This window comes from Bradyrhizobium sp. C9 (assembly GCF_002532045.1).
Classification (GTDB): domain Bacteria; phylum Pseudomonadota; class Alphaproteobacteria; order Rhizobiales; family Xanthobacteraceae; genus Bradyrhizobium.
In genome coordinates, this window is sequence record NZ_NWTG01000023.1 from 55,621 (window position 1) to 111,085 (window position 55,465).

A 55,465-nucleotide genomic window follows, 5' to 3' on the forward strand; every position below is an offset into this window, starting at 1 on the left:
TTGCAGGCGATCACGACGAGGTCGGGCGCATGGGCCTCGATCAACTCGCCGACCAGCGGCACCACCCGGGCGATGATCTCGTCCTCGGTATGGTGGCCATAGGGGAAGAAGGCGTCGTCGGCGACATAGACATAGTGGGCGTCGGGCCGGGCGCGGGCGATCTCGCGCAGCACGGTGAGGCCGCCGAGGCCGGAATCGAAGATGAGGATGGTCGGGGGAGTGGGCACGGTGAAAAGTCTATCCGAGGCAGGGTTACCATTCAGTTGTTTTTGGCTATCCGGCCTCTAGCGCCTTTTCCGCTCCGATGGAATCGGAGCGGGGCCCTAGATTCTTGTTTCGACGCGTTTTCTTCACGCTAACCGGGATCCACTTCGCTCTAAAACGCATTGCGGCCGACAAAAGGCGGTGAAGGCGGGAATTTCATATGGCCTTGACCCATCCCTGCAAGTATCAACGCAAACTATTGCTGCGACGTGCGAAATCCAAACGGGGCCATTCGACCATGATCCGCAATACCACCGCGAGCTGGGGCTCGCTGGCCCGTGCGTTCCACTGGGGGCTGGGCATCGCCATCATCGGCATGCTGGCCTATGGCTGGTGGATGAACCACTTTCCGGCGCGGGCGGACAAGTTCTTCTACCGGTCGATCCATGCCGATATCGGCTACATGGTGCTGCTGCTGACCGTGTTGCGGCTGCTCTGGCGCGGCGTCAACCCGACGCCGGCGCTGCCGCCCGAGATGCCCGGCTGGCAGCGGATCGCCGCCCATGTCAGCCATGGCGCGCTCTATGCGGTCACCATCCTGGTCGCGATGCTGGGCTGGGCGCATTCCGGGTCCCGTGCCCAGGACTATTCGAGCTTCTTCGGCCTGTTCCACGTTCCCCAGATCACCTCGCCCGACAAGGCGGCGGCGGACGCCTATGAAGGTCGCCACATCTTCTTCGCCTATGTGCTGCTCGCGCTGATCGTGCTGCACCTTGCCGCGGTCGCCTTCCATCATTTCGTCAAGCGCGACCGGGTCGCGGCGCGGATGATGGGGGCGGGAGAGGCCGACGGCGCTCGCTAGGCGACGCGGGGCGGCGCCGCGCCGCACTGGGCGAGCGGATGACCGCCTTGACGGCCAGGTGATGGCATCGCACCGGCGCTGGCGCTAGTCTGGCGGTCAATCCGGGAGGGCCATCGCGGCCAGGACGCTCGTGGACGATCTTGCGCGGGACAATGTGAACTGGCGGATGCCGGACGAGGGCGAGCCGCATGCCGCGACCTGGATGGCGTTCGGCGCCAGCGCCGCGATCTGGGGCGGCAGGCTGCTTCCGGTGGCGCGGGAAAATCTCGCCAACATTGCCAAGGCGATCGCGGCCTATGAACGCGTCAACATGCTGGTGCGCGAGGAGGACCGCGAGATTGCCGCGCGGCTCTGCGGCCCCGCGGTCAGCCTCGTCGTGCAACCAGTCGACGACGTGTGGATGCGCGACACCGGACCGGTGTTTGTGAAGGACCCGTCGGGGCAACTCGGCGCCGTCGGTCTCAACTTCAACGGCTGGGGCAACAAGCAACGCCATGCGCTCGATGCCGAGGTCGCCGCGCATGTCGCCCAGACCGCGAAGGCGACCTTCGTCAAGGCGGGCCTGGTGCTGGAAGGCGGCGGGATCGAAGTCGACGGTGAGGGGACCGCCATCATCACCGAGAGCTGCGTCCTCAATCCAAATCGCAATCCCGGCGCGTCGAAGGACAAATGCGAGGCCGAATTGTCTCGCCTGCTCGGACTCGAAAAGATCATCTGGCTGCCCGGCATCGCCGGCAAGGACATCACCGACGGCCATACCGACTTCTACGCACGCTTTGCCGGTCCCGGCGTGGTCGTGGCCGGCCTGGAGATGGACCCGTCGTCGTTCGATCACGCGGTGACCAAGCGACACCTCGATATCCTGCGCGGCGCTGTCGATGCGAAGGGCCGGCGTCTGGATGTCGTGGTGTTGGAGGGCCCGTCGACGGTGCGTCCGAAGCACGGCAGCAAGGACTTCGCCGCCGGCTACATCAATTTCTACGTCTGCAACGGCGCCGTCATCGCGCCCGAGTTCGGCGACGCGAGCGCGGACCGCAACGCACGCGATATCCTGCGCGACCTGTTTGCCGACCGGCAGATCATCCAGCTCAACATCGACGGCATCGCTGCCGGCGGCGGCGGTATTCACTGCACGACGCAACAGCAGCCGCGTTGATGTGAATGGCCCGGCCGCGACGGATCGCGGCCGGGCCGTTCATCGATTGCGTAAGCCCTGCTAACCCGCCGGCATCTGCTTCTCGACCAGGCGTACCCAGTAGGACGCGCCGTGGCCGAGGATGTTGTCGTTGAACTTGTAGGCCGGGTGGTGGCACATCGGGCCGTCGCCCATGCCGAGGAAGACGAACGCGCCGGGGCGCGCCTCCAGCATGAACGCGAAATCCTCGGCGCCCATGACCGGCACCAGATTGTCGTTGACGCGTTCGGCGCCGGCCACGTCGCGGGCGACCTCGGCGGCGATGCCGGCCTCGCGCGCATGGTTCAGCGTCACCGGATACATGCGCCCATAATCGGTCTCGGCAGAGCCGCCATAGGCCTTGGCGATGTTGGAGGCGACCTCGCCGATGCGACGCTCGACCAGGTCACGCACGCCGGGATCGAGCGTGCGCACGGTGCCACCCAGCGTGACGATCTCGGGGATCACGTTGAATGCATTTGCGGCCTCGAACATCGTGATCGAGATCACCGCGGACTTCAGCGGGTCGAGATTGCGCGACACGATCGATTGCAGCGCATTGATGATCTGGGCGCCGATCAGGACGCTATCGATCGCCTCGTGCGGCGCGGCGCCGGCGTGGCCGCCCTTGCCGCGCACGACGATCTTCAAGGTGTCCGACGAGGCCAGCATCGGGCCCGGCGTGGTCGCGAAATAGCCCTCGGGCAGGCCGGGCATGTTGTGCAGGCCATAGACCTCCTGGATGCCCCAGCGGGTCATCAGGCCGTCGTCGACCATCGCCTTGCCGCCAGCGCCGCCTTCCTCGGCGGGCTGGAAGATCACGACCGCGGTGCCGTCGAAATTGCGGGTCTCGGTGAGGTATTTCGCAGCGCCCAACAGCATCGCGGTGTGGCCGTCATGGCCGCAGGCGTGCATCTTGCCGGGGATCTTGGACGCGTAGGCGACGCCCGAGGCCTCGGCGATCGGCAGCGCGTCCATGTCGGCGCGCAGCCCAATGGTCTTGCCAGATCCGGACTTGCGGCCGCGGATCACGCCGACCACGCCGGTGCGCCCGATCCCCGTCACCACCTCGTCGCAGCCGAACTCGCGCAGCTTGTCGGCGACGATGCCGGCGGTGCGGTGCACCTCGTAGAGCAGTTCGGGGTTCTCGTGGAAGTCATGGCGCCAGGCGGCCATTTCATCCGAGAGGGCGGCAACGCGATTGACGATGGGCATGGGGAGCGTCCGTTTCTTGTGAGCTTTGTAGGGAACCTTGTAGGGCGGGTTAGCGTAGCGTAACCCGCCGACTTGTCACGCGGGAATGGCGGGTTACGCCTTCGGCTAACCCGCCCTACCGTTCCTCAGCTCTCCCCGAACACCCGCTGGAAAATCGTGTCGACATGCTTGAGGTGATAGCCGAGGTCGAACTTTTCCTCGATCTCGGCGTCGGTCAGGTATTTCTTCACGTCCGCGTCCTGCTTCAGCAGCGTCTGGAAGTCTCCTTCGCCGCGCCAGACCGGCATTGCGTTGCGCTGCACGAATTTGTAGGCGTCCTCGCGGCTGGCGCCCTTCTGGGTCAACGCAATCAAGACGCGCTGCGAATGCACCAGGCCGCCGAGCCGGTCGAGGTTCTTCTGCATGTTCTGCGGATAGACCAGCAGCTTCTCGATCAGGCCTGCGAGCCGGACCAGCGCGAAGTCGAGCGTCACGGTAGCGTCGGGCGCCATCATGCGCTCGGCCGAGGAGTGCGAGATGTCGCGCTCGTGCCACAGCACGACGTTCTCCAGCGCCGGCGTCACGTAGGCGCGCACCATGCGCGACAGGCCGGAAAGGTTCTCCGACAGCACCGGGTTGCGCTTGTGCGGCATCGACGACGAGCCCTTCTGGCCCTCGGAGAAGAACTCCTCCGCTTCCAGCACCTCGGTGCGCTGCAGATGCCGCACTTCCACCGCAAGCCGTTCGACCGAGGCGGCGATCACGCCGAGGGTGGCGAAATACATCGCGTGGCGGTCGCGCGGGATCACCTGCGTCGAGACCGGCTCCGGCCGCAGGCCCATCGCCTTCGCGACGTGCTCTTCGACCCGCGGGTCGATCTGGGCGAAGGTGCCGACCGAGCCGGAGATCGCGCAGGTCGAGATCTCGTTGCGGGCGGCGACCAGGCGGGCGCGGGCCCGCGCGAACTCGGCATGGGCATGGGCGAGCTTGAGGCCGAAGGTGACCGGCTCGGCATGGATGCCGTGGGAGCGGCCGATGGTCGGCGTCATCTTGTGCTCGAAGGCGCGCGTCTTCAGCGCCGCCAGCACCCGGTCGAGATCGGCGATCAAGAGGTCGGCGGCGCGCTTGAGCTGGACGTTGAGGCAGGTGTCGAGGACGTCGGAGGAGGTCATGCCCTGGTGTACGAAGCGTGCCTCGGGACCGACGATCTCGGCGAGATGGGTCAGGAAGGCGATGACGTCGTGCTTGGTCTCACGCTCGATCTCGTCGATCCGCGCGACGTCGAAGGTGGCATCCTTGCCCTTGGCCCAGATCGTCCTGGCGGCTTCCTTGGGGATGATGCCGAGCTCGGCCAGCGCGTCGGCGGCATGCGCCTCGATCTCGAACCAGATCTTGAAACGTGTCTGCGGCTCCCAGATGGAAGCCATTTCCGGGCGGGAATAACGGGGGATCATCGCGGACTCCGAATCGAGCGGGGCGGGGCCGCTCACAAGGGGGAATATAGTGCGGAAAACCGGCCAAAATAGCCGGCGCGGTGGCCGTAGCCCGGATCAGCGCTAGCGATATCCGGGGCCCTCGCGGCCGATCCCGGTGCTCACCCGCGGCTACAGGACAGGCCTGCAAATTAGCTTCTCCTCACCTCGCCCCGCGTGCGGGGAGAGGTCGGAACGCATCGTCAGATGCGTTCCGGGTGAGGGGGAGCCACCGCGAGTCCAGCCGTAGTCGTTATGCGGAGGCAGCCCCTCACCCCAGCCCTCTCCCCGTAAGAACGGGGCGAGGGAGCGCAGTCTCCTATAAATTCGCCAGCCCGCATTCGACGGCCAGGCGGACCAGCTGGGCATCGGTCCGCATGCCGGTCTTGGCCTTGATCAGATAGTGGTAGTTCTGCACGGTCTTGGTGCTGAGGTTGAGATTGGCTGCGATCTGTTCCTTGGTGCTGCCGGCCGCGAACTGCCGGAGGATCTCGATCTCCCGCTCGCCGAGCTGGTCGAGGGCCGATTTCGACGGCACCAGGCTTTCCAGCGCGAGCACCCGGGCGACGTCGTCGCTCATGGCATGCTCGCCGCGCGCCACCTGGCGGATCGCCGCGATCAGCTCGGCCGGCTCGCTGCCCTTGGTGACGAAGCCTGAGGCGCCGGCGCCGAACGCCGCCTTCACCTGCGCGGCCTCGCTGTGCATGCTGAAGACCAGGATGCGCGCATCGGCATCGCGCGCGCGGATATTGCGGATCGCTTCCAGTCCACTCGCGCCGGGCATCGAGATGTCCATCACCACCACGTCGGGCTGGTGCGACTTGAATGCGCGGTAGGCATTGGCGGCGTTGTCGGCCTCGGCGACCACGCTGAAATCGTCCTGATGCTCGAGCACGCGGCGGTAGCCCTGGCGGACGACCGGATGATCGTCCACCAGGAGGATCGAGATGCCGCGACTCTTTGCGGCTATTGTCTTGGTGGTCGTCATCTCAGGCGGCGAGCGGAATCGTGGCGGCGACCGAGAGGCCGCGGCTGGCCCGCGCGATCGACAGCGAACCGCCGAGTGCGGCGACGCGCTCGCTGACGCCGGTAAGGCCGAAGCCCGCCGACTGCGCCACCTTGGCGGCATCGCCGCCACCATCGTCCTCGACCCGCACCAGGAGCGCGTTCTCGGCTCCGGTGCGCCGCTCGATCCGCAGCACGATCTCGCGCGCCGAGCTGTGACGCAGCGCATTGGTCAGGCACTCCTGCGCGATGCGATAGGCGGTCGCGGCGACCGTGCCGCTGATGTCGGCAAGGTCGCCCTGCAGATCGAGCTGGATCATCGGCTGCGTGGTGCGCGATCGGCAGCTGTCGACGAGATCGACCAGGCTTGCCTCCAGCCCGAGCTCTTCAGCCGGCGGATGGCGCAGGCGATTCAACGTATCGCGCAGGCAGGCCACGATGCGGCGCGTCGCCTGCGAGATCATCCGCGCGTCCTGCGCAATTTCGGTGCCGGCGGCGTATTTGTCCCCGGCGCTTGCCTCGATCGTGGTGGCGAACGCCAGGATCGCGGTGAGATTCTGGCCGAACTCGTCGTGCAGCTCGCGGGCCAGTGCGCGGCGTTCGTCGCTGCGGATTTCGAGCAGCCGCCGCGTCAGCAGCGTGCGCTCCTCCTCGGCCTGCGCGAGGCGGTCGCCGAGATCGCCGACGGCGCGTCCGATCATCGCGAGATCCATCGAGCGGACGCGGGGCAGCGGCGTGCGGTACTCGCCGTCGGCCATCCGCCGCAGCGCCGATACGATCGAGTGGGCCGGCGCCAGCGTGTGCGCGATCGCGAGCGAGGCGAGCAGCGCGATGGCGAGCGCCATCAGCAGCGCGACATGGATGTTGTCCAGGATGTGCTGCCAGGCCAGCGCGATCGCGGCGTCCGGATCGGAGATGGCGCGGACGGTTCCGGCGGAAGCAGTGCGGGCGCTGATCGGCCGCTCGACTGTCGCATGATCGCCGAGCACCGTCTGCACGGTCGCCGCGAACCAGCGCGGCGGCGCCTTGCCGATCCCCTTGCTCTGGCCGCAGAGCGGCTTCTCGAAGGCGCCGGCCGGTTCGAACTGCACGCAGATCCCCGGCGCGATCAGTCCCATGGTTTCGATGGTGCGCCAGTCCGGCGCCGGCAGCAATTGCTCGCGCATCCGGTTGCTGCGCAGCAGCAATTCGCGCCAGTACAATGCTTCAAGCGCCTGCGAGACCCGCTCGGCGGACGCCGACGTGGCGCGATCGACGCTGCGATAGGCATCGATCGTGGCCCAGAAGGTTGCCGCGCCGAGGCACAGCGCGACGATGACGAGGAGGCGGGCGACCAGTTGAAGCACGAGGCGCATGCGATCACTCCACGGCCGGGGCATGATCCGGAATGAGGGGCGAAGCGTAACAGCAACCCCGTTCCCGGCAAGTGCGCTCATGCCCGGCGATGCAGGTCGGGAAATTTGCCCGACGAAACTTGGGCAGATGTCTTTGGACGGCGCCCGCAGGCTCTGCTCTAACTGCAGGCGAGGCCGTCGCGGAGCCTCATGGAACAATCGTCACAGGGAGCTCACGCAGCATGAATGCCAAGGTCGGCGCCGCCGCTTCGGCCGGCACGGATGCGGCGGAGCGCAGCGTCCTGCTGCTCTGGATGATCTTCACCGGCCTTTCGGTGTTCGCCGCCTTCCTGCTGTGGCGCTACGGGCTGATCCGCCTGATGGTCAATTCCGACCGCACCTACATTTCCAGCGTCATCGCCGTACTCTACATCGTCACCTGCATCCATTGCTTCTGGCGGACGCGGGCGATTGCGCGGGAAGGGGAGGTCGCGCGCGGCTGCCGCGCCATCCTCGCTGCGCCCGACGGCGCCAAGATGCTCGCATCGGATGGGCGCGGCCTGCCCGGCGGCCTCGTCACCGATCACATCAAGAGCCTGGTGCAGAAGGCCGATGCGCAAGCCAAAGGCCGCATCGACCAGACCCTGCTGCTGCGGACGCTGGCCGACCGCCTGCGCGGCTCGAACGGGTTCGGCGCCTTCGTCTCCGACACGTTGATGAAGCTCGGCCTGCTCGGCACCATCATCGGCTTCATCATCATGCTGGCGCCGATCGCCTCGCTCGATGCCGCCGACAAGGTCGCGATGAAGTCGTCGATGGGCCTGATGAGCGACGGTATGGCGGTCGCGATGTACACGACGCTGGCCGGGCTGATCGGATCGATCCTGGTCCGGATCCAGTACTACATGCTGGATTCGGCGACCCAGCGGGTGTTCTCCGATGCCGTGGTGCTGACCGAGACGCATGTCACCCCGGCGTTGGAGCGCCGCCTCGGTACGCCGTCATGATGGACGAGTTCGGGCTCTATCCGCGCGAGGAGCCGTTTGATCCGCTCGGTGTGATGCTGTTCAAGGCACTGCAGGTGATCGCCTTCCTGTTCTTCCTCGCGCTACTTTCGGTGTCGCCCGACTCCAAGGAAGGCAAGATCGAATCCAAGGCCGAGTTCATCATCACGATGGACTGGCCGGACAACCACCCTGATGATCTCGACCTGTTCGTGCAGGACCCGGCCGGCAATATCGCCTGGTACCGGCATCGCGAGGCCGGCTTCCTGACGCTCGATCGCGACGATCGTGGCGGCGCCAACGACTTCATCGTGGTCAACGGCAAGAAGATCGCGTCCCCGATCCGCGAGGAGATCGTCACCTTGCGCGGCATCGTCGTCGGCGAATACACCGTCAACGTCTCGCATTTCCAGGCCACAACCGGCGAGCCGGTGCAGGCCAATGTGAAGGTGCAGAAACTTAACCCGACCGCGCAGGTGATCTTCGACGACAAGCTGACCGTCGATCATACCGGCGACGAGAAGACTGCGGTCAGGTTTCGTCTCGATGCCGAGGGCAAGGTGATCAACGTCGACCGGCGGCCGAAATCGCTGCTCGAGACCTTCCGCAGCAGCTGGCGCAACGGCGCCGACCTCGATCCGAACACCGGCGTCCCGAAATCCGGCGTGAGGGTGCTCCGCAATGATTAGCTTGCAGTCGGTGATCCTCACGCTTGCGGTGGCTTACGCGGCGGTCGGTGCGCTGTTGCTGATCGTGCTGGTCTATGCGCGGCTGCACTGGTCGCTGAAGGCGATCGTGATCGTCGTCACCAGCACGTTCTATTTTGTCAGCTTCGGCGGGATGCGCGGCCTGCTCGGCTGGGCCTCCGCGGAGAAGCTGCCGGCGAACTTCAAGCTGCTGTCGACGCGCATCGTGGAGCCGCATTCGCTGGAGGGCGATCCGGGCTCGATCTATCTATGGGTTGAGGAACTCGATGAAGACAACCGGCCGAGCGCCGTGCCGCGCGCCTTCCGGATTCCCTACAGCGACGCGCTGGCCGAGCAGACCCACACCGCCGACAACGAGATCAAGGCCGGGCATCCGCAGGGCGGGCGGGCAGCGGATTTCGGCGGCGGCGACGGGACCATCATGGATTTCGTCCGGGAGTACATCACCCCGAAGACGATCGTGGAGACGACCGGCGGCGATTCCACCACGGGCACCTTCGTGGCCCCGCCGGCCGGCGCGCAAGGATCGGTCTTCACGCCGCTGCCGCCGCCCCGGATGCCGCCCAAGGACGAGCAGCGGTAGCGGACGCGCACCCGGCGAATGGCATAAAAATAGGGATCGCCAATAATCGGTCAGCCGGGTGGACAGTAGTCAACCGGAATTCCTCAATTCCCTGAACCGTGTAGTCTGCAGATAACCGGGGCTAGATTTCATCCCGAAGCCATTTTCCCGGCAAAGGGGCCGCTGCGTGAAGCGGCCCCTTTCGATTCCGGAGCCAATTCCAACACTTGTGGTTCCGGTGCCGTGTGGCGGGCTCAGAGCACCGTCAGGAATGCGATCGCGAGCACCATCAGCCAGCCGACGATGACGAGCGAGACCACCGCGCCGGCGGTAATCTTGGCGGCCTCCTTGAAGGTCATCGGCCGGTCCATTGGCAGCCTCTCCTCGGGTAACCGTCGGAGACATAGGCACGGACTGGTGGATCGCCCGGCTGCTCACGGAACGTTGTTGCGCGCCACCGGGCGGCCGGGCCGGCGGGCCGCGTTTGGGCCCATCCAGGCCGCATAGCTGTCATCTTGCAAAGTTTGTCTGACAGATATTGAAATCTGTCAGCGAGATGGTGTATATACTTACCAGCCCCAAGGGAGGAGGGCGCCCAGTGGCTGTTCCGGCGTTTGGCCGGGGGAGCCGTACTTAATTTGACTACCTCGAAGGACTACCTCCATGACGATAGAAATCTTTCAATTAACCGCCCAGATTCAACAGTGGCTCAACCATCGCGTCGCCCGCCACTTGGCCGCCCAGGCCGCCAAGTTCACGCGTGGCCAGGACAGCGATAACCAGACGGTAAACGCATGAACGAGGCGGTGGTTTTGACTCCCGAGCGGATCCTCGAGGCAACTGAGGATGTCTTGAGGCGCTTCGGGTTGACCAAGGCCACCGTTGTCGACGTTGCCCGTGCGCTGGATGTCAGCCACGGCAGCGTTTACCGGCATTTCCCCAGCAAAGCGTCGCTGCGCGACGCCGTTGCCAAACGCTGGCTCGACCGCGCCAACGAGCCGCTGTGCAAGCTCGCAGCCGGAGATGGCCCGGCGCCGGAACGGCTGGAGCAATGGCTGCGCACCGCCTTCACGATCAAGCAGAAGAAAGTCTGCGACGATCCCGAGATGTTCGCGACCTACCTTGCGCTGGCGCAGGGTGCGCGAGAGGTGGTGGAAGCCTACAAGGACAAGCAGGTCGATCTGATCGCGAAAATCCTGTCCGATGGTGTCGCGCAGGGCGTGTTCGAGATCGATAACGTCAAGGCCACCGCCCGCGCGGTGTTCGACGCCACCGTCCGCTACCATCACCCGGCGCACGCCGAGGAATGGGCCAAGCCGGAATGCCCGTCGCGGATCGACGCCCTGATCGCCCTGCTGCTGCGGGGCGTGCGGGTATGCAAGCACTAGCCGACCTTTCTTCCGACATCCTCTGACCAGCTGATGCCTTCGGCCCGATTGCGAGCCTGGGGCCGCGTGTGCTTGATATCGGACAGGATCAGCCACGCGGACCACCATGCGGCTTGCACTGTTTGCCGATATTCATGCCAACCGGCAGGCCTTCGCGGCCTGCCTCGATGCTGCGCGTGCGCGCGGGGCCGAGCGGCTGATCTGCCTCGGCGACATCGTCGGCTACGGCGCCGATCCCGAATGGGCCGTCGACACGGTGATGGACCTGGTCGCGAAGGGCGCGATCGCGGTGCGCGGCAACCATGACAATGCGATCGGTGTGCCGAGCGACGGCATGAATGCCGACGCGCAGGCCGCGATCGACTGGACCCGCGGCCGGCTTAGCGGCGAGCAGAAGGCCTTCCTCGCCGAGCTTCCGATGTCGCGGGAAGAGGACAACCGGCTCTACGTGCATTCCGAGGCGTCCGACCCCGTGAAGTGGCGCTACGTCCGCGACACCTCCGATGCCGCGCGCAGCATGATGGCAACCGAGTTGCAGATCACCTTCTGCGGCCACATCCATCGTCCCGGCCTCTACTCGATGTCCTCGACCGCGAAGATGACGAGCTTCGTTCCGACCGCGGGTGTTGGGGTTCAATTGCTGACCGGCCGGCGCTGGCTCGCCGTGCTCGGCTCGGTCGGCCAGCCGCGCGACGGCGATCCCGCCGCATCGTTTGCGATGTTCGACACGATCAGCCGCGAGATCACCTATCACCGCGTGCCCTACGACGTCGCGACCGCCGCGGCGCGGATCAAGGCGAGCGGCCTGCCGCTCTGGCTCGCCGATCGCCTCGCCGTCGGCAGGTAATGCCGATGGCGGCGCTGACGATGCAGCCGGGCGCCGAGATCGATGGCTTCACCATCGGCGAGCGCGTGCACCGTGGCGGTATGGCGACGCTGTGGAGCGTCACCCATCCCGGCATCACCGTGCCGCTGCTGATGAAGGTGCCGCTCACCTCGGAGGGCGAGGATCCGGCCGCCATCGTCAGCTTCGAGATGGAGCAGATGATCCTGCCGCGGCTGTCGGGGCCGCACGTGCCGGCCTGCTTCGGCAGCGGCGATTTCGAGCGCCAGGCCTATGTGGTGATGGAGCGCATCCCCGGCCAGACGCTCTACAAGCGGCTCGGCGAGCTGCCATTGCCGTATGACGAGGTGAGGGTGATCGGCGGCAAGATCGCCACCGCGCTCGCCAGCCTGCACCGGCAGAACGTCATCCATCACGACATCAAGCCGAGCAGCATCATGTTCCGCGAACGCGGCGAGGCGGCGCTGATCGATTTCGGCCTTTCGCATCACCAGCATCTGCCTGATCTGTTGCAGGAGGAGTTCCGGCTGCCTTACGGCACCGCGCCCTACATGGCGCCGGAGCGCCTGCTCGGCGTGCGCGACGATCCGCGCAGCGATCTGTTTTCGCTCGGTGTGCTGCTGTATTTCTTCACCACTGGCGTCCGCCCGTTCGGCGAGACCGAGACCCTGCGCGGCATGCGCCGGCGGCTGTGGCGTGATCCGTATCCACCGCGCAGGCTGCGATCCGACTATCCGCCGTGGTTGCAGGAGATCGTGCTGCGCTGTCTCGAGATCGATCCAGCCGCGCGCTATCCGACCGCGGCGCAACTTGCCTTCGATCTCGCTCATCCCGAACAGGTGAAGCTGACGGCGCGGGCGCAGCGGCTGAACCGCGATCCGCTCGGCATGGTCTGGCGCCGCCGCTTCAATCTCGGCGCGGTGCCGCCACAGCCGAAGTCCAACGTCGCGGCGCAACTCGCATCGAGCCCAATCGTCGCCGTTGCGCTCGATCTCGGCGAGGGGACCGAGGCGCTGAACCAGACCATCCGCGTCACTGCCGAGCAGGTGCTGTCGACGTCGCCGTCGGCGCGGCTCGCCTGCGTCAACGTGCTGAGGCTCAATCGCCTGGCGATCGACCGCACCCATGACGAGCAGGGCCAGAACAAGCATGTCGACCGCCTGGTGGCGCTCCAGCATTGGGCACGGCCGTTCAGGCTCGAGGAGGGGCGGCTGACCGTGCATGTGCTGGAGGCGATCGATCCCGCCGCCGCCATCCTGGAATTCGCCGCGGTCAATCTGGTCGATCACATCATCATCGGCGCGCGGCAGAATTCGGTGCGGCGCGCGCTGCTCGGCAGCGTGTCCGCCAAGGTCGCCGGCGAAGCGCCCTGCACGGTGACCGTGGTGCGGCCGTCGCGGCTGACGCCGGCGACGGACGCTGACGACGGCGACGGCGCGGCGGACCCGGCGGCCAGTGCCGCGGTCACGCCGCCCACGCTGTTCTGATCAGATCGCCTCGCCGCGCGCGTCGGCCGCCGCATGGCGGATCGCGGCGATGTTGGTCTTGTAGGCCTCGACGGTGCCGCCCTTGAACACGGCGGAGCCCGCGACAAAGGCGTTGGCGCCGGCGGCGGCGAGTTGGCCCGCGACGTCAGGCGCGACGCCGCCATCGACCTCGATGTCGATCGGGCGGCCTGCGACCATCGCCCTGACGTCGGAGATCTTGCCGATCGCCGAGCGGATGAAGGCCTGGCCGCCGAAGCCGGGATTGACCGACATGACGAGCACGAGGTCGATCAGGTCGAGCACATATTCGATCGCGCTCGCCGGCGTTGCCGGATTGAGCGAGACGCCGGCCTTCTTGCCGAGCGCGCGGATCGCCTGCAGCGAGCGATGCAAATGCGGGCCGGCCTCGGCATGCACCGTGATGTGGTCGCAGCCCGCCTTGGCGAACGCCTCGAGATAGGGGTCGCAGGGCGAGATCATCAGATGGGCGTCGAAGATCTTCTTGGTATGCGGCCGCATCGCTTTGATGACGTCGGGGCCGTAGGAGATGTTCGGCACAAAATGGCCGTCCATCACGTCGAGATGGATCCAGTCGGCGCCGGCCTGGTCGACGGCGCGGACCTCCTCGCCGAGCTTTGAGAAATCCGACGCCAGGATCGACGGCGCGATAACGAGGGGACGCGGAGTGAATGACTGAGTCATAGCGCAGTTCCGAAAGACTTCAGGGGGCGACGGGTGATCCCGCCTAACACGCTGACGCGTGGCGGGCAATGCGAGCGGACGGCACCTTGGAGCCGGAAAATTCTGCCGCCGGCGGCAGCTCTTGCCGAGTGAGCGGAACCGGCATTGGTGCGCCAAGGCCTGGTTTTATTGGGTTTTTGCCATGGCACGCCGCTTGCTGCGCCTTTGCCAAGCGTTTGAGCCGCCAGGCGCGGCCTTGTTGGAGTATTGCCATGTTATTTGCCATTGGCGCTGCGTCATCCGCCATCGATCTCTTGAGCTCGCTGATGTCGTCGAAGTCGACGACGCAGACCGGCAGCTCCACCCAGGGAAATCAGTCGACCGGGCTGTTCTCGGCCGCGACCAGTAGCTCGGCGTCGACCAGCAGCAGCTCGGCTCCCAGCTCGGGCAGCAGCAGCTCCACGCAGATTTCGCCGCTGACCATGAGCGCGCTGCTCGACGCGCAGGGCCAGTCGCAGACCACGGCTTCGACCAGTGCGGCCCCGACCAGCCGCTCGGATGCGCTGAAGGACCTGTTCTCGCAGATCGATGCCGACGGCAACGGCCAGATCACCAAAGCGGAGTTCGAGAAGGCGCTCGGCGCCGGCGGCACCAACCTCGCGCAGGCCGACGACGTGTTCTCCAAGCTCGATACCAATGGCGACGGCAGCGTCAGCCTCGACGAGATGTCGAAGGCCCTGCAGGGCCACAAGGGTGGCGGCCATCATCATCACCACGCGGCCGGCGGCTCGACCGAAGGATCCGGTGCCAGCAGCGGCTCGGGCGGATCGAGCTCCGATCCCCTGATGCAGGCGCTTGACGGCGCGACCTCGACGTCGGTGACCAACAGCGACGGCTCGACCACGACAACCACGACCTATGCCGACGGCTCCAAGGTGTCGATGACGTCGCCGGCCACGTCGTCGACCACCAGCAACGCGAATTCTTCCTCCGCCGGCAGCAACGCGACTTCGTCCTACAATTTCATCGAGCAGCTGATCCAGCGCCAGTCGCAGGCGATCTCGGCCCAGGCATCGTCGTCGCTGTCGGTCAGCGCTTAACCGAATTTGTCCCGCCAGCTCGGCAGCGCGCCGGGATAAGGCAGCGCAGTGGCCGAATGGACGCCGCGCGCGATCGCGCGCGCCACCGTGTTGGCGGCGACCCCGCCGAGCTTGGTCAGGCCGAACAGCGGATCGACCGGCTTGGCGCCGGTCGCTGCGGCAAACAACACATCGCCATCGAGCGGGGCGTGCACCGGGTAGATCGCGCGCGCCATGCCGGTCTGCGCGATCATCGCAAGGCGCCGTGCCTGCGGCTTGGTCAGCTGCGCGTCGGTCACGACAACGACGAGCGTGGTGTTCTCGGCGGCGGTGGCGTCCGCGCCGCCCTTCAGCCGCAGCTTCAGCATGCCTGGCGTGAACGCGGGCGGCAGGCCGCGTCCGCCGAACTCGCCGTCGACCTCGAACGGCGCCGCCCAGAACCAGGGGCCGCCGCCGACCGTGACACTGCCGACCGCGTTGACCACCGCGAGCGCTGCGACCTTGATGCCGTCGTCGGTCACGGCCGACGCCGAGCCGAGGCCGCCCTTCAGATTGACCGTGGTCGCGCCCAGGCCGGCGCCGACGCTGCCGAGCTCGAAAGTGTCGGAGGCGGCATTCGCGGCCGCATAGCCGAGATCGCGATAGGGCGGAAAACGTCCCCACGCCTTGTTGCCGCCGTTGAGCAGGTCGAAGCAGATCGCGCCTGGCACGATCGGGATCACCGCATCGCGGATGCGAAAGCCGCGGCCGCGCTCGGCGAGCCAGGCCTGCACGCCGCCGGCCGCATCGAGCCCGAGCGCGGAGCCGCCCGACAGCGTGATGGCGTCGATCGCCTCGACGACATTGTGCGGGGACAGCAGCGCGTCCTCGCGGGTGCCGGGACCGCCGCCGCGGACGTCGATCGAGGCCACCGCCGGCCGCTCGAACAGGATGGCGGTGACGCCGGAGGCGATCACGGCGTCGTCGGCGTGGCCGACGCTGACGCCGGCAATATCGGTGAGAAGGTTTTTCACGATTTGAGTCCGTCCGCCTGCTGTCCGATCGATCCGGTATAGCAGCCGCGGCGGATAAGCAAAACGCCCCGGCGGAGCGGGGCGTTTCGTATCTCTGATCAGGTCAGATGCAAGAGGCTCAGGAGCCCTTCGGATTGATCTCGGTGTAGTTGCCCTTGGCGTCCCACTTGTAGACGACGTAGTCGATCGCCTTGATGTCGCCCTTGGCGTCGAAGCCCATCTTGCCGAGCACGGTATCCCAGTCGCCGGCCTTGATGGTGTCCATCACCTTCTTGGCGTCGGTGGTGCCGGCCTTGGCGACGGCCTGCGTCCACACCTGCATCGCGGCGTAGGTGTAGAGCGTGTAGCCTTCGGGATCGATGTTCTTGGCCTTGAACTTCTCGACGATCGCCTTCGCGGTCGGTTTGTTGCGCGGGTCGGGGCCGAAGGTGAACAGCGTGCCTTCGGCGGCGGGGCCGGTGATCGAGGCGAACTCCTTGTCGTTCATGGCGTCGCCCGCCATCAGCACGGTCTGCAGGCCCTGGTCGCGCATCTGGCGCAGGATCAGGCCGGCTTCCTGATGGTAGCCGCCGACATAGACCAGATCGATATTGTCGCGCTTCAGGCGCGAGACGATCGAGTTGAAGTCCTTGTCGCCCTTGTTGTAGGACTCGAACATCTTCTCCTGGAAGCCGGCCTTGTTCAGCGCCTTCTTGGTCTCGTCGGCGAGGCCTTTGCCGTAGGTGGTCTTGTCGTTCAGGATCGCAACGTTCTTGCCCTTGAAGTTCTTCATGATGTAGTCGGCGGCGACCAGGCCCTGCTGGTCATCGCGGCCGCAGACGCGCGCCACGTTCCAGAGCTTGCGCTCGGTGAACAGCGGGTTGGTCGAGGCCGGGGTGATCTGCAGCACGTTGGCGTCGGCATAGGCCTCGGAGGCCGGGATCGAGGACGACGAGCAGAAATGGCCGGCCACGAACGGGATCTTCGAGGAGCCGATCTTTTCCGCGATCGAGCGCGCCTGCTTCGGATCGCAGGCATCGTCGTCGGCTTCCAGCGCGAGCTTCTTGCCGAGCACGCCGCCCGCGGCGTTGATATCGGCGACTGCCTGCTCGGCACCGTTCTTCATCTGCCGGCCAAAAGCGGATTCGGAGCCCGTCATCGGGCCCGCGACTGCGATGGTGATGTCTTGCGCGAACGCGCTCGCCGATAATGCGAACGACGCGCCCAGTGCCAGGCCGATCAGCTTCAGTGATTTCATGAGACGTCCCTCGTGGTCGTTGCCTCTTGCGGAAGGGCCCGGCACGCCGGGCCCCAAAACCGCGGGCATTCTCGGCTGATTTCGCGGCGAAGTCACCGGCAATTTTCAGGCAAATCGACGCTGCAGCAGCCGCATCGTGCTGCAAGGGCGGCGCAAAACGGTGCGCTAGCCGCGGCGGCCGCCTTCCAGATAGGCGGCGCGGATTTCCGGGCGCTGCAGCAATTCGGCCCCTGTTCCGGCCAGCGTGATCAGGCCGTTGACCATGACATAGCCGCGATGGGCGAGCTTCAGCGCATGGTTGGCGTTCTGCTCGACGATCAGCACGGTGAGGCCGTCCTGCCGGTTCAGCGTGCGGATGGCATCGAAGATCTGCCTTGCGATCAGCGGCGCGAGGCCGAGCGAGGGCTCGTCCAGCATCAGCAGGCGCGGCCGGCTCATCAGGGCACGGCCGATCGCCAGCATCTGCTGCTCGCCGCCCGACAGCGTGCCGCCGCGTTGTGCGATGCGCTCCTTCAGCCGCGGAAACAGCGCAAACACGCGCTCCAGCCCGGCTTCGCGTTCGGCCTCGCTGCATTCGGTGGCATCGGCGCCCATCTGCAGGTTTTCGGCGACGCTCATGCGTGGGAAGATCCGCCGGCCCTCGGGCGATTGTGCGATCCGCAGCCGCGCGATCTCGTGGGTCGGCACGCCGGTGATGTCGTCGCCGTCGAATTCGATGGTGCCGGCGCGGGCGCGCGGCCGGCCGAAGATCGTCATCATCAGCGTCGACTTGCCGGCGCCGTTGGCGCCGATCAGGGCGACGATCTCGCCTCGATTGATCTCGATGTCGACGCCCTTCAGCGCCTCGATCTTGCCATACGCCGCACGCACGCCGCGCACCGCGAGCAAGGGTGTGGTTGCCGCTGCCGCGCTCACGTGCCGCTCTCCATCACGGCGATCGCCTCTTCCTCGTCGGCGCCGAGATAGGCGGCGATCACCTTGGGGTCGTCGCGGACGGCCTGCGGCGCGCCTTCGGCGATCTTGACGCCGTAGTCCATGACCACGACGTGATCGGAAATCTCCATGACCACGGACATGTCATGCTCGATCAAGAGGATCGAGGTGCCCTGTTCGTTGCGGATCGAGAGCAAGAGCTCGTTGAGTCCGCCGCTCTCGCGCGCGTTCAGTCCGGCCGCCGGCTCGTCGAGACAGAGCAGTGCAGGCTCGGTGCACATCGCGCGCGCGATCTCGAGCCGCCGCTGGTCGCCATAAGGCAGATTGCCGGCGGCATCGTCGGCGCGGTCGAGCAGGCCGACACGTTTGAGCCAGGTCCGCGCCAGCTCGATGGCGCGCTGCTCGGCCTCGCGCCAGGACGGCAGCCCGAGCAGGCCGAGCACGGTGAGGCCCGAGGCGCGCATCAGCGCGTTGTGCTGGGCGACCATCAGGTTTTCCAGCGCGGTCATGCCGGGAAACAGCCGGATGTTCTGGAAGGTGCGCGCCACCTTGGCCTGCTTGGAGATACGGAAATCGTTCAGCCGCTCGAGCTGGATGGTGCGGCCGTCATCATGGGCGAGGCGGATCGCGCCGCCGCTCGGCCGGTAGAAGCCGGTGATGCAGTTGAAGACGGTGGTCTTGCCGGCGCCGTTCGGTCCGATCAGCGCGGTGATCTTGCGCCGCTCGGCCGCAAACGACAGCTCGTTGACCGCGACGATGCCGCCGAAGCGCATCATCAGGCGGTCGACGGTGAGGATGTGGTCGCCGCTCATCCGTGGCCCTCCTTGACGAGGTCGGAGGAGATCGCCTGGTTGCGCTCCAGGAACACGGTCGGCGCGCGATGGCCGATCAGCCCGCGCGGCCGCCAGATCATCAACAGCACCATCGCGATGCCGAACACCAGCATGCGGTACTGATCGAAACCACGGAACAGCTCGAAGCCGCCGATCATGGCGAGCGCGGCAAGCGCGACGCCGAGCTGTGAGCCCATGCCGCCGAGCACGACGATCGCCAGCACCAGCGCCGATTCCTGGAAAGTGAAGGACTCCGGGCTGATGAAGCCCTGCCGCGTGGCGAAGAATGCGCCGGCGAAGCCGCCGAACATCGCCCCGGTCGCGAACGCCGTCAGCTTGGTGGTCGTGGTGTTGATGCCGAGCGCGCGGCAGGCGACCTCGTCCTCGCGCAGCGCCTCCCAAGCGCGGCCGATCGGCAGTCGCCGGAGCCGGATCGTCACCCAGTTGGTGAGCAGCGCCATCGCCAGGATCAGATAGAACAGGAAGACGAGGCGGTGGGTCGGCGAGAACTCGATGCCGAGCCTGGCGGCGAGCCCGTCGTCGCCCGGCGTCAGCGGAATGCCGAACATGGTCGGGCGGGGAATCCCCGAGACGCCGTTGGGGCCGCCGGTCAGGCTCTGCCAGTTGATGATGACGAGGCGGATGATCTCGCCGAAGGCGAGCGTCACGATCGCCAGATAGTCGCCGCGCAAACGCAGCACCGGGAAGCCGAGCAGCACGCCCCAGAACGCCGCCAGGATGCCGGCGAGCGGCAGGCAGACCCAGAACGACAATCCGAAATTGGTCGCGAGCAGCGCGTAGGAATAGGCGCCGACGGCATAGAACGCGACATAACCGAGGTCGAGCAGGCCGGCGAGGCCGACCACGACGTTCAAGCCCCACCCCAGCATCACATAGGTCAGGACCAGGATCGACAGGTCGAGAATGTAGCGCTGGTTGTAGAAGATGACCGGCACGAGGAGCGCGAACATCAGGAGGGCGGGCGCCAGCCAGCGTCCGGCGAACGAGATCGCTGATTGCACCGGCTTCGGCACAATGCTGTCCTTGTCGACCGGTCCCCACCATTGCCGCAGTAGCTCGACGATGATGCTGCCGCCGAACACCGTGCCGACGAGGGCGGCGAGGTCGCCGAACCGGGTCCAGTAGATCAGGCCGCCTTGCGGTCCGGCCTCGGTGCGAATGCCGATCATCAGCGAGAACAGCACCAGCGCGACCAACGCGCTGATCAGGGCTTTCTTGAGAATGAAGGCGCTGCCCGAGGGCTGCGCGGCGGGCGATGGGCGGGCTGAGGTCGCGCTCACGAAGTGCCTGTCAGACTTTTTCGACTTCGGGACGGCCAAGCAGGCCGGTCGGCATGAAGATCAGCACCACGATCAGGATCGAGAACGCGGCGACGTCCTTGTATTCCACGGAGAAATAGGCCGACCAGAACGTCTCGATCAGGCCGATCGCTAGCCCGCCGAGCATCGCGCCCGGCAGCGAGCCGATGCCGCCGAGCACGGCGGCGGTGAACGCCTTGATGCCGGCGACGAAACCCATGAAGAAATCGACCAGGCCGTAATACAGCAGATACATCATGCCGGCGACGGCGGCGAGCGCGGCACCGATCACGAAGGTCATCGAGATGGTGCGGTCGACGTCGACGCCGAGCAGTGCGGCCATGGTCTGGTCCTGCTCGCAAGCGCGCATGTCGCGCCCGAGCCGGGTGCGCGACACTAGCCAGGTGAACAGCGCCAGCACCACGATGGTGGCGAGCACGACCATGATCTGGATGTTGGAGAGCTGCACGGCGAAGCCTTGCGAGCCCTCATGCAGCGTGTAGCCGCCGGTGATGATCGGCGGCACCGGCTTGACCCGCGCGCCCTGCGACACCTGCGAGAAGTTGGTCAGCACGAACGACATGCCGATCGCGGACAGCATCGGCGCCAGGCGGAACGAATGCCGCAAGGGCCGGTAGGCGATGCGTTCGATGGTCCAGCCATAGAGCGCGGTGATCGCCATCGAGACCAGCAGCACGATCAGAAGGATCAGGGGGATCGCGGTGAGGCCGAGCGACACCAGCACCAAAAACGAGATCAGCGCGATGAAGCCGCCGATCATGAAGATGTCGCCATGGGCGAAGTTGATCATGCCGACGATGCCGTAGACCATCGTGTAGCCGATGGCGATCAGGCCATAGATCGAACCGAGCACGAGGCCGTTGATCAGTTGCTGGGCAAAATAATCCATGCGCTGCCGTAACTCGAGGGGTGACGCGCCGAGGGCCCCCGGCAGCCTGATCCGTCGCGTCGTGGTATTTTCTAACAGCGGAACCCCGGCGGCGGCAACAGCGTGGCAGCAGCAGATAAGGGCTTGTACATAACTACTTCGGCGGGTGCGGTTCCGATGTCACAGGGTCGACACCTCGTCGCCTTGCAATGATCGCGCCGGAACCCGTGTCGGCCGAGCCACGGTGGCGGCCGGAAGCGCGGGGAGCAGCAGGATCCCGGCCGGCAGGGCCGAAAACCCGATCCGCAGCGCTGGCGCCGAGCAATTGAGCAGATGCAACAAGATGGTCTGGCCGAACGGCGAAGCCCTTTTGTCAGCTCATTTGTTTCTGCATGCAGTTCAGGCCAACTGATCGGCGAAGCGGCCGCGGAAGGCGTATGAACCGAAATGCGTGAGCTCGCTGCGAAGGTCGAGCCAGATTTCGCCGCCGAGATCGAGCCAGCGCCGGCAGAAGGCGTAATCCTCGGACAGATACTCGCCGGTCGTCTTGTCGATCATGCATTCGAACAGCGAGATGCGGTCGAGGTCGGCGCGAACCAGGTCGCCGGTGTTCAAGTCGTTGCTCTTGTGGTTCGCACGATATTTGAGTTCGGGATGGGCGTCGCACAGCCTGACGAGGGCGGATCGTTTCATCATCAGGAAGCCGGTGCCGGCATATCGGACCTTGGCGAAGCCGTCGCCGCGCGCCGTGAGCTGGTCGCCCTCCCATGTGACGACATAGTCCAGCGAGGAAGACGCGAGATTCTTGCGCTTGGCTTCCGCAGCCCGCTGCACCTTTGCCCAATCGATGTGCTTGAGCGGGTAGGCCGCGGCCGAAACCTCGGCGTCGCAATCCAGCAGCCGGAAGACAGACTCGGGTTCGAACCCGATATCGGCATCGATGAACAGGAGATGGCTGGCGCCGGATACGAGGAACTGGTGGGCCAGCTCGTTCCGGGCGCGCACGATCAACGATTCGTTTCCGATCAGGTGGAACTGGATGTCGATGCCCCGGGCAGTGGCCGCGGCCTGAAGCTTCAGCGCAGACAGCACATAGGCCATCTTGAGGTCGCCGCCGAAACAGGGCGTCGCGACGAAAATGCGGGTTCTTTCGGTCATTTTACCCCCGTTATCTCGGCCGGCGCAGGTGCCGGCCTGGCCCGATCGCATCGATCCGGAACCATCGCACCGCGCTTAACCTTAACAAAGGGTTTAAATTGCCGTCGGCAATCGATCGGCGTTACCTCGCAGGCTGAACCGTCGCCAATCCAAAAAGGGCGCGGGGAAACACGGGAAGCGGCAATGTCGAGTAACTGGCGGATCAGCTCCTTCAACGGCGCGCTGCTGGCGGCCTATTTCATTCCGGTCTGGACCATCATCGCCTTCAGCATCATGGTGTCGCCGATCCACGGCCTCTATGAGCGGCCGAGCGTATCGATCGCGTTCTACGCCAACGACTATCTGCACCTCGGCAAGATGGCGACCGTGCGGCTGGCATGGCTCCTGGCGCTGGCGCGGATCACGGTGGTGGCGTTCTTCGCGGTCTTCCTCGCGATGACCGCGTTCGCGCCGCTGCGCAAGACCAGCCGCGGCGGCGACGAGGCGCTGGCGGTGGCGCTGTGCCTCGGCAGCGTGCTGAGCTTCGCCAGCATGATGATGGCGTCCAAGGTCGGCGAGATTGAAGCATTACGTATGCATGCCGCCGAGCTTCTGATGCTGCTCGGCACCGCGATCGTGATGCTGTTCGAGACCTCGCCGAAGCGATCCGCCGAGCCGTCCGCTGCCAAGGCCCCCGCTGCCGAGACGGGCGCACCGGCCGGCGAGCTATCCCTTCAGCAGCCCTAGTTCCGCGATGATCGCGCCGGCTTCCTTGGCGGCGTGATTGGCCGCGGGCAGGCCGCAATAGATCGCCTGCTGCAGCAGGATTTCCTTGATGTCCTCGGGCGTGAAGTCGCCTTGGTGGCGTCATTGGCGTGTGCCATTGTGGAAATTCGTGGGCCCGAGTTCGAGCTGGGAGCCTTAATCGGAAAGCGAGTCATGCCCAAGCTCCACTCCAGCGAAAGAACCAGAAATCGTGCGGTTATGGCCGCGGCCGCTTCTGTGGCCAAGCTGCCCTCATCTCGCGCAGGACGCCCCGGTGAGCGCTTAGCGAAAAGGCGCAAGTTCTACCTCGTGACCGAAAAACCTGGGACGAGAGGGGGCGGATATGAGCTGTTGAACAAGGCAGCGTTATTTCAGGGGCATCCAAAGGCGCTGCTTCCACCGCTGGGGCAGCGCGGCTTTCGAGAGTACCCCGAAGCGCCGCTGTTCCTTGCTGATGCGCGGCTCGGTGCCATCGACAAGGACTTTGCCGAATACTCCGGCTACTGGTTCATTTCAGGTCGGATGAAGGCGGCGCTTGAACTGATCGATGCTGAAGCCTTTGCGTTCCTTGAATGCAGAGTGCAACTGCGGAGCGGTGCGGACGCTCCGGGCCGCTGGCTTTGTGACGTCGTGCGCGTCGTCGATGCGCTAGACGAGGAAGAGTCAGCAGCAACGATTGGTGTCTCCGACAACGGAAGCAAGGTTTATCATATTCCAATGTCTGCCAATCTGCTTTTCAAAGAGAGTGCAGTTGGCCCGCATCATATCTTCCGGATGAAGTACTTCGAAGCAAAGGTTGTTTGCGATGAGGAGATGAGGCTTGCCTGCAAGACGGCCGAGTTCACCGGAATAAGCTTCGCAGATACGTGCACGCGCCAAAAATAGATCGGGATGCCATGTGGTGTCGGAATGCCGCAGCCGGTGACTGGGTTCTGAACCCAACCGACGCAATCGCGCCGGCCGGCGAGCTATCCCTTCAGCAGCCCTAGTTCGGCAATGATCGCGCCGGCTTCCTTGACGGCGTGATTGGCCGCGGGCACGCCGCAATAGATCGCCTGCTGCAGCAGGATCTCCTTGATGTCTTCGGGCGTGAAGTCGCCTTCGCTGAGCGCGGCGCGCACATGCAGGCGGAATTCGTCCCACTGGCCGAGCGCGACCATGGTGCCGATCACCAGCACGCGGCGCGTGCGGTGGTCGAAATGCGGCCGGGTCCAGATGTCGCCCCATGCATAGCGCGTGATCAGGTCCTGGAAGTCGGTGTTGAACGCGTTGCGGTTCTTGATCGACTTGTCGACCCATTCATTGCCCAGCACCTTGCGGCGCTGCGTCATGCCGTCGTCACGGCGCTGATTATCATCCATTGATGTCTCCTCCCGTCATTGCGAGCGAAGCGAAGCAATCCATTTCACCGCTTGCGGAGGCATGGATTGCTTCGTCGCTGTGCTCCTCGCAATGACGCGCGTGGGTTGTGGATTAACGTTGCGTCAGGAAGCCGACCACGGCTTCGGTGAAGGCGTGCGGCTGCTCGACATTGGAAATGTGCGCGGCATCGAGCAGTGTCATGCTGGCGCCGGGAATGCCGCTGCGGATCATCTCACCCGCCGACACCGGCGTTGCCATGTCCTGCTTTCCCGCGATCACCAACGTCGGGCTCTTGATCCTGGGCAGCAGCGCGCGCTGGTCGAGCGTCGACAGCGCTTCGCAGCAGGCGAGATAGCCTTCGACAGGTGAGGCCAGCAGCATCGCTTTCATGCGCGCCGCGGTCTCCGGCTCGCGCTCGCGGAAATCGGCGGTCAGCCAGCCCGCGATCACGGCATCGGCGACGGCTGCGATGCCGCCTTGCTTCACCGCCTTGATGCGGTTCAGCCAGTTGGTCGGATCGGGATAATAGCAGGCGGTGTTGGCGAGGATGATCTTGCCGAATCTGTCAGGCGCGTTGGCGCCAAGCCACTGCCCGACCATGCCGCCCATCGACAGGCCGCACCAGTGCACCTTCTCGATGTTGAGGTCGTCCAGGATCGCGAGCACGTCGCGGCCGAACCGTTCCATCGAGTAGGGGCCAGCCGGCACGCCGGACTTGCCGTGGCCGCGCCGGTCGTAGCGGATGACGCGGAACATCTGCGTCAGCGCCCGCATCTGCGGCTCCCACATCTGCAGGGTGCAGCCGAGCGAGTTCGACAGCATCAAGGTTGGTCCGCCATCGCGGCCATCCACCTGGACGTTGAGCAGGCATCCGTCGGCGTTGATCATCGGCATCGTCTTGTCCCTCTCGTCATCCCGCTACTTGTCATCCAGTGAGGCCAGCAAACGGTCGATCAGCGCCTGCGAGGCACCCTGATAGGCCATCGGCTCGAATAGCTCCGCGATTGTCTTGGCGTCGAGATGCGCGGTGACCTTGGCATCCCCCGACAGCACGTCGCGCAAATGCTTCTTCTCGGCGACCGCCTTCTTGCTGGCGGCTTCGATCAGATGATGAGCGTCGCTCTTGCCGATCTTTTCGGCCAGCGCAAAGGTGATGGCTTCCGCCATGATCAGCCCGTGGGTTGCATCGAGATTGGCGCGCATCCGGACCGCATCGACCTCGAGCCCTTCGGCGAGATCGACTGTCGCGGCAAGCGCGCCCGAGGTCACCAGCATCAGGGCCGGCAGGGTCGGCCATTCCGCATGCCAAGGGCCGGCGCTGCGCTCATGGTCCTGCACCTGCGCGGCGAAGATCGTCGCAGCGAGGTTCGGCGCCATGGTCGCAGCCCCCAGCGCGCTCGCGGCGGCGACGGGGTTGCGCTTGTGCGGCATGGTCGAGGAGCCGCCGCGGCCGGCGCCCGCGGGCTCGAAGGCTTCGCCGACATCGGTCTGCATCATCAATGAAACGTCGCGCGCGATCTTGCCGCAGCTGCCGGCGAGGATGGCAAAAACCGAGGCGGCCTCCGCGATGCGGTCGCGGTGGGTGTGCCAGGGCGCATCCGGCAGCGGCAGGTCCAGCTCTTTCGCAAGCGCTTCGGCGACCGCAAGGCCCTTGTCGCCGAGTGCGGCGAGCGTGCCGGCCGCGCCGCCGAACTGCAGCGCCAGCGTCTCGCCGCGCAGGCGCAGCAGCCGCTTGCGGGAGCGATGCAGGGCCGCGGCATATTCGGCGAGCTTGAGGCCGAACGGCATCGGCAGCGCATGCTGCAGCCAGGTCCGCGCCACCGCCGCGGTGCCGCGATGGGCGCGGGCAAGGCCGGCGAAGCCCGCAACGGCGCGGTCGAGGTCGGCGAGCAGGGCATCGATGCCGGCGCGCAGCGACAGCATGGTCGCGGTGTCGATGACGTCCTGGCTGGTCGCGCCCCAATGCACGTAACGCGCCGCCTCGGCATCCTTTTTGGCGACGTTGGCGGTCAGGGCTTTCACCAGCGGGATCGCCAGATTGCCCGATCGCGTCGCGGCATCGGCCAGCGCGCCAAGGTCGAATGATTCGGCCTTGCAGGCCGCGGCGATCGGTCCGGCGCTCGCCGCGGGAATCACGCCGCAGGCCACTTCGGCGCGGGCTAGCGCGGCCTCGAAATCCAGCATGTTTTGCAGGGTGGCAGCGTCGTCGCACACCGCGCGCATCGCGGCGCCCGACAGCATCGGCGCAAGTAGGGGGGACAGGGCTGTGCTCATGGCGCGCGACCTAACCATTCCTGCGCGTCGCTGCCAATGCCCCTGCGCTGCCGTCAAATTCAGCAAGCGGACCGCGCGATTTCGTGAACGATGCGCTTGGCTTGCTGCGGTTGCGAATATGCATCGCTCATCCTCCGAAGGTGGCCTTTCCTTTGCGCCCCGGCTGCTTTACTTGGGGGCAAAGGTTTCTTGCGATCAAGGAGGTCCCCATGGCCATGACGATGACCGGCGAAGTCCAGCTTGCAGCGCCGCGCCAGGCTGTGTGGGACAAGCTCAACGATCCCGAGGTGCTGAAGGCCTGCATTCCCGGCTGCGAAGAGCTGGAGAAGACCGATGAGGGCGGCTTCCGCGCCACCGCCAAGATGAAGGTCGGTCCGGTCTCCGCCCGCTTCAAGGGCAAGGTCACCTTGAGCGATCTCGATCCGCCGAACGGCTACAAGATCTCGGGCGAAGGCGAGGGCGGGGTCGCCGGCTTCGCCAAGGGCGGCGCCACCGTCGGCCTCGCCGACAAGGATGGCGGCACGCTGCTGAGCTACAACGTGGAGGCGCAGATCGGCGGCAAGCTCGCCCAGCTCGGCCAGCGCCTGATCAACGGCGCCGCCAAGAAGCTGGCGGACGAATTTTTTGCAAATTTCGCCAAAGCGGTGCAGGGTTAACCCCGCAGGCGGGCCGGCTTATTCAGGCCCCGCCATGCCTTGCCGTTATGTCCTGGATGGGTGGCTCGAAAGGTTGCCCATCGCGGGGCGCGCCCATATTATGCCGTCTGGAATGATTTTAAACCGCCTGCTTCGCCGATATGCGGTGGGGCAGATAAGAGAGTGCTGATGGCCAAGATTTCAATGATCGTGAACGGCAACCCCGTTAACGCGAACGTCGACCCCCGTACCCTTCTGGTCCAGTTTCTGCGCGAAAACCTGCGGCTGACCGGTACCCATGTCGGCTGCGACACTTCGCAGTGCGGCGCCTGCGTCGTGCATCTGGACGGCAAGGCGGTGAAGTCCTGCACGACGCTTGCGGTGATGGCCGACGGTCATGAGGTCAAGACCATTGAGGGGCTGGCGGCCGACGGCGCGCCGCTGCATCCGATGCAGGAGGCCTTCCGCGAGCATCACGGCCTGCAATGCGGCTTCTGCACACCGGGCATGATCATGACCGCCGTCGACCTGGTGCATCGCAAGGGCCACGACCTCTCCGACGAGGTGATCCGCGAGGAGCTGGAAGGCAATCTGTGCCGCTGCACCGGCTACCAGAACATCGTTGCTTCGATCGCCGCCGGCGCCAAGGCGATGGCCAAATCGGACCTCGCCTAATCCGCAATTCGTCGCGACAAGCGATCAGGACATTCCAATGTACGAATTCAAATATCATCGTCCCGGCACCGTGCGGCAGGCCGCCAACCTGCTGGTGAAGAACGAGGACGCCAAGCTGATCGCCGGCGGCCATACGCTGGTGCCGGTCATGAAGCAGCGGCTGGCGAGCCCGCCGCATCTGGTCGACCTCTCACACATCGAAGGTCTCGACACGATCGAGATGAAGGGCCGCTCGCTGGTGATCGGCGCCACTGCCAAGCACGCCGAGGTCGCGAGCTCCGCGATCGTCGGCGAGGCGATCCCGGCGCTGGCCGAGTTGGCCGGCCTGATCGGCGATCCCGCCGTGCGCCACCGCGGCACCATCGGCGGCTCGCTCGCCAACAACGACCCGACCGCGGACTATCCGGCCGCGGTGCTGGCGCTGGGCGCGACCATCGTCACCAACAAGCGCCGCCTCAAGGCCGAGGAATATTTCCAGGGCCTGTTCACGACCGCGCTCGAGGCCGACGAGATCATCACCAAGGTGATGTTCCCGCTGCCGAAGAAGGCCGCCTATGTGAAGTTCCGCAACCAGGCCTCGCGCTATGCGCTGGTCGGTGTGTTCGTGGCCAAGCGTCCGTCGGACGTGCGTGTCGCCGTCACCGGTGCGGGCTCCGACGGCGTGTTCCGCGTCACCGCGTTCGAGGAGGCCTTGAAGAAGCGCTTCTCGCACAAGGTGCTCGACGGCATCGCGGTTCCCGCCGACGGGCTGAACAGCGATCTGCACGGCAGTGCGGAATACCGCGCGCATCTGATCGGCGTTCTGACGCGCAGGGCGGTGGAAGCCGCCAACGCCAAGGACTAGCTAAGGACTAGATCCAAGGGACTAGATCCGAACTGGATCCCAAGGACTACATCTAACGCGTGACATTGCTAACCCCTGTTCGAAGACTGGCTGTTCCATGAGTGCATCGGCGTTACCCACTTCCGTCGATGCGCTCGAAGACCTCCTGATCTCGCGCGGCTATCTCGCCGAACGGTCGCTGGCGACCGTGACCTATCTCGCGCTGCGGATGGGCCGGCCGCTGTTCCTCGAAGGCGAGGCCGGCGTCGGCAAGACCGAGATCGCAAAGGTCCTGTCGGCGGCGCTCGGGCGCAAGCTGATCCGCCTGCAATGCTATGAAGGCCTCGACGTCGCCTCCGCCGTCTATGAGTGGAGCAGCGCCGCGCAGATGATCGCGATCCGGCTCGCGGAAGCCTCCGGCGATACCGATCGCGACCAGCTCGCGAGCGACATCTTCGCCGAGCGCTTCCTGATCAAGCGGCCGCTGCTGCAGGCGCTGGAGCCTGACGTTGCCGGCCCGCCAGTGCTGCTGATCGACGAGCTCGACCGCGCCGACGAGGCGTTCGAGGCGTATCTCTTGGAAATCCTCAGCGACTTCCAGGTTACGATCCCCGAGCTCGGCACCGTGAAGGCGCCGGCGCCGCCGATCGTCATCATCACCTCGAACCGGACGCGCGAGATCCACGACGCGCTGAAGCGGCGCTGCCTCTATCACTGGGTGGATTATCCCACGGCAGACCGCGAGCTGGCGATCGTCAAGTCGCGGGTGCCGAACATTTCCGCAAAGCTGTCGCAGCAGGTGGTCCGCTTCGTGCAGGCGCTACGCAACCAGGATTTCTACAAGTCGCCGGGTGTCGCCGAGACGATCGACTGGGCGACCGCACTGTCCGAGCTCGACGCGCGCTCGCTGACGCCGCAGGTGGTCGGCGACACGCTGGGCGCGCTGCTCAAGTATCAGGACGACATCGCGCGGATGCAGGGCGATGCGTTGCAGAAGACATTGAAGGAAGCGACGAGCGAGACGTAGCCCTTCGTCATTCCGGGGCGACGCGCCAGCGTCGAACCCGGAATCTCGAAGTTGTTGCGCGAGATTCCGGGTTCACGCTTCGCGTGCCCCGGAATGACAGGGTACAAACGATGCCGATCAACCACCTCGCGCCTCCGACCGGCCACATGGCCGACAACGTGATCGGCTTTGCCCGCGCGCTGCGGGCGGCGGGGCTTCCCGTGGGGCCGGGCTCGGTGATCGATGCGCTCGACGCGTTGCAGCTGATCGAGGTCGGCAACCGCTCGGATTTCTACGCCACGCTGGAGGCGATCTTCGTCAAGCGCCATGAGCATGCGCTGATCTTCCACCAGGCCTTCATGCTGTTCTTCCGCGCGGCCGAGGAGTGGAAGAGCATGCTGGACTCCGTCCCGCTGCCCGACCACGCCAAGAAGAAGCCGCCGCCGGCCTCGCGCCGGGTCCAGGAGGCGATGGCGCAACCGGCGAAGAGCGAGGAGCGGCCGCAGGCCCAGGAGCAGGAGCTGAAGCTTTCGGTCTCCGACAAGGAGGTGCTGCAGAAGAAGGATTTCGCGCAGATGACCGCGGCGGAGATCGCCGAGGTGACGCGCGAGATCGCCAAGATGCGGCTGCCGCAGGCCGAGCTGGTGACCCGCCGCTACCAGCCGGACGCGCGCGGCCTGCGGCTCGACATGCGCCGCACCGTGCGCAACTCGCTGCGCACCGGCGGCGAGATCATCGATATCAGGAAGCTTGGTCGGATCGAGAAGCCGGCGCCGATCGTGGCGCTGCTCGATATCTCCGGTTCGATGAGCGAGTACACCCGCCTGTTCCTGCACTTCCTGCACGCCATCACCGACTACCGCAAGCGGGTCTCGGTATTCCTGTTCGGCACCCGTCTGACCAATGTGACGCGCGCGTTACGGGCGCGTGACCCCGACGAGGCGCTGGCGAGCTGCACGTCCTCGGTCGAGGACTGGGCCGGCGGGACGCGGATCGCGACCTCGCTGCACACCTTCAACCAGCTCTGGGCCCGCCGGGTGCTCGGGCAGGGCGCCATCGTCCTCCTTATATCCGATGGACTAGAACGCGAGGCCGATGCCAAACTGGCCTTCGAGATGGACCGTTTGCACCGCTCCTGCCGCCGCCTGATCTGGCTCAACCCGCTGCTGCGCTATTCGGGCTTCGAGGCCAAGGCGCAGGGCATCAAAATGATGCTGCCCCACGTTGACGAATTTCGCCCGGTGCATAACTTGACGTCCATCAAGGGCTTGATCGGGGCGCTGTCATCCCCGCCGCCGGCGCACCACCGCAGCCTGATCCGCTCTGTAGCCTAAGAAGCCTGACCCGATAGCAGGAGGCCACCATGCTGAACCGCGACGAAGACATTCTGCAGGCCGCCGAGACCTGGCAGAAGCAGGGCCATGGCGTGGCGCTCGCCACCGTGGTCGAGACCTGGGGCTCGGCGCCGCGCCCGGCCGGCTCGAGCCTCGTCATCAATGACGACGGCACGTTTCTCGGCTCGGTCTCCGGCGGCTGCGTCGAGGGCGCTGTCGTCACCGAGGCGCTCGACGTGATCGCGAGCGGCCAGCCCAAAATGCTCGAATTCGGCGTCGCCGACGAGACGGCCTGGAATGTCGGCCTGTCCTGCGGCGGCACCATCCGCGTGTTCGTCGAGAAGGTCGGTTAGCCGTGAAACTCGAAATTTTGAAAGAGCTGAACGCCGAGCGCGCCGCACGCCGTCCGGTCATCATCGTCACCGACACCGCCAATGGCGAGCAGCGTCTGGTCAAGGCGAAAGACATCGCCGCTGATCCGCTGCGTGCCGAGCTTTCCAAGCAGCTGCGGATGGGCAAGAGCGGCAATGTCGAGGTCGCGGGCAACAAGTTGTTCCTCAATGTCTACGCGCCGACCGCAAAGCTCGTGATCATCGGCGCGGTCCATATCAGCCAGGCGCTGGCGCCGCTGGCGCGCTCGCTCGACTATGACGTGACGGTGGTCGATCCGCGCACCGCGTTTGCAAGCCCGGAGCGTTTCCCCGACGTGCCGCTGGTCGCCGAATGGCCCGACGTCGCGCTGCCGCCGCTCAACGTCGATCACTACACCGCGTTCGTCGCGGTGACGCATGATCCCAAGATCGACGATCCGGCGCTGCTGCACGCATTCGACCGCGACTGCTTCTATATCGGCGCGCTCGGCTCGCGGAAGACCCACGCCAAGCGCGCCGAACGGCTGCGTGCCCAGGGCGCCAAGGACAGCGACATCGCGCGCATCCACGCGCCGATCGGCCTGGACATCGGCGCGGTGTCACCGTCGGAGATCGCGGTTGCGATCATGGCCGAGATCACCGCGCAGCTGCGTTTGCCTCCCAAAGAAAAAGAAGAAGCGGCATGAAGTTCGGTCCCGCCAGTCCGGCCGACGCGATTGGCGGCGTCACCGTGCATACGCTCCGCCAGGGTACGCTGGTGCTCAAGAAGGGCACCACGATCGGCCCTGACGAGGTCGAGGCGCTGACCAAAGCCGGCGTCAAGGACGTCGTCGTGGTGCGGCTGGAGGAGGGCGATGTCTCCGAAGACACAGCTGCCGCCAGCATCGCGCAGGCGGTGGCGGGCGAGGGCGTCAACGTCGAGCGCGCCTTCACCGGCCGCGCCAATCTGTTCGCGGCGCGTCCCGGCGTGCTGGTGGTCGACCGCGGCGCGGTTGATCGCATCAACGGCGTCGACGAGGCCATCACCTTTGCGACGCTTGCGGCGTTCAAGCCGGTGGTCGAAGGCGAGATGATCGCGACCGTCAAGTTGATCCCGTTCGGCGTCGAGGGGCGCTTACGCGATGCGGCCGTCGCCGTCGCCGGCAAGGACACGCTGCGGATCGCGCCCTACACGATCAAGAAGGTCGGCGTGGTCTCGACCTTGCTGCCGGGCCTTGCGCCGAAGGTGATCGACAAGACGCTGCGCGTCACCGCCGAGCGTCTGGCGCCGGCCGGCGCCACCATCATCGCCGAGCGCCGCGTGCCGCATGACGAGACGGTGCTCGCAGCCTCGATCAAGGAATTGCTCGGCCTCGGCGCCGAACTCGTCATCGTGTTCGGCGCATCGGCGATCGCCGACCGCCGCGACGTGATCCCGGCCGCCATCACCGGGATCGGCGGCGCCATCGAGCATTTCGGCATGCCGGTCGATCCCGGCAATCTGCTGCTGATCGGCAGCGCCGGCGGCGTGCCGGTGCTGGGCGCGCCGGGTTGCGCGCGCTCGCCGGTCGAGAACGGTTTTGACTGGGTGCTGATGCGGCTGCTTGCCGGCATCAAGGTGACGCGATCGGATCTCACCGGCATGGGCGTCGGCGGCCTTCTGATGGAGATCGTGACGCGGCCGCAGCCGCGCACCGTCCCGGACACCGAAGGCAACCGCAACGTCGCGGCGATCGTGCTCGCCGCCGGCCGCTCGACCCGGATGGGCGGCCCGAACAAGCTGCTCGCCGAGCTCGACGGCAAGAAGCTCGCGCGCATCGTCGCCGAGCAGGCGCTGGCCTCGAAAGCCTCGGAGGTGATCGTCGTCACCGGGCACCAGGCCACGCTGGTCGAGCAGGCGCTTGATGGACTCAAGGTCAAGTTCGTCCGCAACCCGGATTTCGCCGGCGGCCTCGCCAGCTCGGTGAAGGCGGGCATCTCGGCGGTCTCCGACAGCGCCGACGGCGCGGTGGTCTGCCTCGGCGACATGCCGCTGATCGATGCCAAGCTGATCGATCGCCTGATCGAAACCTTCGCGCCCGATCGTGGCCATCTGATCGCGGTCCCGGTCAGCGAGGGTCGGCGCGGCAATCCCGTGTTGTGGTCGCGGCGTTTCTTCAAGGAATTGATGACGCTCGACGGCGACATCGGCGCCCGTCATCTGATCGCCAAGCATGCCGAGGTGGTCGCCGAGGTCCCGGTCGAAGGCAACAGCGCCTTCCTCGATATCGATACCCCGCAGGCACTGGAAGCCGCGCGGCGGGGGTAGCGCTACGCACCGTCGTCCCTGCTTTCGCGGGGACGACACGCGGATAGCACTCGCTCTCAACCCGTCATTCACCATCTGGAAACGACCCCTGCGTACAGTCCGCGCCGGACTTTGGGGGATTTCCGCTTGATCATTTCGACCGCCGCCGCGCAGCGTCGCGCGCTGACGATTCTCGTCCTGACATTGCTGCTCGGCGCCACGCGTTTCTCCGTGGAAAACTTCCTCCCCAAGGCGCACGCGGCCGGCGCGTTCGCGGTCGGCAAATGCGGAGCCTATGGCCAGGCCTACGATTATCCGGCGGAGGGCGCGGCGCGCGCCGCCGCGCTGAAGCAGTGCAAGGGCGATTGCACCACCGTCACCATGAAGCGCGCCTGTGCCGCGCTCTCGATCGACATGAAGAATCCCTGCGGCGCCCATGGCTATGCGGTGGCGCCGAAAATATCGAGCTCTCTCAATGCCGCGACCAAGAAATGCTACGACTACGGCGGCAAGGAATGCGTGATCCGCGCCTGGGCCTGCGACGCCAAGGGCTAGGTGCGGGCGGCGTGCCAGCGTTCCCTGCGGTCGTGCGGGCTCCAACAGGTCTTGCAGGAAACGAACATCAGCGTTTGACGGGCAGGTGAGGGATGCTCGGTCAGGACTGGTCTTTGCCACCTGCCTGCCGCTAAACTTTACCGCATGCAATTCGACACCAAGATCGCGGTCGTGATCCGCACCGACCTGGAAGTCTGGCAGAAGCTCAACGTGGCGTCGTTTCTCGCCGGTGGCATCGCCGCTTCGTTTCCCGAATGTATCGGCGAGAATTACGAGGACGGGTCGGGGACGAAGTATCTGTCCTTGATCGGCCAGCCGATTCTGATCTATGGCGCCGATCGCGCGCAGTTGTCGCGCGCGCTGGAACGCGCGCTGGCGCGCGAGGTGCGGCCGGCGCTCTACACCGAGGATATGTTCAAGACCACGCATGATGCCGCCAACCGCGAGGTGGTGAGCGCGGTGGCGCGCACCGACCTCAACCTGGTCGGCCTCGCCTTTCGCGCCGAGCGCAAGGTGGTCGACAAGATCCTCGATGGGCTGAAGTTTCACACGTAGCCGTCCAACTTTCCCTGTCGTCATTCCCCGATGCGCAATTGCGCACCTGGGGGCTCGCGAAGCGAGAGCCCGGAATCCATTTATCCGGGAGTTACGCGGCGCGATGGATTCCGGGCTCGTGCTTCGCACGCCCCGGAATGACGGAGAGGGCGGTGTGGAATGCCGTGCACGCTTGAGCGTGCACGGGACCCGTAGGGGGGCGATCGGGACCAGACTTTCCCCGAGTGTTGCGCCGCGAGACCGCGGTCGCACGGCCTCTGGCCGTCAGCCCGGAAATGGGCGCGGCTTTTGATCCCGCTCAAGCACGCGAACAGGAACATTTTGTATCGAACCGAGTTTTCCTGCATCACATTGACAATGACTGACCAGTCAGTCATATTTTCGGCATGACAAAGCGCAGCAACAAGACGACCCGCCCCCAGCCCGCCAAACGCCGGACCACGATCCGCGCCGCGGCGACGAGGCTCCCGAAGGTGGCCTCGGCACCGCTGGCTGAGGCGAAGCCGGCCGCGAGCCGCGCCGGGAAATCCGCCGAGCGGCGCGCGGCGATCATCGAGGCGGCGATGGACGAGTTCATCGCACGCGGCTTTGCCGCGACGCGGCTCGACGACGTCGCCAAGCGCGCGGGCGTCGCCAAGGGCACGCTCTATCTCTACTTCAAGGACAAGGAATCGATGTTCGAGGAGCTGATCCGCACTGCGCTGGTGCCGCTGATCGGCCGCCTGACCACGCTGCCCACCATCACCGGTCCCGTGCGCGATGCGGTGGAGGGGTTTGCCGAGACTTTCATGCGCGAGGTCGTGGCGACCCGGCGCGGCGACATCATTCGGCTGATCGTGTCGGAAGGGCCGCGCTTTCCGGCGATCGCCGATTTCTATTTCCGCGAGGTGGTGTCGAAGGGCCTAGCCGGCATGAAGGCGCTGGTGCAGCTCGCGATCACGCGCGGTGAGATCAAGCATCGCGAGCTCGGCGATTTCCCGCAACTGGTGGTCGCGCCTGCGATCGTCGCGGTGATCTGGCAGAGCCTGTTTGCCCGCCACGCGCCGCTCGACGGGCTCGCGATGTTCAAGGTGCATCTCGATCTGATCTTCGGCGAACGGAGCAAGACATGACCGCGTCGCGCATGGTGAAACTGATCGCGGCCGTCGCGCTGGCCGCGGCGCTGGCCGGCTGCCAGGAGAAGCGGGACCCCGGCTTCCAGGGCTGGGTCGAGGCCGACATGATCTTCGTCAGCCCCGATGAATCCGGCCGCGTCATCAAGCTCAACGTGCGCGAGGGCGACGAGGTCAAGCCCGGCGATCAGCTATATTCGGTCGACGACGATCTGCAACGTGCCGACCTCAACCAGAACAACGCGACCCTGGCCAACGCGCAGCAGAGCTATGACCGCGCCGCTTCGCTGCGGGGCACCGGCGCCGGCACCCAGGCTAACCTCGATTCCGCCGTCTCGGCGCTGCGCGTCGCGGAAGCGCGCGTCGTCACCTCGCAGACCCGGCTCGACCGCCGCAAGGGCTTTGCGCCGATCGCGGGAGCGATCCAGCAGATCTATTTCCGCGAGGGCGAGATGGTGCAGGCGCAGCGGCCGGTGCTGTCGATCATGCCGCCCGGCAACATGAAGCTGCGCTTCTTCGTGCCGGAGACCGAGCTGCCGAAGCTCGCGCTCGGTGACGAGGTGAGGGTGACCTGCGACAATTGCGCGAATGATCTCACCGCGAAGATCTATTTCATCGCCACCACGGCGGAGTACACGCCGCCCGTCATCTACAGCCTCGATGAGCGCAACAAGCTGGTCTATCTGATCCAGGCGCGGCCGAGCCGGCCCGATGTACTGCGGGTCGGCCAGCCGATCAGCATCTACCTTAACCCCAAAACGCCGATGGCGGCGCGCAGATGAACGGCGGTCCGACCAGCGCACAGTCCGACGCATCGTCCATCGCGATCGATGTGAAGGGCCTGACCAAATCGTTCAACGGGCGCGAGGTGGTCCACGACCTGTCGATGCAGGTCAAGCGCGGCTCGATCTACGGCTTCCTCGGGCCCAACGGCAGCGGCAAGACCACCACCATCCGCATCCTGTGCGGCCTGCTGACACCCGACAGCGGCGAGGGCACCTGCCTCGGCTACGACATCCGGCGCGACGCCGACAAGATCAAGCGCAAGGTCGGCTACATGACGCAGCGCTTCAGCCTCTACCAGGACCTGTCGGTGCGCGAGAACCTGGAGTTCGTCGCGCGGCTCTATGGCATGCCGGATGCGCGCGGCGCCGCGGCCGACATGATCGCGCGGATCGGGCTGAAGGGCCGCGAGGAGCAGCTCGCCGGCGAACTGTCGGGCGGCTGGAAGCAGCGACTGGCGCTCGGCGCCTGCACGCTGCCCAATCCGCTATTGCTGCTGCTCGACGAACCCACCGCCGGCGTCGATCCCAAGGCGCGGCGCGATTTCTGGAACGAGATCCATGCACTCGCCGCCGAAGGCCTCACCGTGCTGGTCTCGACCCACTACATGGACGAGGCCGAGCGCTGTCACGAGATCGCCTACATCGCCTACGGTCATCTGCTGGCGCATGGCACGGTGGATGAGGTGATCGCGAAGTCCGAGCTGTCGACCTACACGGTCACCGGCGAGGATTTCAACGGTCTGATGGCCGAACTCACGGGCAAGCCGGGCGTCGACATGGTGGCGCCGTTCGGCACCAGCCTGCACGTCTCGGGCCGCGACAAGGCGTCACTGGAGAGCGCCATTGCGCCGTATCGCGGCAATGCGAAGTGGCATTGGCAGGCGAGCGAGCCGTCCCTCGAAGACGTCTTTATCGATCTGATGGGGCGCTCCAAAGATAACTTTCAAGGATAGAGTCCGATGAGCCCGACGGATACGATCCGGAATGGCGAAGAAAAGGAGCCGGCATTCGGCTTCTGGCGGCGCAGCTATGCGATGCTGGTCAAGGAATTCATCCAGCTTCGCCGCGACCGCGTCTCCTTCGCCATGATTATCATCATCCCGGTGATGCAGCTCCTGTTGTTCGGCTTCGCCATCAACACCACGCCGCGTCATCTTCCGACCGCGGTGCTGTTGCAGGAGGATTCCGACCTCGGACGCTCGATCCTGAAGGCGATGGAGAACACCTCTTATTTCCGCTTCACGCGCGAGGTGCACACGGTCGAGCAGCTCGATGAGTTGTTGCAATCCGGCAAGGTGCTGTTCGGCGTCGAGATCCCGCGCGGTTTCGAGCGTGCGGTACGGCGCGGCGACAAGCCGGCGCTGCTGGTCGCGGCCGATGCCACCGACCCGGTGGCGTCGGGTACCGCGCTCGGTACACTCGGGGCACTGGTGCAGTCGGCACTGGCGCACGACCTGCATATCGGTGATCCCCCGGAGATGCCGTTCGAGATCCGTGCCCATGCCCGCTACAACCCGGCGGCGGAATCGCGGCTCAACATCGTGCCCGGCCTGGTCGGGACCATTCTCACCATGACCATGCTGATCTTCACCGCACTGTCGGTCACGCGGGAGATCGAGCGCGGCACCATGGAAAGCCTGCTGTCCATGCCGATCAAGCCGGTCGAGGTGATGTTCGGCAAGATCATCCCGTACGTGATGGTCGGCTTCATCCAGGCCGGGCTGATCATCGGCATCGGCGTGTTGCTGTTCGGCGTGCCGGTGCTCGGCAGCCTCACCTTGCTGGGGTTGCTGACCACGCTGTTCATCACGACCAACCTGTCGATCGGTTACACGTTCTCGACCATCGTGCAGAACCAGCTGCAGGCGATGCAGCTCTCGATGATGTTCTTCCTGCCGAGCATCCTGCTGTCCGGCTTCATGTTTCCGTTCGCCGGCATGCCGGTCTGGGCGCAATATATCGGCGAGGGGCTGCCGCTGACCCACTTCATCCGCATCGTCCGCGCCATCATGCTGAAGGGCGCGACGATGCTGAACCTGCAATACGACACCATCGCGCTGGCCGCCCTGATGCTGTTCGCCATGACCATCGCCGTGACGCGCTTCCGCCGCACGCTCGATTGAGGCAGAATGGGCGTGATTGTTGATCGTCATTCCGGGGCGGTGCGAAGCACCGAGTCCGGAATCTCGAGATTCCACAATTCGCAAGTGCGAATTGGGGTTCGCTTCGCGCCCCGGAATGACGCGGATGGGGGAATGACCACATTATCCGACAGTGAAAGCGCAGCGGCAGGCACGACGGTATCCGCCGACTTCCACCACGCCTTGATGCGCGAGGTGATGACCACCGAGCTGCTCCGCATCAAGGTGCTGATCGGCACCGCCATCGTGCTCGGGGCGATCAGCCTGCTGGTGTATCTGTTCGCGCCCGAGGCGGTCAGCCGGGTTTGGCACGGCAATCTCAACCCGGTCTACATTTTCTATGTCACCGTTCCGTTGATCCTGTTCGAGATCTGGGTGCACAGTGCGATCAGCTGGTACAAGCGCAAGGACCGCGACCTGCCGGTGATCCGCCGCTACATCGGCGTGCTGGTCGAGACCTCGCTGCCGACCGTCGTGCTGGCGCTGCATATCGACAGCATGGGCCGCCAGGAGGCGCTCGGCTTCGTCGCTCCGCTGATCTATTTCGTCTTCATTATCCTCTCGACGCTGCGGCTCGATTTCTGGCTCTCGACCTTCACGGGCGTCGTCGCGGCGACCGAGCTGTTCTACATGGCGGTGTTCTTCCACGCGCCAGACGGCGTCGCGACGGATCAGGGCATCTACTATCACGCCGCCCGCAGCACGATCATCCTGATCTGTGGTGTGCTGGCCGGAGGGGTCGGCTTGCAGCTGCGCCGCCAGTTCGCCGCCAGCATTGCCGCTGCCACCGCGCGCGACCGCATCACCAATCTGTTCGGCCAGCACGTCTCGCCGCAGGTGGTCGAACGTCTGATGGCGGAGGGCGCCTCAACCGCGAGCGATATCCGCCGCGTCGCCGTGATGTTCGTCGATTTCCGCAGCTTCACCGCGGGTGCGCGCTCGCGCTCGCCGCAGGAGGTGGTGGACCGGCTCGACGGCGCCTTTGCCGTGCTGGTCGATATCCTCGATCGCCACGGCGGCATCGTGAACAAGTTTCTCGGCGACGGCTTTCTCGCGCTGTTCGGCGCGCCGTTCGAGACCGGCGACGCCGCGCATCAGGCGGTCGCCGCCGCGCGCGAGATGCTCGATGCCAACGAGCGCAGCAATGCGTCGTCGAGCTGGCCGCTGCGCATCGGCATCGGCATCCATATCGGCGAGGTCGTGGCCGGCAATATCGGCTCGCCCCGGCGCAAGGAATACACCGTGATCGGCGACACCGTGAACTTCGCCGCCCGGCTCGAGGCGCTCAACAAGGATCTCGGCTCGCAATTCCTGATCTCATCGGCCGTGCGCGATGCGCTCGGCGACGACTGCCCGGACGCCGTCGCGCGCGGCGAGATCCCGGTGCGGGGTTACGAGCACCCGGTGCCGGTCTGGCAATTGGGGTAGGGCGCCTCAGGCTTGAGGTATTAAGGTAGCGATTGACGTTGCGCCTCGTACTCATATAGATGACTATATGAATTCAGCCCTCGACGACCGCATGCCGCGCTACCAGCGTCTCCGCGACGACCTCGCGGCGCGCATCAACCGCAATGAATGGCGTCCCGGGGACCCGATCCCCTCCGAGGCCGAACTCGGCGCGCATTACGGCGTCGCGATCGGCACTGTGCGCAAGGCGATCGATCAGCTCGTCAGCGACGGCGTGCTGGAGCGCCAGCAGGGCCGCGGCACTTTCGTGCGCCGGGCGCGGTTCAACTCCTCGCTGTTCCGCTTCTTCCGCTTCCAGTCAGAGAGCGGCGAGCGCCGCGTGCCGCAAAGCCGCATCCTGCGGCGGAAGGCGATGCCGGCGACGGCGGCGGTGGCCTCGGCGCTGCGCATTGGCGTCGGCGAGCCCGTCATCAGCCTGTCGCGCCTGCGGCTGATCGACGACGTGCCGCTATTGGCCGAAGAGATCTGGCTCGAGAGGTCGCGCTTCGAGGCGCTGCTCGCGCTCGCGACCACCGAGTTCGGCGACTTGCTGTATCCGCTCTACGAGGACCGCTGCGGCCAGGTCGTGGTCTCCGCCGATGAAATCCTCACCGTCGAGATCGCGACCGAGATGCAATCGCGCCTGTTGCGATTGGAGGCCAACGCGCCGCTGATCGTGATCGAGCGCCTGGCCTTCGATCTGGAGCGGCGGCCGATCGAATGGCGCCGCTCGCGCGGACCGGCGGATCGCTTCCGCTACCACGCCGAGATCAGATGAGCGCGGCGGCAACGTAAACAACAAAACAGATTTCAGGGAGGAATGATGGCAAACTGGTACAGCGAATGCTCGCCGCTCGAGCGGCGCACCTTCTGGGCAAGCTTCGGCGGCTGGGCGCTCGATGCGCTCGACGTCCAGATGTTCAGCCTCGCCATTCCCGCGCTGATCACGGCCTTCGCCATCAGCAAGGCGGACGCGGGTCTGCTCGGCTCGGTCACGCTGTTCTTCGGCGCGTTCGGCGGCTGGCTCGGCGGCGCGCTCGGCGATCGTTTCGGGCGGGTGCAGGCGTTGCAGATCACGGTCGCGACCTTTGCGCTCGCGACCTTCGCCTCGGCCTTCGCGATGAACTACAGCCAGCTCGTCGTCCTGAAGGCGATTCAGGGCATCGGCTTCGGCGCGGAATGGGCCTGCGGCGCGGTGCTGATGGCCGAGATCATTCGCGCCGAGCATCGCGGCAAGGCGCTCGGCGCCGTGCAGAGCGCCTGGGCGGTCGGCTGGGGTGCCGCGGTGCTGCTCTCGGCCCTGGTCTTCACCACTGCGCCGGCCGATATCGCCTGGCGCATCCTGTTCGCGGTCGGCCTGATCCCGGCGCTGCTGATCCTGTATATCCGCCGTGGGCTGAAGGAGCCGCCGCGCGCCGCAGCGCGCGAGGCCGAGCCGCCGTTCTTTGCGACGCTCGCCGGAATCTTTCACCGCGACGTGCTGCGCTCGACCTTGATCGGTGGCCTGTTCGGCATCGGCGCCCATGGCGGTTATGCGGCGTTGACGACATTCCTGCCGACCTTTCTGCGCGAGGTGCGGCACCTCTCGGTGCTCGGCTCCAGCGCCTATCTCGCCGTGATCATTGTCGCCTTCTTCTGCGGCTGCGTGGTCTCGGGGATCATCAGCGACCGGATCGGGCGGCGCGCCAACGTGACGCTGTTCGCCGCCGCCTGCGTCGTGACGGTCTTGGTCTATATCTTCGCGCCGCTCTCCAATTCGCAGATGCTGGTGCTCGGCTTCCCGCTGGGCTTCTTCTCGGCAGGCATTCCCGCCAGCATGGCGGCGCTGTTCAGCGAGCTTTATCCGGCTGGCGTGCGCGGCACCGGCGTCGGCTTCTGCTACAATTTCGGTCGCATCGTCTCCGCGGCGTTTCCCTTCCTGGTCGGCTACCTCAGCGATCACATCGGCCTTGGTGCGGCGATCGGGATCGACGCGGCGTTCGCCTATTCGCTGGTGCTGGTCGCGGTGCTGATGCTGCCGGAAACCCGCGGCAAGGTTTTCGAGCAGGCTGCCGCCACGCGCGCGTGATGATGAGGAATGATCATGACATCGTACGAACCTGGGTTGACGCGGCGCCGGTTTGCCGCGGGAATGATTGCCGCGCTGTCGGCGGGCGGTTTGGCGAGCAAGGTGAGGGCTGAGGTGCCGAAGCAACTCGCGATCGATAGCCACGCCCATGTTTTCCATCGCGGGCTGAAGCTCGCACCCGGCCGGCGCTACGCGCCGGACTACGACGCGCCGCTCGCGCTCTATCTGCAGCAGCTCGACCAGAACGGCATCACCAACGGCGTATTGGTGCAGCCGAGCTTTCTCGGCACCGACAATTCCTATCTGGTCGAATGCCTGACGGCGACGGGTGGCCGTCTGCGCGGCATCGCCGTGGTCGACGTTGCCGCTACCGCCGACGAACTGCGCGCGCTCGACCGCGCCGGCGTCGCGGGCATCCGTCTCAATCTGGTCGGCCAGAAGCTGCCTGACCTTTCGTCACCGGAGTGGACGGCATTGCTGGCACAGATCAGGACGCTCGACTGGCAGGTCGAGATCCAGCGCAACGCCGGCGATCTCGCGACGCTCGCGCCAACGCTGCTCGACCAGGGCGTGAAAGTCGTGCTCGATCATTTTGCCTTGCCCGATCCGAAGCTCGGCGTCGACGATGGCGGATTCCAGTCGGTCCTCAAGCTTGGCGCGACGCGAAACGTATGGGTCAAGATCTCCGCGCCTTATCGCAACGGCGCCACCGGTGAGGCGTTCGCGAAGCAGGCTTATCCGCTGCTGCGCAACGCTTTCGGCGTCGACCGGCTGCTGTGGGGCAGCGACTGGCCGCACACGCAATTCGAGGCGACGCAGAACTACACCAAGAACCGCAAATTCCTCGACGAGCTCGTCACCGACGCCGATGAGCGCGCCCGCGTGCTTGCATCGCCGCGCGAGTTGTTTCGCTTCTAGCTTGCGTGATTGTACCGAGTGCTCTGAAGAGCGTCGTTGCTGCTGTGCTACGATGTCGCCATCGGAATGACCGGCACAAGGACACGCAAGATGCAGCGCCGCTATATCACCGTCGACGTTTTCACCGACCGCGCCTTCGGCGGCAACCCGCTCGCCGTGGTGCTCGACGCCGAAGGGCTGTCGACTGAACAGATGCAGGCGATCGCGACCGAGTTCAACTATTCCGAGACGACCTTCGTGCTGCCGCCGCAGGACAAGGCCAACGACGCCCAGGTTCGCATCTTCACGCCGGTCCGAGAGCTGCCGTTTGCCGGCCATCCCAATGTCGGCACCGCTTTCGTGCTGGCACAGCTTGCGAAGGAAGCGAAGCCGCGTCTGATCTTCGAGGAGAAGGCGGGGTTGGTCCCGGTCGATATCGCGCGGGAGGGCGGCAGGGTCGTTGCCACCGAGCTGACCGCACCGCAGCCGCTGTCGCGCCTGGCGCAGTTCTCCGCCGCCGAGGTCGCGAGCCTGATCTCGCTTACGGCAGACGACGTCAGGACGGATCGCCAGGCACCGCAGGTGGTCGGCGTCGGAACGCCGTTCCTGGTCTTCGAGGTCGCATCGCGCGATGCGGTGCGGCGGGCGAAGCCGGATGCGGCAGCGTTCGCACGCTTCTTCCCGCGCGACGGCGCATTCTCCGCCTACTTCTACACGCGCGACGTGCCCGTCGCAGAGGCGTCTTGCGACCTGCAGGCACGGATGTTCTTTCCTGGATCGAGCGGTCTGATCGAGGACCCGGCCACCGGCAGCGCCACGGTTGCCGCGGCCGCGCTGCTTGCCACGCTCGATGCGTTGCGCGACGGCACCCTGAAGCTGACGGTCGGCCAGGGTTTTGACATGGGCCGGCCGAGCCTGCTGCTGACCCGCGTGCGCAAGCAGGATGGCGCAGTCCTATCCGCACATGTCGGCGGGGCGTGCGTGCAGATGATGGAGGGGACGTTGCGCCTGGAGGGTAAGGGCTAGACCTGCGGCGCCACGAGATTATCGATCTTGACGCCGTCGCGCTCCTCGATGATCTCGGCGATCCAGCGGCGGTGGCAGTGTTCGTGGTCGCGCTCGTAGCAGAGGATGCAGACCGGGCCCGACTTCTTGACGAGCGCCGACAGCTCGTCGAGCTCCTCCTTGGCCTGCACCGTCTTCAGGTGTGCCGAATAGATCTTGTGCAGCAGGCCATATTGCCCGCTGCGCGCCGCCTCCCGTCCGCTCTTTGGCGTGCCGAGGCCGCGGAGGTGGACGTAGCCGATGCCGCGTTCGTCGAGGCCCGCGGCGAGCTGGCTCTTGGAGAAGCCGGGGCGGCGCGAGGAGGCCACCGCGCGGACGTCGACCAAGAGCTTGACGCCGGCGTGCTGCAGTTCGTCGAGCACGGCCTTCGACGGCGTCTGCTCGTAGCCGATGGTGAACAGCTTTTTCGCCTTCGCCATCGGCTCTCCCTCACTTCACCCGTTCGATCAGTTCCATCGCGCCCGCGGGCGCGCGGATCTTGCCCTCGTGGATCACGTAGGCGAACACGTCGCGCGGCGCCTTCTTCGGCGCTGATTTGTCGACCTTCGGCAGATCGTCCGGCTCGCTCCCGCCGGCCCAGTCCTGAAACCGCTTGGCCCAGGCGTCGAGCTGCTTCGGCGGATAGCAGGTCTTCAGTTCGTCATTGCCCTTCTGCAAGCGGGCATAGACGAAGTCGCTGGCGACGTCGGCAATCGCCGGATACTTGCCGTGCTCGGCAAACACCACAGGCACCTGGTGCTCGCGAATGAGAGCGATGAACTCGGGCACGCAAAAGCTGTCGTGGCGCACTTCGACGACATGGCGCAGCGCGCGGCCGTCGAGCTTGCGCGGCAACAGCTCGAGGAATTTGCCGAAATCGGCGCCGTCGAACTTCTTGGTCGGCGCGAACTGCCAGAGCACCGGGCCGAGCCGGTCCTTCAGCTCCAGCACGCCCGAATCATAGAATCGCTTCACCGAATCGCCGGCCTCGGCGAGCACGCGGCGGTTGGTGGCAAAGCGCGGTCCCTTCAGCGAGAAGATGAATCCATCGGGCACTTCGCTGGCCCATTTGCGAAAGCTCTCCGGCTTCTGCGAGCCGTAATAGGTGCCGTTGATCTCGATCGAGGTCAGCTTGGAGGCGGCGTAGGACAGCTCCTTCGCCTGCGTGAGCTTCTCGGGATAGAACACTCCGCGCCACGGCTCGAACGTCCAGCCGCCGATGCCGATATAGATGTTGCCTGCGTCTGTCTTGGTCTCTGTCTTGGTCGCCTTGGTGGGAGCTTTGGCCACGACTGCACTCATCGCGAGGAGGGGAAACAGGGATCGAGAGTAATCAAAATAATCGTGATTGGCCAGTTTGCCAGATTGCCGCGCGAGAGCTTATCGTGGTTGTCGCTCTTCGCTACGATGCGCCAAAATGGAGAACAACACATGCGCATGCTGGTTGCGGCCGCCTTCCTGATCACGTCCTCCGCTGCCATATCGTCCGCTGCAATGGCCGACGAGGTCGACGATGCGCACAAGCTCGCGATCACCGGCCGCGACGCCTACTGGAATTGTCTCGCCCGCGAATATCCCCGCGACAGCAACAAGGCGATGTCCGACCAGGAATTCAGCTTGCTGATCGCCAATGTCTGTCCCTCGGAGCGGCAGAATTTTCGGGTGTCGCTGATCGACTTCCTGTCGCTGCAGTTTCCCAAGCAGGATGCCGACGCGAATCTGACCACCGCCAACCGCGCGATCGAGCTGGCGCAGAAGGACATCGTGACCGCCTTCACCCGGCGCAGGGCCGCGGCGAAATAGGTTCCCGAATCCTGTTGCGGCCGGCCGATTTTTGATATCAATCCGCGCAGGCGAGGGGATGATCGGCATGAGCTCACAATCGACGGCAGGCTTCTTGGGCGCAGTGGTCGCAGCCGTGGCGCTCGCGGCCGCGTTCATCTACGGGCCGTCGCCGAGCCAGCTCCGCAACCCGACCCAGCCCGCGGCCGTGCAGCCGCAGGCGGCGCCCGCCGCCGAGGCCGCGCCAGCGGCCCCGCGCGGCCCGGTGATCCGGGAAGTCCCGAACAACTAGTGCCAAGGCCCGTTGCAGACCGCCCGTTGCAGACCGCCCCTTGCGGATCGCATGAGGGCTTCCTATCTGGCTCATAACGGCGACGTTGAGCTTTAAGGGCTTCGGCGCTGGGACGACCACGACAATGTCGGCTGCGCCGGATGTACGCGCGCCCCTTGTTCGTGGTCGTTGGCATTTTAAGGGGTATTTTGCCCCGTTTTCCCGCTTTCCGAGACCGCGTTTGGGCCGGCCCGCCTTGGCAGCGGGGGAGGCTGCGGCTATACGCTGGCGCTCATGAATGACGCCATCAAGCTAGCCCCCGAAACCGCCTCGCAGGCAGCAAGTTTGCCGCAGCTTTCGGTGGTCGTCCCGACCTTCAACGAGCGCGACAATGTCACGGTGCTGTACCGCCGGCTCGACGCGACCCTGAAGGACGTGTCCTGGGAGGTCATCTTCGTCGATGACAATTCGCCCGACGGTACCTGGGACGTGGTGCGCGCTCTGGCGCGGAAGGACTCCCGCGTGCGCTGTATCCGCCGGATCGGCCGGCGCGGCCTGTCCGGCGCCTGCATCGAGGGCATCCTGGCGTCGAGCGCGCCCTATGCCGCTGTCATGGACGCCGATCTCCAGCATGACGAGACCCAGCTCCCGAAGATGCTCGCGCTGCTGCAGTGCGGCGAGGCCGAGCTCGTCGTCGGCAGCCGCTATATCGAGGGCTACAAGACCGAAGGCTTCAACAAGCAGCGCGCCGGTGCCAGCGCCTTCGCTACCGAAATCGCGCGCCGCTCGTTGAAGGTCGAGATCGCCGACCCCATGAGCGGCTTCTTCATGATCCGCCGCGACCGTTTCGAGCAGCTGGCGCCGCAGCTCTCGACCCAGGGCTTCAAGATCCTGCTCGATGTCGTGGCGACGGCGGAGGGCAAGCTGCGCACGGTCGAAATTCCCTATACGTTCGGCGCCCGCCAGCATGGCGAGAGCAAGCTAGACTCGATGGTCGCGCTCGACTTCCTCGGCCTGGTGCTGGCGAAGCTGACCAACGACCTGATCTCGCTGCGCTTCATCCTGTTCGCGGCGGTCGGCGGGCTCGGCCTGCTGGTGCATCTCAGCGTGCTGTTCATCGCGCTGGAAATCTTCAAGGCGCCGTTCCCGGAGGCCCAGGCCACTGGTGCGATCGTCGCCATGACCAGCAACTTCATCCTCAACAATTTCCTGACCTATCGCGACCAGCGGCTGAAGGGCTTTGGCATCCTGCGCGGCCTGCTGCTGTTCTATCTGGTCTGCAGCGTCGGCCTGCTCGCCAATGTCGGCGTCGCGTTCTCGGTCTACGACCAGGAGCCGATCTGGTGGCTTGCGGGCGCGGCCGGCGCGCTGATGGGCGTGGTGTGGAACTACGCGATGTCCGGGCTGTTCGTCTGGCGCAAGCGATGACGGTGGCATGAACGCGAACGAGGCGCGGCTGGCCCGGAACACCGCTCTTGCGGTGTGCGCGCTGGTCGTGTTGCGGCTGGCCGCCGCCGCATGGACGCCGCTGACCTTCGACGAAGCCTATTACTGGATGTGGTCGAAGGCGCTCGCCGGCGGCTATTACGACCATCCGCCGATGGTGGCGATCGTGATCCGGCTCGGCACCATGATCGCGGGCGACACGCCGTTCGGCGTGCGGCTGGTGTCGATCCTGCTCGCGCTGCCGATGAGCTGGGCGATCTACCGGGCCGCGGAGATCCTGTTCGGCGGCCAGCGCATCGCAACGAGCGCAACGATCCTGCTCAATGTCACGCTGATGGCCGCCGTCGGCACGCTGATCGTGACGCCGGATGCGCCGCTGCTGGTTGCGGCGAGCTTCCTGCTGTATTCGCTGGCAAAGGTGCTGGAGAGCGGCCGCGGCGCCTGGTGGCTTGCGGTCGGCGTCAGCGCAGGCCTGGCGCTGCTCTCGAAATACACGGCGCTGTTCTTCGGACCCGCGATCCTGATCTGGCTTGCTGTCGTGCCCAAGCTGCGGCGCTGGTATCTCTCGCCATGGCTCTATCTCGGCGGCCTGGTTGCGGCCGGCCTGTTTGCGCCGGTCGTGCTCTGGAATGCCGATCACCACTGGGTGTCGTTCATCAAGCAGATGGGCCGCGCCCGGATCGAGGACTTCCGGCCGAACTACATCGCCGAGCTGATTCCGACGCAGTTTGCGTTCGCAACGCCGCTGGTCTTCATCCTCGGTGTGATGGGCCTCTATGCGCTCTACCGGCGCCGCGCCGGCGCGATGCCCGCGCGCGTGCTGGTCAACACCATGTTCTGGACCATCGTGGTCTACTTCACCTGGCACGCGCTGCATGCGCGTGTCGAAGCCAACTGGTTCGCGCCGGTCTACCCGGCCTTTGCGGTGGCGGCCGCGGTCGCGGCAATCCAGGTGCAGTGGGCGCCGCGACAGCAGCGCACGATCGATTTCTGCCGCCGCTGGGCCGCGCCCACAGGCGTCGTGCTGTTCGCGCTGCTGATCGTGCAGGCCAACACCGGCATGCTCTCGGGCTACCGCCGCGACGCCACCGTGCGCAGCGTCGGCGTCGGCTGGCAGGAGCTCGCGGGCGAGATCGAGGCGGCGCGCGCGCGGTCCGGCGCGAGCTGCGTGCTGGCGCCGGACTACGGCACCACCGGCTGGCTGGCCTTCTACCTCCCCAAGGGCACCTGCGTCGCCCAGCAGGGCCAGCGCATTCGCTGGGTCAACATGCCCGAGCCGAGCCCGGCGCAGCTGTCCGGCAAGCTGCTGTATGTGCATGAGGTCGAGCAGACGATGCCGGCCTCGGTGCGCGACAATTTTGCTCATGTCGAAACGGTGGCCGAGGCCAAGCGCATGCGCGGGCCGCTGGTGATCGAGACCTACGCGCTCGATCTGCTCGACGGCGCCAAGGGCGAGGTCTTCGACCGCTCGCCGCCGCCGGAACTGCAGTAAAACCGTCGCCGTTGATGTCGGGTCGTCCGGTTCCGGCTCGTCTTCCAGGGAGCCCGTCAACCACGCGAGGTTCCAACCATGACCAGTTCCGTCCTCAAGCCCGCCGCCGAGCTCGCCAGCACCAACACGAGGCGCTTTCCCAATGAGAGCGCCGAGTATCGTCGGGCGCGCCAGGCGCTGCTCGTCGAGGAGATCGAGCTGCGGCGGCACATCGCACGCGTCGCCGAGCTGCGCCGCGCGCTGCCGCCGGGCGGCGAGGTGACCAGAGCCTATGAGTTCACGGGCGAGTCCGGCGCGGCCTCGCTCGCCGATCTCTTCGGCAACAAGCAGACGCTGATCATCTACAGCTACATGTTCGGCCCGCAGCGCGAGAAGCCGTGTCCGATGTGCACGTCGTTCATGGGCACGTGGGAGGAGAAGCTGCCTGACATCGAGCAGCGCGTGGCGTTCGTGTTCGTGGCGCGTTCGCCGATCGCGCGGCTGATCGAGGCGAAGAAGGCGCGCGGCTGGACGCGTCACAAGGTCTATTCGGATGCGTCGGGCGATTACACGCGCGACTATGTCAGCAAGGATGACAGCGACGTGCCCGGCTACAATGTCTTCACCCGCGAGAACGGCGTGATCCGGCATTTCTGGGCCGGCGAAATGGGCGCCGGCACGGTCGACCCCGGCCAGGACCCGCGCGGCGCGCCCGATCTGGATCCGCTCTGGACCTTGCTCGACACCACGCGCGAGGGGCGTGGCGCGGACTGGTATCCGAAGCTCGGCTATTGAGAGACGGTTTTTGCTCGATCCCCGCGCGATTACGGGGCGATCGGCAAGGAAATTCTCCGCCGAATTTATTCCGGTATGCCGCAACCGAGCCGCGTGCCGGAATGTCCCATCATGGGACAAAAAAGCCGTTTTGGCGGTCCAATGTCATCTTAAAAAAGCCCTACGCCACAGGCACTTCCCGCGTTGCAGGGGATCGCATCCGGTTAAGTCGCATTTAACTAAAAGTCGCCTTAATGGCCGTCTGTGCCCCCGCGCGACGTTGAGCCGAACACCGTTCGACGATGCGTCGAGTGAGGGACAAAGGTGGACCTGTTTTGAGCGCCGGGCGTATGGGTACGAGTGCGAGTGCGTATGTTCTTGGGGCACCAAGCCGCAAGAAATCCTCCCGAAAAATCCTCCCACAGCATTTCCTCGGCAGCGCCGCGGTGGCGGGGCTGGTGCTTGGCTGCGCATGGACGGTCTATGCCAACATCTTTGCGGCGAGCGTCTATCCGTCGGTAGGCAATGCGTCGTTTGAAGCGCCGGCGGTGAAGCGGCCGGTCGCCGTTGCCGCGCGGCCCGCACCTTCGTTCAACGAGGTGTTCGCGTCCCTGACGCCCGCGCCGGCGGCGCCCGCCAAGACCACTGCCAAGACCGAGGTCGCGAAGTCGGAAGCCCCGACACCGTCACTTATGTTTAATGATCGGTTTGCGGCCGCCGCACCCGCGGGCGTCGCGTCCAGCGTCGTGGCCGACGCCGCACCGCAGATCGACCCGATCAAGCAGGCCGCTGAACCCAAGGTCGCCGTCGCGGCGAGGGCGGTGGCGACGGCAGAACTCGCCGAGACATCGAAGCCGTTGCCGGCGCCGAAATCGGTCGAGACCGCCAAGAAGCAAGCCGCCGCCAATCTGAAGGTGGCGCTCAACGATCCCGCTGCGACGGTTGAGCCCAAGGGAACTGAGAAGGCGGCCGAGAAGGCGCCCGAGGCCAAGCAGGCGACGAAATCCGGTAGCGTCCGCGACATGGCCGCGCGCGCCAAGGCCGCGGTGCTGTCGATCGCGTCGAGCGAGCGGCAGACCATGGTCGAGAAGCTGTGGGGCAAGCGCGAGTCGAGCGGCGGGCTGCTCTCCTTCGCTTCCGCCGACGCCAATGTCACCGGCAGCATTCCGTCGACGCTGGACCAGAACCCGATGCTCGGCGGCTCGCCGCCCTATGACCGCCAGACCGCGGTCTACGACATCTCGGCCAAGACCGTGTATTTGCCGGACGGCACGCGGCTCGAGGCGCATTCCGGCCTCGGCTCCCGGCTCGACGATCCGAGGTCCTCGCATATGAAGATGGTCGGCGTGACGCCACCGCACATCTACGAGCTCAAGCCGCGCGAGGCGCTGTTCCACGGCGTGCCGGCGCTGCGGCTCAATCCGATCGGCGGCGAGGGCAAGATCTTCAACCGCGACGGCCTGCTCGCGCACACCTTCATGCTCGGCCCGAACGGCGACTCCAACGGCTGCGTCTCGTTCAAGGACTATTACGCGTTCCTCGATGCCTACCGTAACAAGGGCATCCGCCGCCTCGCGGTGCTCGCGCGGATCCAGTAGCGCGGTCCTTCCGGATCACGGCTTTTCGACAACACGAACGTCTTCATGTGCCGGCCGCGATCGCCCGATGGGAGGGGCGCGGATCGAGAATGGGGACGGCGGTTGATTGATGCCGCGGCGACTGACACCCGTGCGCGGCTTGCCTCAGGGCAGGTGGCTTGGGACCTTACACGGGTTCCGGAAGCGCCGCAATGAGCCCTTCCCTTGAAAGCCCTCGGGGCACGCTATATTCTGCAAAATATAGGGGTGCCAGGGCCAACAACGCCGCGCTCCCGAGGGTCACAGAGCCCGCGGAGCAGGGAGGGAAGCATGAGCCGGTCGCCAGGTGTCATGCATACGGACAAGGTTCTCGACGTGCTGGCCGGAGGCGGAGCGCCCTCCGACCTGTCGGCGTCGTGGCGTCGTTCCGGTCATCTGCACGCGCTCGATCCGGCGAGCCGCCTGCCTTCGTATCGTCTCCAGCAGGCTGACGTCGCCGCCGCGCAGCAGCGTCTCGGCGAATTCCTGGCGGTCGCCCAGCGGACGCTCGACCGGCTGTTCCTTGCCGTGGGCGGGGTCGGTTGTTCGGTGCTGCTCGCCGACCGCGACGGCGTTGTCGTCGACCGGCGCGGCGCAAACGCGGATGACGCGACGTTCGACGCATGGGGGCTCTGGACCGGTGCGGTCTGGAGCGAGAAGCATGAGGGGACCAACGGCATCGGCACCTGCATCGTCGAGAAGCGGCCGCTGTCGATCGATCGCGAGCAGCATTTCTTCACGCGCAATTCCGCCCTGTTCTGCACCACTGCGCCGGTCTTCGACGAGCACGGTGAACTGGCCGCCGCGCTCGACGTCTCCTCCTGTCGGGCCGACCTGACAGGCGGATTCTCCCGTCTGATCGCGACCACGGTTACCGATGCCGCGCGCGCGATCGAAGCAGAGAACTTCCGCCGGGCGTTTCCCGACGCACGTATTCTCCTGACGCCGAGAAGCGAGCGCGCCGTGAATTCGCTGCTGGCGGTCGATCGCGACGACCTCGTGGTCGGTGCGACGCGTGCCGCGCGCCGTGCGCTCGGCCTCACGGCGGCGTCGCTGGCGCGGCCGCTGCCGGCCGCCGATCTGATCGGTGAGACCCGCGATGATGGCGGCCTCGTTGCCGCGGAACGCGCAGTGCTGCAGCGCGCGCTGGCGCGGGCCGGCGGCAACGTGTCCAGGGCTGCCAAGGACCTCGACATGTCCCGCGCGACACTGCACCGCAAGCTGAAGCTGCTTGGCTTGCATCGTTAGGGCGTTTCCGCCGGGGGCCGGGTTCAGCCCCCAGGCGATGTCGCGCCGCCGCCAATTGGCGGCGCACTCTGTCTCAGATTTGCGACAGTTCCCGTCGGCGCCTGACGCGGGCCCCTGTTCTGCGCGCATGATTTGATCGACCGTCGGAGCCAACGCCGTGTGCATCGGCGTGCCAACGGAGGAACACATGAACAAGATGGACATGCAGTCCGTGCTCAAGGCGCCGTTCGCCAAGCGCTACGGCAATTTCATCGGCGGCGAATGGCGCGAGCCTCGCTCCGGAAAGTATTTCGACAACATCTCGCCGGTGACCGGGTTGCCGATCTGCGAGATCCCGCGCTCGGACGCTGCGGATATCGAGGCGGCGCTTGATGCCGCGCATGCAGCCAAGGATGCCTGGGGCAAGACCAGCCCGGCCGAGCGCGCGCTGATCCTCAACAGGATCGCCGACCGGATGGAGGCCAATCTCGACAAGCTCGCGACCGCCGAGACCTGGGACAACGGCAAGCCGATCCGCGAGACGATGGCCGCGGACATCCCGCTGGCGATCGACCACTTCCGCTACTTTGCCGGCGTGGTCCGCGGGCAGGAAGGCTCGCTCTCCGAGATCGACCACGACACGGTCGCCTATCATTTCCACGAGCCGCTCGGCGTGGTCGGCCAGATCATTCCCTGGAATTTCCCGATCCTGATGGCGACCTGGAAGCTGGCGCCCGCGCTTGCTGCCGGAAACTGCGTCGTGCTGAAGCCCGCCGAGCAGACGCCGGCCTCGATCCTGGTTTGGCTCGAACTGGTCGGCGACCTCCTGCCGAAGGGCGTGCTGAACGTCGTCAACGGATTCGGCCTCGAGGCCGGCAAGCCGCTGGCATCGTCGAACCGGATCGCCAAGATCGCCTTCACCGGCGAGACCACGACGGGCCGGCTGATCATGCAATATGCGTCGCAGAACCTGATCCCGGTGACGCTCGAACTCGGCGGCAAGTCGCCCAACATCTTCTTCAGCGATGTTTGCGCCGAGGACGATGATTTCTTCGACAAGGCGGTCGAAGGCTTCGTGATGTTCGCGCTCAATCAGGGCGAGGTCTGCACCTGCCCGAGCCGCGCGCTGATCCAGGAGTCGATCTACGACCGCTTCATGGAACGCGCGCTGAAGCGCGTCGAGGCGATCACGCAAGGCAGCCCGCTCGATCCGACCACGATGATCGGCGCGCAGGCATCTTCCGAGCAGTTGGAGAAGATTCTCTCCTACATCGACATCGGCAAGAAGGAGGGCGCGCAGGTCCTGATCGGCGGCGAGCGCAACAATCTCGGCGGCGGGCTGTCGGGCGGCTACTACGTCAAGCCGACCGTCTTCAAGGGCCACAACAAGATGCGCATCTTCCAGGAGGAGATCTTTGGACCGGTCGTGTCCGTGACCACCTTCAAGACCGACGACGAAGCGCTCTCGATCGCCAACGACACGCTCTACGGTCTCGGTGCCGGCATCTGGAGCCGCGATGCCAATCGCTGCTACCGGTTCGGCCGCGCCATCCAGGCCGGCCGGGTCTGGACCAATTGCTATCACGCTTACCCGGCGCACGCGGCGTTCGGCGGCTACAAGCAATCGGGCATCGGCCGTGAGACGCACAAGATGATGCTCGATCACTACCAGCAGACCAAGAACGTCCTGGTCAGCTACAGCCCCAAGAAGCTCGGCTTCTTCTGAGGTCTCAGGCCGCGGGCTGCGGACGAACGCGACAGGCTTCGGCGGGGTGTCCCGCCGGAGCCTCCATCACGGAGGCCGAGATGGCTGACAAGGTGACCGCGACGCCGGCCGCGCTGGAGCTGATTGCCGAGATCGTCGCCGACCATGGGCCGGTGCTGTTTCACCAGTCGGGCGGCTGCTGCGACGGTTCGTCGCCGATGTGCTATCCGCAAGGTGACTTCCTGATCGGCGATCATGACGTCAAGCTCGGCGAGATCGGCGGGGCGCCGTTCTATATCAGCGGCTCGCAATATGACGTCTGGAAGCACACCGATCTGATCATCGATGTCGTCCCCGGCCGCGGCGGCATGTTCTCGCTCGACAATGGCCGCGAACGCCGGTTCCTGACCCGGTCCGAGATCTGCGCGCTGCCGCCGCGCGACCCGGACTAGGGCGGTCCGGGGTCGATCTGGAACTGGAGGCCATTGTCGCTATACTGCGCTGATCCAGGGCGAGTCCAAGCTCGGCAACGGATCCGGTGCAAAGCGAACAATGTCTCCTACACCTCCCATCGAAACCCCACCGCCGATCACGACCGAAGCGTTCGTCGAGGCTAGCGCGGCCGTTGCCCGTCTCGAGGAGATCTACGAGCGCAACACCGGGTTCCTGCGCAGTCGCTTCGAGGCCTATGTCAACGGCGC

General features: G+C 65.8%; 60 protein-coding genes and 1 pseudogene (2 of these 61 running past the window's edge). 41 read left to right on the forward strand and 20 right to left on the reverse strand.

Annotated features, from left to right (window positions below; all coding sequences use genetic code 11):
• A protein-coding gene (gene murI / locus CO675_RS31770; protein ID WP_097675712.1) for a glutamate racemase crosses the window boundary here: on the reverse strand, positions 1-227 show its 5' portion. The gene continues 571 nt to the left of window position 1, outside the view; only the first 227 of its 798 coding nucleotides appear in the window; it begins with the start codon at positions 225-227; its stop codon lies off the left edge, out of view.
• A gap of 275 nt (positions 228-502) precedes the next feature.
• Between murI and CO675_RS31775 the strand changes: the two genes are divergently transcribed.
• Positions 503-1,066, forward strand: a complete 564-nt coding sequence (locus tag CO675_RS31775) for a cytochrome b (protein ID WP_097675713.1) — start codon at positions 503-505, stop codon at positions 1,064-1,066.
• Between the two features lie 130 nt (positions 1,067-1,196).
• On the forward strand, positions 1,197-2,222 hold the full coding sequence (locus tag CO675_RS31780; protein WP_245453010.1) for an agmatine deiminase family protein: 1,026 nt from the start codon (positions 1,197-1,199) through the stop codon (positions 2,220-2,222).
• A 60-nt stretch (positions 2,223-2,282) separates the two neighbouring features.
• On the opposite strand, the gene CO675_RS31785 is transcribed toward CO675_RS31780, so the two are convergent.
• The 4 genes from CO675_RS31785 to CO675_RS31800 all read right to left on the reverse strand — a co-directional run bounded on the left by CO675_RS31785 (position 2,283) and on the right by CO675_RS31800 (position 7,266).
• Positions 2,283-3,455, reverse strand: coding sequence for a M20 aminoacylase family protein (locus CO675_RS31785; RefSeq protein ID WP_097675714.1), 1,173 nt, complete (start codon positions 3,453-3,455; stop codon positions 2,283-2,285).
• Positions 3,456-3,580: 125 nt separating this feature from the next.
• Positions 3,581-4,888, reverse strand: a complete 1,308-nt coding sequence (gene purB / locus CO675_RS31790; protein ID WP_097675770.1) for an adenylosuccinate lyase — start codon at positions 4,886-4,888, stop codon at positions 3,581-3,583.
• Positions 4,889-5,225: 337 nt separating this feature from the next.
• Positions 5,226-5,894 carry a response regulator gene (locus CO675_RS31795; protein ID WP_097675715.1) on the reverse strand — a complete coding sequence of 223 codons (669 nt, stop codon included), beginning with the start codon at positions 5,892-5,894 and terminating at the stop codon, positions 5,226-5,228.
• Position 5,895: 1 nt separating this feature from the next.
• Positions 5,896-7,266, reverse strand: a complete 1,371-nt coding sequence (locus tag CO675_RS31800) for a sensor histidine kinase (protein WP_097675716.1) — start codon at positions 7,264-7,266, stop codon at positions 5,896-5,898.
• A 221-nt stretch (positions 7,267-7,487) separates the two neighbouring features.
• Here CO675_RS31800 and CO675_RS31805 point away from each other — a divergent pair, with 221 nt between their 5' ends.
• From CO675_RS31805 to CO675_RS31830, 7 genes are all read left to right on the forward strand, one after another.
• The gene (locus CO675_RS31805) at positions 7,488-8,252 is read left to right on the forward strand and encodes a MotA/TolQ/ExbB proton channel family protein (protein WP_097675717.1); all 765 of its coding nucleotides are present in this window, start codon (positions 7,488-7,490) and stop codon (positions 8,250-8,252) included.
• Complete coding sequence (locus CO675_RS31810; protein WP_097675718.1) at positions 8,249-8,938, forward strand: DUF2135 domain-containing protein; 690 nt, start codon at positions 8,249-8,251, stop codon at positions 8,936-8,938. Before CO675_RS31805 ends, CO675_RS31810 begins: the two co-directional genes overlap by 4 nt.
• Complete coding sequence (locus tag CO675_RS31815) at positions 8,931-9,539, forward strand: hypothetical protein (RefSeq protein ID WP_097675719.1); 609 nt, start codon at positions 8,931-8,933, stop codon at positions 9,537-9,539. Before CO675_RS31810 ends, CO675_RS31815 begins: the two co-directional genes overlap by 8 nt.
• Before the next feature lie 642 nt (positions 9,540-10,181).
• Positions 10,182-10,316 carry a hypothetical protein gene (locus tag CO675_RS41835; RefSeq protein ID WP_283808131.1) on the forward strand — a complete coding sequence of 45 codons (135 nt, stop codon included), beginning with the start codon at positions 10,182-10,184 and terminating at the stop codon, positions 10,314-10,316.
• Entirely contained in the window at positions 10,313-10,906 is a 594-nt protein-coding gene (locus tag CO675_RS31820; protein ID WP_097675720.1) for a TetR/AcrR family transcriptional regulator, read from the forward strand. Before CO675_RS41835 ends, CO675_RS31820 begins: the two co-directional genes overlap by 4 nt.
• A 106-nt stretch (positions 10,907-11,012) precedes the next feature.
• Positions 11,013-11,753 (forward strand): metallophosphoesterase family protein, encoded by a 741-nt coding sequence (locus tag CO675_RS31825; RefSeq protein WP_097675721.1) that lies wholly within the window; start codon positions 11,013-11,015, stop codon positions 11,751-11,753.
• 5 nt (positions 11,754-11,758) lie between these two features.
• Positions 11,759-13,237 (forward strand): serine/threonine protein kinase, encoded by a 1,479-nt coding sequence (locus tag CO675_RS31830; protein ID WP_097675771.1) that lies wholly within the window; start codon positions 11,759-11,761, stop codon positions 13,235-13,237.
• On the opposite strand, the gene rpe is transcribed toward CO675_RS31830, so the two are convergent.
• The gene (rpe, locus tag CO675_RS31835) at positions 13,238-13,939 is read right to left on the reverse strand and encodes a ribulose-phosphate 3-epimerase (RefSeq protein WP_097675722.1); all 702 of its coding nucleotides are present in this window, start codon (positions 13,937-13,939) and stop codon (positions 13,238-13,240) included.
• Between the two features lie 251 nt (positions 13,940-14,190).
• On the opposite strand from rpe, the gene CO675_RS31840 reads away from it, so the two are divergent.
• Positions 14,191-15,018, forward strand: coding sequence for an EF-hand domain-containing protein (locus CO675_RS31840; protein ID WP_097675723.1), 828 nt, complete (start codon positions 14,191-14,193; stop codon positions 15,016-15,018).
• Here CO675_RS31840 and CO675_RS31845 read toward each other — a convergent pair.
• The 7 genes from CO675_RS31845 to CO675_RS31875 form a co-directional block, all read right to left on the reverse strand.
• The gene (locus CO675_RS31845; RefSeq protein ID WP_097675724.1) at positions 15,015-16,010 is read right to left on the reverse strand and encodes a P1 family peptidase; all 996 of its coding nucleotides are present in this window, start codon (positions 16,008-16,010) and stop codon (positions 15,015-15,017) included. The genes CO675_RS31840 and CO675_RS31845 overlap by 4 nt on opposite strands.
• 118 nt (positions 16,011-16,128) lie before the next feature.
• Entirely contained in the window at positions 16,129-17,247 is a 1,119-nt protein-coding gene (locus CO675_RS31850; protein ID WP_097675725.1) for a branched-chain amino acid ABC transporter substrate-binding protein, read from the reverse strand.
• A gap of 165 nt (positions 17,248-17,412) precedes the next feature.
• Entirely contained in the window at positions 17,413-18,162 is a 750-nt protein-coding gene (locus tag CO675_RS31855) for an ABC transporter ATP-binding protein (protein ID WP_097675726.1), read from the reverse strand.
• A complete protein-coding gene (locus tag CO675_RS31860) occupies positions 18,159-18,992 on the reverse strand; it encodes an ABC transporter ATP-binding protein (RefSeq protein WP_097675727.1) in 834 nt (277 codons plus the stop codon). Before CO675_RS31860 ends, CO675_RS31855 begins: the two co-directional genes overlap by 4 nt.
• Positions 18,989-20,314 (reverse strand): high-affinity branched-chain amino acid ABC transporter permease LivM, encoded by a 1,326-nt coding sequence (gene livM, locus CO675_RS31865; protein WP_097675728.1) that lies wholly within the window; start codon positions 20,312-20,314, stop codon positions 18,989-18,991. The genes CO675_RS31860 and livM overlap by 4 nt, the downstream gene beginning before the upstream one ends.
• 10 nt (positions 20,315-20,324) lie before the next feature.
• Complete coding sequence (locus CO675_RS31870; RefSeq protein ID WP_018272404.1) at positions 20,325-21,242, reverse strand: ABC transporter permease subunit; 918 nt, start codon at positions 21,240-21,242, stop codon at positions 20,325-20,327.
• 378 nt (positions 21,243-21,620) lie between these two features.
• The gene (locus CO675_RS31875; protein WP_097675729.1) at positions 21,621-22,379 is read right to left on the reverse strand and encodes a hypothetical protein; all 759 of its coding nucleotides are present in this window, start codon (positions 22,377-22,379) and stop codon (positions 21,621-21,623) included.
• Positions 22,380-22,562: 183 nt separating this feature from the next.
• Between CO675_RS31875 and CO675_RS31880 the strand changes: the two genes are divergently transcribed.
• Positions 22,563-23,105 carry a hypothetical protein gene (locus tag CO675_RS31880; protein ID WP_097675730.1) on the forward strand — a complete coding sequence of 181 codons (543 nt, stop codon included), beginning with the start codon at positions 22,563-22,565 and terminating at the stop codon, positions 23,103-23,105.
• Here the strand turns inward: CO675_RS31880 and CO675_RS31885 are convergent.
• Positions 23,085-23,219: pseudogene (locus CO675_RS31885) on the reverse strand (carboxymuconolactone decarboxylase family protein); the annotation flags it as partial. The gene CO675_RS31880 and the pseudogene CO675_RS31885 overlap by 21 nt on opposite strands.
• Before the next feature lie 78 nt (positions 23,220-23,297).
• Between CO675_RS31885 and CO675_RS31890 the strand changes: the two are divergent.
• Positions 23,298-24,008: an imm11 family protein gene (locus CO675_RS31890; protein WP_143279179.1), complete on the forward strand. Its 711-nt coding sequence runs from the start codon at positions 23,298-23,300 to the stop codon at positions 24,006-24,008.
• A gap of 83 nt (positions 24,009-24,091) precedes the next feature.
• Here CO675_RS31890 and CO675_RS31895 read toward each other — a convergent pair whose 3' ends face one another.
• From CO675_RS31895 to CO675_RS31905, 3 genes are all read right to left on the reverse strand, one after another.
• Positions 24,092-24,484, reverse strand: coding sequence for a carboxymuconolactone decarboxylase family protein (locus CO675_RS31895; RefSeq protein WP_097675732.1), 393 nt, complete (start codon positions 24,482-24,484; stop codon positions 24,092-24,094).
• Positions 24,485-24,596: 112 nt separating this feature from the next.
• Positions 24,597-25,379, reverse strand: coding sequence for a 3-oxoadipate enol-lactonase (gene pcaD / locus CO675_RS31900; RefSeq protein WP_097675733.1), 783 nt, complete (start codon positions 25,377-25,379; stop codon positions 24,597-24,599).
• Positions 25,380-25,403: 24 nt separating this feature from the next.
• Complete coding sequence (locus tag CO675_RS31905; RefSeq protein ID WP_097675734.1) at positions 25,404-26,759, reverse strand: 3-carboxy-cis,cis-muconate cycloisomerase; 1,356 nt, start codon at positions 26,757-26,759, stop codon at positions 25,404-25,406.
• Between the two features lie 209 nt (positions 26,760-26,968).
• Here CO675_RS31905 and CO675_RS31910 point away from each other — a divergent pair, with 209 nt between their 5' ends.
• The 10 genes from CO675_RS31910 to CO675_RS31955 all read left to right on the forward strand — a co-directional run bounded on the left by CO675_RS31910 (position 26,969) and on the right by CO675_RS31955 (position 34,979).
• On the forward strand, positions 26,969-27,415 hold the full coding sequence (locus CO675_RS31910; protein ID WP_016840413.1) for an SRPBCC family protein: 447 nt from the start codon (positions 26,969-26,971) through the stop codon (positions 27,413-27,415).
• Positions 27,416-27,583: 168 nt separating this feature from the next.
• A complete protein-coding gene (locus CO675_RS31915; protein WP_021077804.1) occupies positions 27,584-28,069 on the forward strand; it encodes a (2Fe-2S)-binding protein in 486 nt (161 codons plus the stop codon).
• 37 nt (positions 28,070-28,106) lie between these two features.
• Positions 28,107-28,913 carry an FAD binding domain-containing protein gene (locus CO675_RS31920; RefSeq protein WP_097675735.1) on the forward strand — a complete coding sequence of 269 codons (807 nt, stop codon included), beginning with the start codon at positions 28,107-28,109 and terminating at the stop codon, positions 28,911-28,913.
• Positions 28,914-29,010: 97 nt separating this feature from the next.
• Positions 29,011-29,919 carry an AAA family ATPase gene (locus CO675_RS31925; RefSeq protein WP_097675736.1) on the forward strand — a complete coding sequence of 303 codons (909 nt, stop codon included), beginning with the start codon at positions 29,011-29,013 and terminating at the stop codon, positions 29,917-29,919.
• Between the two features lie 110 nt (positions 29,920-30,029).
• Positions 30,030-31,232, forward strand: a complete 1,203-nt coding sequence (locus CO675_RS31930) for a vWA domain-containing protein (RefSeq protein ID WP_097675737.1) — start codon at positions 30,030-30,032, stop codon at positions 31,230-31,232.
• 29 nt (positions 31,233-31,261) lie between these two features.
• Positions 31,262-31,585, forward strand: coding sequence for an XdhC family protein (locus CO675_RS31935; RefSeq protein ID WP_021077800.1), 324 nt, complete (start codon positions 31,262-31,264; stop codon positions 31,583-31,585).
• Positions 31,586-31,587: 2 nt separating this feature from the next.
• A complete protein-coding gene (locus CO675_RS31940; protein WP_097675738.1) occupies positions 31,588-32,289 on the forward strand; it encodes an XdhC family protein in 702 nt (233 codons plus the stop codon).
• The gene (locus tag CO675_RS31945; protein ID WP_097675739.1) at positions 32,286-33,890 is read left to right on the forward strand and encodes an NTP transferase domain-containing protein; all 1,605 of its coding nucleotides are present in this window, start codon (positions 32,286-32,288) and stop codon (positions 33,888-33,890) included. Before CO675_RS31940 ends, CO675_RS31945 begins: the two co-directional genes overlap by 4 nt.
• 183 nt (positions 33,891-34,073) lie before the next feature.
• Positions 34,074-34,424, forward strand: a complete 351-nt coding sequence (locus tag CO675_RS31950) for a DUF4189 domain-containing protein (protein ID WP_502693429.1) — start codon at positions 34,074-34,076, stop codon at positions 34,422-34,424.
• A 144-nt stretch (positions 34,425-34,568) separates the two neighbouring features.
• Entirely contained in the window at positions 34,569-34,979 is a 411-nt protein-coding gene (locus CO675_RS31955) for a DUF2000 family protein (protein ID WP_097675741.1), read from the forward strand.
• A 373-nt stretch (positions 34,980-35,352) separates the two neighbouring features.
• Here the strand turns inward: CO675_RS31955 and CO675_RS41685 are convergent, their stop codons facing one another.
• Positions 35,353-35,556 (reverse strand): hypothetical protein, encoded by a 204-nt coding sequence (locus tag CO675_RS41685; protein WP_245453015.1) that lies wholly within the window; start codon positions 35,554-35,556, stop codon positions 35,353-35,355.
• Between CO675_RS41685 and CO675_RS31960 the strand changes: the two genes are divergently transcribed.
• The 9 genes from CO675_RS31960 to CO675_RS32000 all read left to right on the forward strand — a co-directional run bounded on the left by CO675_RS31960 (position 35,531) and on the right by CO675_RS32000 (position 44,454).
• Positions 35,531-36,091, forward strand: a complete 561-nt coding sequence (locus tag CO675_RS31960; RefSeq protein ID WP_245453014.1) for a TetR/AcrR family transcriptional regulator — start codon at positions 35,531-35,533, stop codon at positions 36,089-36,091. The two genes, CO675_RS41685 and CO675_RS31960, sit on opposite strands and share 26 nt — an antisense overlap.
• Positions 36,088-36,873, forward strand: coding sequence for an HlyD family secretion protein (locus tag CO675_RS31965; RefSeq protein ID WP_097675743.1), 786 nt, complete (start codon positions 36,088-36,090; stop codon positions 36,871-36,873). The genes CO675_RS31960 and CO675_RS31965 overlap by 4 nt, the downstream gene beginning before the upstream one ends.
• Positions 36,870-37,829 carry an ABC transporter ATP-binding protein gene (locus CO675_RS31970; RefSeq protein WP_097675744.1) on the forward strand — a complete coding sequence of 320 codons (960 nt, stop codon included), beginning with the start codon at positions 36,870-36,872 and terminating at the stop codon, positions 37,827-37,829. Before CO675_RS31965 ends, CO675_RS31970 begins: the two co-directional genes overlap by 4 nt.
• Before the next feature lie 6 nt (positions 37,830-37,835).
• Positions 37,836-38,999, forward strand: coding sequence for an ABC transporter permease (locus tag CO675_RS31975; protein ID WP_097675745.1), 1,164 nt, complete (start codon positions 37,836-37,838; stop codon positions 38,997-38,999).
• A gap of 132 nt (positions 39,000-39,131) precedes the next feature.
• Entirely contained in the window at positions 39,132-40,445 is a 1,314-nt protein-coding gene (locus CO675_RS31980) for an adenylate/guanylate cyclase domain-containing protein (protein ID WP_097675746.1), read from the forward strand.
• Between the two features lie 67 nt (positions 40,446-40,512).
• Entirely contained in the window at positions 40,513-41,241 is a 729-nt protein-coding gene (locus tag CO675_RS31985; RefSeq protein ID WP_097675747.1) for a GntR family transcriptional regulator, read from the forward strand.
• Between the two features lie 45 nt (positions 41,242-41,286).
• Positions 41,287-42,531: an MFS transporter gene (locus CO675_RS31990; protein ID WP_097675772.1), complete on the forward strand. Its 1,245-nt coding sequence runs from the start codon at positions 41,287-41,289 to the stop codon at positions 42,529-42,531.
• Positions 42,532-42,546: 15 nt separating this feature from the next.
• The gene (locus tag CO675_RS31995; RefSeq protein ID WP_097675773.1) at positions 42,547-43,449 is read left to right on the forward strand and encodes an amidohydrolase family protein; all 903 of its coding nucleotides are present in this window, start codon (positions 42,547-42,549) and stop codon (positions 43,447-43,449) included.
• Positions 43,450-43,539: 90 nt separating this feature from the next.
• Entirely contained in the window at positions 43,540-44,454 is a 915-nt protein-coding gene (locus tag CO675_RS32000; RefSeq protein WP_097675774.1) for a PhzF family phenazine biosynthesis protein, read from the forward strand.
• Here CO675_RS32000 and CO675_RS32005 read toward each other — a convergent pair.
• Both CO675_RS32005 and CO675_RS32010 read right to left on the reverse strand, forming a co-directional pair.
• Positions 44,451-44,912: a DUF488 domain-containing protein gene (locus CO675_RS32005; RefSeq protein WP_097675748.1), complete on the reverse strand. Its 462-nt coding sequence runs from the start codon at positions 44,910-44,912 to the stop codon at positions 44,451-44,453. The genes CO675_RS32000 and CO675_RS32005 overlap by 4 nt on opposite strands.
• Positions 44,913-44,922: 10 nt before the next feature.
• Positions 44,923-45,762 (reverse strand): DUF72 domain-containing protein, encoded by an 840-nt coding sequence (locus CO675_RS32010; RefSeq protein ID WP_502693428.1) that lies wholly within the window; start codon positions 45,760-45,762, stop codon positions 44,923-44,925.
• 141 nt (positions 45,763-45,903) lie between these two features.
• Between CO675_RS32010 and CO675_RS32015 the strand changes: the two genes are divergently transcribed.
• From CO675_RS32015 to CO675_RS32060, 10 genes are all read left to right on the forward strand, one after another.
• Positions 45,904-46,275, forward strand: a complete 372-nt coding sequence (locus tag CO675_RS32015) for a hypothetical protein (protein ID WP_097675750.1) — start codon at positions 45,904-45,906, stop codon at positions 46,273-46,275.
• 67 nt (positions 46,276-46,342) lie between these two features.
• Complete coding sequence (locus CO675_RS32020; RefSeq protein ID WP_097675775.1) at positions 46,343-46,546, forward strand: hypothetical protein; 204 nt, start codon at positions 46,343-46,345, stop codon at positions 46,544-46,546.
• Positions 46,547-46,819: 273 nt separating this feature from the next.
• Positions 46,820-47,953, forward strand: a complete 1,134-nt coding sequence (locus CO675_RS32025) for a glycosyltransferase (protein WP_097675751.1) — start codon at positions 46,820-46,822, stop codon at positions 47,951-47,953.
• A 7-nt stretch (positions 47,954-47,960) separates the two neighbouring features.
• A complete protein-coding gene (locus tag CO675_RS32030; protein WP_097675752.1) occupies positions 47,961-49,463 on the forward strand; it encodes a glycosyltransferase family 39 protein in 1,503 nt (500 codons plus the stop codon).
• 78 nt (positions 49,464-49,541) lie between these two features.
• The gene (locus CO675_RS32035) at positions 49,542-50,237 is read left to right on the forward strand and encodes a DUF899 family protein (protein ID WP_097675753.1); all 696 of its coding nucleotides are present in this window, start codon (positions 49,542-49,544) and stop codon (positions 50,235-50,237) included.
• 425 nt (positions 50,238-50,662) lie between these two features.
• The gene (locus tag CO675_RS32040) at positions 50,663-51,814 is read left to right on the forward strand and encodes a DUF2778 domain-containing protein (protein WP_097675754.1); all 1,152 of its coding nucleotides are present in this window, start codon (positions 50,663-50,665) and stop codon (positions 51,812-51,814) included.
• A gap of 309 nt (positions 51,815-52,123) precedes the next feature.
• Complete coding sequence (locus CO675_RS32045; RefSeq protein ID WP_097675755.1) at positions 52,124-53,080, forward strand: helix-turn-helix domain-containing protein; 957 nt, start codon at positions 52,124-52,126, stop codon at positions 53,078-53,080.
• 196 nt (positions 53,081-53,276) lie between these two features.
• On the forward strand, positions 53,277-54,785 hold the full coding sequence (gene adh, locus CO675_RS32050; protein WP_502693430.1) for an aldehyde dehydrogenase: 1,509 nt from the start codon (positions 53,277-53,279) through the stop codon (positions 54,783-54,785).
• Between the two features lie 80 nt (positions 54,786-54,865).
• Entirely contained in the window at positions 54,866-55,216 is a 351-nt protein-coding gene (locus tag CO675_RS32055) for a DUF779 domain-containing protein (protein ID WP_097675757.1), read from the forward strand.
• Between the two features lie 100 nt (positions 55,217-55,316).
• On the forward strand, positions 55,317-55,465 hold the 5' portion of the coding sequence (locus CO675_RS32060; protein WP_097675758.1) for an AMP nucleosidase. Its footprint extends 1,348 nt past the window's final position; only the first 149 of its 1,497 coding nucleotides appear in the window; the start codon lies at positions 55,317-55,319; the stop codon falls past the right edge of the window.

Coding starts and splice junctions, on each gene's coding strand:
- CO675_RS31775 (WP_097675713.1), top strand. CDS start 503: ATGATCCGCAATACCACCGCGAGCTGGGGCTCGCTGGCCCGTGCGTTC.
- CO675_RS31785 (WP_097675714.1), bottom strand. CDS start 3,455: ATGCCCATCGTCAATCGCGTTGCCGCCCTCTCGGATGAAATGGCCGCC.
- purB (WP_097675770.1), bottom strand. CDS start 4,888: ATGATCCCCCGTTATTCCCGCCCGGAAATGGCTTCCATCTGGGAGCCG.
- CO675_RS31795 (WP_097675715.1), bottom strand. CDS start 5,894: ATGACGACCACCAAGACAATAGCCGCAAAGAGTCGCGGCATCTCGATC.
- CO675_RS31800 (WP_097675716.1), bottom strand. CDS start 7,266: ATGCGCCTCGTGCTTCAACTGGTCGCCCGCCTCCTCGTCATCGTCGCG.
- CO675_RS31805 (WP_097675717.1), top strand. CDS start 7,488: ATGAATGCCAAGGTCGGCGCCGCCGCTTCGGCCGGCACGGATGCGGCG.
- CO675_RS31810 (WP_097675718.1), top strand. CDS start 8,249: ATGATGGACGAGTTCGGGCTCTATCCGCGCGAGGAGCCGTTTGATCCG.
- CO675_RS31815 (WP_097675719.1), top strand. CDS start 8,931: ATGATTAGCTTGCAGTCGGTGATCCTCACGCTTGCGGTGGCTTACGCG.
- CO675_RS41835 (WP_283808131.1), top strand. CDS start 10,182: ATGACGATAGAAATCTTTCAATTAACCGCCCAGATTCAACAGTGGCTC.
- CO675_RS31820 (WP_097675720.1), top strand. CDS start 10,313: ATGAACGAGGCGGTGGTTTTGACTCCCGAGCGGATCCTCGAGGCAACT.
- CO675_RS31825 (WP_097675721.1), top strand. CDS start 11,013: ATGCGGCTTGCACTGTTTGCCGATATTCATGCCAACCGGCAGGCCTTC.
- CO675_RS31830 (WP_097675771.1), top strand. CDS start 11,759: ATGGCGGCGCTGACGATGCAGCCGGGCGCCGAGATCGATGGCTTCACC.
- rpe (WP_097675722.1), bottom strand. CDS start 13,939: ATGACTCAGTCATTCACTCCGCGTCCCCTCGTTATCGCGCCGTCGATC.
- CO675_RS31840 (WP_097675723.1), top strand. CDS start 14,191: ATGTTATTTGCCATTGGCGCTGCGTCATCCGCCATCGATCTCTTGAGC.
- CO675_RS31850 (WP_097675725.1), bottom strand. CDS start 17,247: ATGAAATCACTGAAGCTGATCGGCCTGGCACTGGGCGCGTCGTTCGCA.
- CO675_RS31860 (WP_097675727.1), bottom strand. CDS start 18,992: ATGAGCGGCGACCACATCCTCACCGTCGACCGCCTGATGATGCGCTTC.
- CO675_RS31870 (WP_018272404.1), bottom strand. CDS start 21,242: ATGGATTATTTTGCCCAGCAACTGATCAACGGCCTCGTGCTCGGTTCG.
- CO675_RS31875 (WP_097675729.1), bottom strand. CDS start 22,379: ATGACCGAAAGAACCCGCATTTTCGTCGCGACGCCCTGTTTCGGCGGC.
- CO675_RS31880 (WP_097675730.1), top strand. CDS start 22,563: ATGTCGAGTAACTGGCGGATCAGCTCCTTCAACGGCGCGCTGCTGGCG.
- CO675_RS31890 (WP_143279179.1), top strand. CDS start 23,298: ATGCCCAAGCTCCACTCCAGCGAAAGAACCAGAAATCGTGCGGTTATG.
- CO675_RS31895 (WP_097675732.1), bottom strand. CDS start 24,484: ATGGATGATAATCAGCGCCGTGACGACGGCATGACGCAGCGCCGCAAG.
- pcaD (WP_097675733.1), bottom strand. CDS start 25,379: ATGCCGATGATCAACGCCGACGGATGCCTGCTCAACGTCCAGGTGGAT.
- CO675_RS31905 (WP_097675734.1), bottom strand. CDS start 26,759: ATGAGCACAGCCCTGTCCCCCCTACTTGCGCCGATGCTGTCGGGCGCC.
- CO675_RS31910 (WP_016840413.1), top strand. CDS start 26,969: ATGGCCATGACGATGACCGGCGAAGTCCAGCTTGCAGCGCCGCGCCAG.
- CO675_RS31915 (WP_021077804.1), top strand. CDS start 27,584: ATGGCCAAGATTTCAATGATCGTGAACGGCAACCCCGTTAACGCGAAC.
- CO675_RS31920 (WP_097675735.1), top strand. CDS start 28,107: ATGTACGAATTCAAATATCATCGTCCCGGCACCGTGCGGCAGGCCGCC.
- CO675_RS31925 (WP_097675736.1), top strand. CDS start 29,011: ATGAGTGCATCGGCGTTACCCACTTCCGTCGATGCGCTCGAAGACCTC.
- CO675_RS31930 (WP_097675737.1), top strand. CDS start 30,030: ATGCCGATCAACCACCTCGCGCCTCCGACCGGCCACATGGCCGACAAC.
- CO675_RS31935 (WP_021077800.1), top strand. CDS start 31,262: ATGCTGAACCGCGACGAAGACATTCTGCAGGCCGCCGAGACCTGGCAG.
- CO675_RS31945 (WP_097675739.1), top strand. CDS start 32,286: ATGAAGTTCGGTCCCGCCAGTCCGGCCGACGCGATTGGCGGCGTCACC.
- CO675_RS31955 (WP_097675741.1), top strand. CDS start 34,569: ATGCAATTCGACACCAAGATCGCGGTCGTGATCCGCACCGACCTGGAA.
- CO675_RS41685 (WP_245453015.1), bottom strand. CDS start 35,556: ATGAACTCGTCCATCGCCGCCTCGATGATCGCCGCGCGCCGCTCGGCG.
- CO675_RS31965 (WP_097675743.1), top strand. CDS start 36,088: ATGACCGCGTCGCGCATGGTGAAACTGATCGCGGCCGTCGCGCTGGCC.
- CO675_RS31970 (WP_097675744.1), top strand. CDS start 36,870: ATGAACGGCGGTCCGACCAGCGCACAGTCCGACGCATCGTCCATCGCG.
- CO675_RS31975 (WP_097675745.1), top strand. CDS start 37,836: ATGAGCCCGACGGATACGATCCGGAATGGCGAAGAAAAGGAGCCGGCA.
- CO675_RS31980 (WP_097675746.1), top strand. CDS start 39,132: ATGACCACATTATCCGACAGTGAAAGCGCAGCGGCAGGCACGACGGTA.
- CO675_RS31985 (WP_097675747.1), top strand. CDS start 40,513: ATGAATTCAGCCCTCGACGACCGCATGCCGCGCTACCAGCGTCTCCGC.
- CO675_RS31990 (WP_097675772.1), top strand. CDS start 41,287: ATGGCAAACTGGTACAGCGAATGCTCGCCGCTCGAGCGGCGCACCTTC.
- CO675_RS31995 (WP_097675773.1), top strand. CDS start 42,547: ATGACATCGTACGAACCTGGGTTGACGCGGCGCCGGTTTGCCGCGGGA.
- CO675_RS32000 (WP_097675774.1), top strand. CDS start 43,540: ATGCAGCGCCGCTATATCACCGTCGACGTTTTCACCGACCGCGCCTTC.
- CO675_RS32005 (WP_097675748.1), bottom strand. CDS start 44,912: ATGGCGAAGGCGAAAAAGCTGTTCACCATCGGCTACGAGCAGACGCCG.
- CO675_RS32015 (WP_097675750.1), top strand. CDS start 45,904: ATGCGCATGCTGGTTGCGGCCGCCTTCCTGATCACGTCCTCCGCTGCC.
- CO675_RS32020 (WP_097675775.1), top strand. CDS start 46,343: ATGAGCTCACAATCGACGGCAGGCTTCTTGGGCGCAGTGGTCGCAGCC.
- CO675_RS32025 (WP_097675751.1), top strand. CDS start 46,820: ATGAATGACGCCATCAAGCTAGCCCCCGAAACCGCCTCGCAGGCAGCA.
- CO675_RS32030 (WP_097675752.1), top strand. CDS start 47,961: ATGAACGCGAACGAGGCGCGGCTGGCCCGGAACACCGCTCTTGCGGTG.
- CO675_RS32035 (WP_097675753.1), top strand. CDS start 49,542: ATGACCAGTTCCGTCCTCAAGCCCGCCGCCGAGCTCGCCAGCACCAAC.
- CO675_RS32045 (WP_097675755.1), top strand. CDS start 52,124: ATGAGCCGGTCGCCAGGTGTCATGCATACGGACAAGGTTCTCGACGTG.
- adh (WP_502693430.1), top strand. CDS start 53,277: ATGGACATGCAGTCCGTGCTCAAGGCGCCGTTCGCCAAGCGCTACGGC.
- CO675_RS32055 (WP_097675757.1), top strand. CDS start 54,866: ATGGCTGACAAGGTGACCGCGACGCCGGCCGCGCTGGAGCTGATTGCC.